Raw genomic sequence first — 56,805 nt, forward strand, 5'->3', positions numbered from 1 at the left:
AAAGGTGGATGTGACCCTCATGTGAACATAGAGTGAAAGAGAGAGGAAGTTTTAAATAAATGATAAAAGAAACAAAAAAATAAGACCATCATATGATGGTCAAGGGAAGGGGACAATTTATGTCAATTTAATTAGGGATGGAAGCTGCTTCTAGACACTGGGGAATGTCTTATAAATTAGGGAGGAACAGCTCCGATACGTATACTATAAAAGATAGATGTGACCCCCATGTGAACATAGAGTGAAAGATATGGGAATTTGAAAAATGATAGATATGAAGATATTGTTGTAAGAGTTGTAGAGTAAAGCGAGTTATAATAGAAAGTTTGCCGTTATAAGAGGAAATGAAGTCCGAATATAAATAAAAGTTGAAATCCATGAAAAAAAGGATTATGCTCAACTACGTTGGGCTCTTAAAAAGCCTTTATTTATGAGGAGAATAAGGGAGTTAGTGAATATGCAAGTAACCAAAAGACAAGGGTTATATAATCGTTTTATACGATTAAACCCGCCACAAATATTAGCATTAGGCTTTTTTTGTTTAATTGTGGTTGGAGGTTTGCTATTAAAGTTACCGTTTGCAACGAAAGTACATATTAGTTGGGTAGATGCTTTCTTTACAGCTACGTCGGCAGCGACTGTGACGGGTTTAGGTGTTGTAGATACTGCAAGTACGTTTACGATGTTTGGTGAAATTATTATTATGTTTTTAATTCAAACAGGTGGTCTCGGTCTTATGACAATTGCCATCTTAATTGTTTGGGTATTAGGTAAAAAAATTGGTTTACGTCACCGATTATTAATTGGAGAAGCTTTTAATCAAACAAATATCGGTGGTCTTGTAAAACTAGTGAAACGAGTTTTTATTTTTTCTATTTGTATTGAGCTTATTGGAGTGATCTTTTTATCCTTTCGCTTTATTCCAGAGTTCGGTTTTGGAAAAGGTTTATATTATAGTGTTTTCCATGTAATTGCATCCTATAATAATGCTGGCTTTGCTCTTTGGCCGGATAATTTAACAAGATATGTAGGAGATCCTATTATTAATATTGGAATTTGCTCTTTAATTGTAATAGGTGGACTCGGTTTTACCGTATTAATTGATATATGGTACAGTCGCAGTTTTCGAAAACTATCGCTTCATTCCAAAATTATGATTGTTGGAACGGTAGCGCTAAATGTTATAGCGATGATTGTGATTTTTGTATTGGAATATAATAATGTGAAAACGTTAGGGAATTTATCTTTAAATGAAAAATTATGGGCTTCTTTCTTCCAAGGCATTACACCACGGACAGCTGGTTTTAATACGGTTGACTATGGAGGTATGGAAGAATCAACTATATTATTTACGATGATTTTAATGTTTATTGGTGCAGGAAGTGTATCAACAGGTGGAGGGATTAAATTAACAACGTTTGTTATTTTAATTACATCTGTCCTTTCTTTCTTTAGAAAGAAAGAGGAAATTGTTTTATTTCAGCGTACAATTAAAATGTCGACAGTAACGAGAGCGTTAGCAATTGTCGTTGCCAGTCAAATACTCATTTTTACAGCGGTATTTGTATTAATGCTTACAGAAGACTTCAGTTTTATTCAGTTATTATTTGAGACAATTTCAGCGTTTGGTACAGTGGGATTAACAATGGGGATTACTGCGAAGCTATCAGCGTTCGGAAAATGTATCATTATGTTTGTTATGTTTTGTGGATTAATTGGACCATTAACATTTGTGTTTTCTTTAGCGCGCCCAGCAAAACAAAAAATTAAATATCCATCAGAAGATGTATTTACAGGATAAGGTATCCCGCATAAAGCGAGATACCTTTTTCTTTTTTTAAAAAAGGGAAAACAATAAGCCGATAAGTGCTACACGGAATAAAATCGCGACAAGTGCTGCAATACCACCGACAATCGCAGCGATACTACCAGTTACAGTAGCTCCGCGATTGTAAGCGTAAATTCCTAGTAACACAGACACAAGACCAAATAGTGTTGGGAATGTGAAGAGTGATAATATTGCTAAAGCAAGAGCAATAAATCCAGCAGTCGATCCAGCAGCAGATGATCTTACATCATTTTTATCATCGAAATCAATGTGCTGTGGTGCGACCTCAGCTGCGTATTCTTCTTTATAGTCACTATCTATTCTATCTCTTTTTTTATACTCATCAAATTTCTCAGTCAAAGTCATGACTCCTTTCATAACAAGGTTCAAGAGTAGTATGTGTTTCTTTACCGTTTTTATCCGAACTTGTATAGGGAGTAATACCCAATTAAAAAGAAAAAATTGTTTTTTCTAAATAGGAAAACTTAGTATGACTTCCTCTATTTTGGAAAGTATAAAAAGGAATAATGAAGAAAGGGTGTAGTACATAATGGAACATCCAATTGAAAATTTAATGAAAACAGCAATGACAAATTTAAAAGAGATGGTAGATGTAAATACGATTGTTGGAAGTCCAGTTTCAACAGCTGACGGAAAGGTAGTATTAACAGTATCTCAAGTGGCTTTTGGTTTTGGAGCTGGTGGAAGTGACTTTAAAGGGGATTTCACTACTGAAAAACATAATGGCGGACAAGGCCAGCATAAAGAGAACAAGCAAAGCCATCCATTTGGAGGCGGAAGTGGTGCTGGGGTTTCCATTAGTCCAGTGGCTTTTTTAGTAGTTGGTTCTAATGGTGTACAAGTCTTGCACCTTAACAGTAGTACACATTTAATTGAAAAAGCTTTAAACGCTGTACCAAGCACTGTAGATAAATTTGTGAACGGTCGCTAAAGGTGAACTTGCATTTTTTAGGAATTGTGATATATTAGAAAAAGTGCGCTTAAGGACGATTGAAATAATTGAAATGTAAATATATATGATGTGCGAAATAAGGGAGAGGAATTTATGATTAATATCAAAAATTTGGTAGTCGGCTTATTTATGCTAGTAAGCGGCTTTGTTGTATATGTAATAAAAGAAAAAGCCCCATTCTAAAACAGACAAACCGTTACTGTCTGTTTTTAATTTACAAAAAAAGTTGACAAGTTATTGTATTGGTGTTAGAATTTTAATTCGTGTCTCGGTTACAGCTAGTGTAAAGTAAATAACTCTTATGAATATAATACGAAAAGTTTGCGAAAGATCGGGTAATCTTATCAACAACTTTTGTGAACAAACCCTATAAATTGTATTTGTAAGCTTTATATGTATACTAGTGAATCAAGGAGCGGTCAGTGGAACCGTAATGATGAGAGAGAGGTAGGGCTTTCATCCAGTATATGTTACTTTCCCGTTAGGTGAATATAAAAAAGAGGACTCCTTTTCAAAAGGAGTCCTCTTTCATTTTTTAAGTACGGCTTTCAACTTGTTGACAAATTTCATCCGTTGTTAAACCATGTGCTTTAATTACAGATCCTTTTATCGATGCATCTGCAATGCCCATCATATTAGAATCTTGCCCGGTTACAACGCAACAATCGCACCCATGTGCATCATTTTCAGAGTTAAGTGAAACGACTTCATGTCCTTGTTGCTGAAGAGCTTGTTGAACATCAGTTAAAGAGTTCTCAACGCCGATTTTAGCCATAATTCTCACCTCCTGCCATCTAGTTGCTAGTATGCTCAAGTACATAGCATATATTTATGAAAAGATGGTAGGAAGAGAATATTTGTTTAGTCGTTATATACACCCGTAAGCATTTGACTAACGAATTGATCATTTAATGTATCTTGTGCTGAACTGTTATTAGATTGAATATCAATTGAAGCTGTATAGTTGTTATGTTTCCTGCTATTTGGTTCTACTTCAACGTAATTATCGAATTTACAAAATCCTTTCGTATCCATCAGATCAAATAGTTGCAGCATTTCTACTACCTCTTGTCTCGTTCCTTTAATTTGTACACACGCCATATTTATTTCCTCCTTCATTTTGACAAATTGTTTTTTAAAAATAGGATTATGATTCTGAAATGAAAAATATGAATGTTATTTTTAGACAGCGTTAATTTTTTTATTTTCCCCCTTTTTCAGCAAAAGTCGTTATATATTCCCGAATTTGTAAAATCGGACGTCCGTTTATTGAATACAATAGATTCGTATCAATTGACGAAATTCCTTCTTTTAAACAAATATTTTTTTTAGTAGAAATTGGCGAAAAAAATTTTTTGACTTTTTGTAAACGTTAACAATGTTGTTAAATCAATATAATTAAAGATGTACGTACGATTAAAAATTAAAAATTTTCTAAAAATTCACTTGATTTATTTGGAAAGGAGAGTAAACTAGGAAACAATAAAAAAATCATAGAACATAGGGGGCGCTTTCCAGTGAACGAGCAATGGATTTTCTTAAATGGAGAATTTGTTCCAAAAGACGAAGCAAAAGTTTCAGTATATGATCATGGCTATTTATATGGCGATGGTGTATTTGAAGGGATTAGGGTTTATAGCGGTAATGTTTTCCGTTTGAGGGAGCATCTTGTCCGGTTATATGAATCAGCGAAATCTATTATGTTAGAAATTCCATATTCGTTAGATGAAGTAACAAATATTGTTGTTGAGACGATTCGACAAAATAAATTATCTAATGGATATATTCGCCTTGTTGTATCAAGAGGCGCAGGGAATCTTGGCTTAGATCCTGATTCTTGTAAGAAACCGAATGTAGTAGTAATCGCAGAACAACTATCTTTATTCCCACAAGAATATTATGAAAAAGGAATTCCGATTATAACAGTCGCAACGCGTCGTAATCGTCCGGATGTTTTGTCGCCTCAAGTAAAATCTTTAAATTACTTAAATAATATTTTAGTTCGCATTGAGGCGAAATTAGCTGGCGTACAAGAAGCACTTATGTTAAATGATCAAGGATACGTAGCTGAAGGATCTGGAGATAACGTATTTATTGTAAAAGGAAATAAGTTAATTACACCGCCTAGTTCTGCTGGAGCGTTAGAAGGTATTACGCGAAACGCAATTTTAGAAATAGGTGAAAAACTTGGGTATGACGTAAGAGAAGAGTTATTTACAAGACATGATGTATATGTAGCTGATGAAGTGTTTTTAACAGGAACAGCTGCTGAAGTCATTGCTGTTACGACAGTAGATGGTAGAACGATTGGTTTAGGAAAAACAGGTCCAAATACGAATCGTCTATTAGAAGAATTCCGTAAATTAGTTGTAGAAGATGGTGAGAAAATTTACGAAGAAAATAAAGTTGGATAATAATCCTTTATGACATGATAAAGCGTTGATAGGGAGTAGTAGTTGATTGTGAAGCCTCACAGAGAGTCGGTGGTTGCTGAAAACCGATGGTTCACGTCGACGAACATCGCCCTTGAGTGCTAAGCTGAAGCGTTTGTCTAGGCTTAGACGGTAGCTCCGTTATTAGCTAGACTCATTTATGGGTCACTGAGGCAAGAGTATTCTTGCGAAGAAGGGTGGTACCGCGAAATCTTTCGTCCCTTCAGCACATAGCTGGAGTGTGGACGTAGGATTTTTTTTATTTATAAAAGTTTTTAAAAGGGGGCTTATAAGAATAATGTCTTCAAAAACGGAAGAGAAACTGGCAACTGGTGCACAGCTATTGTTAGAAGCGCTAGAAAAGGAAGGAGTAGAAGTGATTTTCGGTTATCCAGGAGGTGCGGTTTTACCTTTATATGATGCACTTTATGACTGTGAAATTCCGCATATTTTAACAAGGCATGAGCAAGGTGCGATTCACGCCGCTGAAGGGTATGCCAGAATTACTGGGAATCCAGGAGTTGTAATTGCAACAAGCGGTCCTGGTGCTACAAATGTTATTACTGGTCTAGCTGACGCGATGATCGATTCATTGCCACTTGTTGTATTTACAGGGCAAGTAGCAACAACGTTAATTGGGAGTGATGCTTTCCAAGAAGCTGATATTATGGGGCTTACGATGCCGGTGACAAAACATAATTATCAAGTGCGAAAAGCATCGGATTTCCCCCGAATTATTAAAGAAGCATTTCATATCGCTAGAACAGGAAGACCGGGTCCAGTCGTAATTGACCTTCCGAAAGATATGGTAGTAGAGCAAGGTGAGCGATGTAGTGATGTACAAATGGATTTACCAGGATACCAGCCTAATTACGAACCGAATCTACTACAAATAAACAAATTATTACAAGCGATTGCGACTTCAAAAAAGCCGTTAATTTTAGCTGGAGCGGGTGTATTGCATGCAAAAGCATCAAAAAAATTAACAAGCTTTGCTCGTAAATATGAAATTCCTGTTGTGCATACATTACTTGGCCTTGGTGGTTTTCCACCAGATGATAAATTATTTCTTGGGATGGGGGGAATGCACGGTTCTTATACAGCCAATATGGCGTTATATGAATGCGACTTACTGATTAATATAGGTGCGAGATTTGACGATCGTCTTACTGGGAATCTAGCTTATTTTGCTAAAGGGGCGACTGTCGCACATATCGATATCGATCCAGCAGAAATCGGGAAAAATGTGCCGACTGAAATTCCTATTGTTGCAAGTGCTAAGCGAGCGTTGGAAGTATTACTTCAATCAGAAGGGAAGAAAGAAAATCATCATGAATGGCTCTCTTTATTAAAGAGTAGAAAAGAAAAGTATCCATTAACTTATAAACGAAATTCTGAAAGTATTAAACCTCAATACGCGATTGATATGCTATATGAAATCACGAAAGGAGAAGCAATTGTAACAACAGACGTTGGGCAACATCAAATGTGGGCAGCACAATACTATCCGCTGAAAAATCCAGATAAATGGGTAACTTCTGGAGGATTAGGGACGATGGGGTTTGGATTTCCGGCAGCAATTGGTGCACAAATTGCAAAGCCAGATGAACTAGTCATTGCAATTGTCGGTGACGCTGGATTTCAAATGACATTGCAAGAATTAAGTGTATTAAAAGAACATTCTTTACCTGTTAAAGTATTTATTTTAAATAATGAAGCTTTAGGGATGGTAAGGCAATGGCAAGACGAATTTTATAATCAAAGATATTCACATTCTTTATTGTCGTGTCAACCAGATTTCGTCGCTCTTGCGAATGCGTATGGTATAAAAGGTGTTCGTATTGATGATCCACTTCTTGCAAAGAAGCAATTGAAGCATGCGATTGAATTACAAGAACCAGTCTTAATTGATTGCCGTGTACTTCAATCTGAGAAAGTTATGCCGATGGTTGCGCCAGGGAAAGGTGTTCACCAAATGGAGGGAGTGGAAAAAAGGTGAAGAGAATTGTTACAGCGACAGTTCGTAATCAGAGCGGTGTGTTAAATAGAATTACAGGTGTTATGACCCGAAGGCATTTTAATATTGAAAGTATTTCAGTGGGGCATACGGAATCATCGGATATTTCACGGATGACGATAGTTGTGCATGTGGAAAGTGAACAGCAAGTTGAGCAGTTAATTAAACAACTTCATAAGCAAATCGATGTTCTGAAAGTATCAGATATTACAGAAGAAGCAATGATTGCTAGAGAACTTGCTCTTATTAAAGTAGCAACTTCTGTAGCAAGGGCGGAATTATATAGTTTAATTGAACCGTTTCGAGCCGCTGTAATAGATGTTGGGAAGGATTCCATAGTTGTGCAAGTAACAGGTACGCAGGATAAAGTGGAAGCGTTAATTGAACTACTTCGACCATACGGTTTGAAAGAAATTGCGAGAACAGGTGTAACAGCATTTACACGTAGTATGAAAAAGCAAGATAAGCAAGTTATGTTAATTCAATAATCATTTAAATATAGGGGGAAAAGAAAATGGCAAAAGTTTATTATGAAAAAGACGTAACGGTAAATGTATTAAAGGAAAAGAAAGTAGCAATCATCGGATATGGCTCGCAAGGTCATGCGCATGCACAAAACTTACGTGATAACGGATTTGATGTAGTAGTAGGGTTAAGGAAAGGGAAGTCTTGGGATAAAGCGAAAGAAGATGGCTTTTCTGTATATACAGTAGCAGAAGCAGCAAAAAAAGCAGATGTAGTAATGATTCTACTACCTGATGAACTACAGCCGGAAGTATATGAAGCGGAAATTGCACCAAATTTACAGGCAGGAAATTCTCTCGTGTTCGCACATGGGTTTAATGTTCACTTTGATCAAGTAAAACCACCGGCGAATGTAGATGTATTTCTAGTAGCGCCAAAAGGCCCGGGGCATCTAGTGCGCCGTACGTTTAGTGAGGGAGGTGCTGTTCCGGCATTATTTGCAGTATATCAAGATGCAACAGGAATTGCGAACGAAAAAGCACTTTCTTATGCCGACGGAATTGGAGCGACGAGAGCTGGTGTATTAGAAACGACGTTTAAAGAAGAAACAGAAACAGATTTATTTGGAGAGCAAGCTGTACTTTGCGGCGGAGTGACTGCGCTTGTAAAAGCAGGGTTTGAAACGTTAGTTGATGCAGGATATCAACCTGAACTTGCATATTTTGAATGTTTACATGAACTAAAACTAATTGTTGACCTTATGTATGAAGGTGGACTTGAAAATATGAGATATTCAGTTTCGGATACAGCGCAGTGGGGAGACTTCGTATCAGGACCACGTGTTGTTACTGAAGATACGAAGAAAGCGATGGGTGAAGTACTAGCGGAAATTCAAGATGGTACATTTGCAAGAGGATGGATTGCGGAGCATAAAGCAGGAAGACCAAATTTCCAGGCGACAAATGAGAAAGAAAATGAACATGAAATCGAAGTAGTTGGACGTAAATTACGTGAAATGATGCCTTTCGTACAACCGCGAGTAAAGGTAGGTATTAAATAATATGAAGCAGATTTTGTTCATGGATACGACGCTTCGTGATGGCGAACAATCACCAGGAGTTAATTTAAATGAACAAGAGAAATTACAGATTGCAAGGCAACTAGAGAGACTTGGTATTAATGTAATGGAGGCGGGATTCGCAGCAGCTTCTGAAGGTGATTTTCAATCGGTAAAACGTATCGCAAATACCATTCAAAATGCTACGGTTATGAGTTTAGCTAGGGCGAAAGAAAGTGATATTCGAAGAGCCTATGAAGCTGTGAAAGGTGCTGTATCTCCTCGTCTACACGTATTTTTAGCTACGAGTGACATTCATATGAAATATAAGCTTTGTATGTCAAAAGAAGATGTGTTAGATAGTATTCATCGCTCGGTTACGCTCGGAAAATCATTATTTCCGACAGTACAATTTTCTGCAGAAGATGCGACAAGAACATCAAGAGCATTTTTAGCTGAAGCAGTAGAAGTAGCGATTCGCGCAGGAGCGAATGTAATTAATATTCCGGATACAGTTGGATATACGAACCCAGAAGAATACTATTCTCTATTTAAATACTTACAAGAATCTGTTCCTTCGTATGAAAAAGCAATTTTCTCTTGTCACTGTCACGATGATCTTGGGATGGCAGTAGCAAATTCATTAGCTGCGGTTGAAGGCGGAGCACTGCAAGTAGAAGGAACAATTAATGGAATTGGAGAAAGAGCGGGGAATGCAGCTCTAGAAGAGGTTGCAGTTGCTCTTCATATTAGGAAAGATTTCTATAAAGCGGAGTCTTCTATGACACTAAAAGAGATTAAATCGACAAGTACGTTAGTAAGTCGTTTAACAGGTATGGTTGTACCGAAAAATAAAGCAATCGTTGGAGCAAATGCTTTTGCTCATGAATCAGGTATTCATCAAGATGGTGTTTTAAAGGAAGTAACGACATATGAAATTATTGAACCGTCACTTATAGGAGAATCTCAAAACTTATTTGTACTTGGTAAACATTCTGGGCGTCATGCGTTTACGGAAAAAATGAAAGAGCTTGGTTATGAGTTTACAAAAGAAGAACGGGATGTGGTGTTTGAGGCATTTAAAAAATTGGCAGATCGTAAAAAGGAAATTACAGAAGAAGATTTACGGGCACTTATGCTTGGTGAAGCAGCATTTGCAGCGCAGCAATATAACATTACGCAATTGCAAGTACATTTCGTATCCAATAGTACACAATGCGCGACAGTCGTTCTGGAAGATGGGGAAGGAAATGTATACGAAGATGCAGCAACTGGTTCTGGAAGTATTGAGGCAATATACAATGCAATCCAAAGAATTTTAGGGTTAGAATGTGAATTGGCAGATTATCGCATACAATCTATTACACAAGGTCAAGACGCACTTGCTCACGTTCATGTTGAATTGAAAGAAGGAACTCATCAAGTATCAGGTTTTGGTGTTGCGCAAGACGTATTGGAAGCATCGGCGAGAGCTTATGTCCATGCAGCAGGGAAATTGAAATCTTTTATATCACTTGTAAAGTAAGTGTGTGATAGGTGAGGGAAACTTTCCTCACCTATCACATTAAAGTTCTGGAAATTCAGTTAAAAAGGAGTGTTTACATTGGAAAAACGTATCGTTTGTTTAGCTGGTGATGGTGTTGGCCCGGAAATTATGGAAAGTGCGAAGGCAGTATTGCATATGGTAGAGAGGCTATATGGACATCATTTTCATTTGCAAGATGAGTGCTTTGGCGGGGCTGCTATTGATTTGACCGGTCAGCCATTACCACAGCGAACGCTTGCCGCCTGTTTAGCGAGTGATGCGGTTTTACTTGGCGCAGTTGGTGGACCAAGGTGGGATCATGCAAAAGAAAGGCCAGAGAAAGGGTTATTAGCTTTAAGAAAAGGGCTTGGTGTATTTGCGAATGTTCGCCCTGTAACAGTAGAAAGCGCAACTGCGCATTTATCGCCATTAAAAAACGCTGATAAAATTGATTTCGTTGTTGTTCGTGAATTAACAGGCGGTATTTATTTTTCTTATCCGAAAGAACGAACGGACGAAGTAGCAACAGATACACTTACGTATCATCGTCATGAAATTGAACGTATCGTTTCTTATGCTTTTCAATTAGCGAGTAAGAGAGAGAAAAAAGTAACGTCTATTGATAAGGCGAATGTTTTAGAATCTGGTAAATTATGGAGAACTGTTACGGAAGAAGTAGCTCTTCGTTATCCTCATGTTGAATTAGAGCATATTTTAGTAGATGCAGCTGCTATGGAGTTAATTCGGAACCCAAGGAGATTTGACGTTATCGTAACAGAGAATTTATTTGGTGATATTTTAAGTGATGAGGCTTCTGTATTGGCTGGATCATTAGGAATGCTTCCATCAGCAAGTCACGCTGAAAATGGCCCTTCGTTATACGAGCCTATTCACGGATCAGCACCGGACATTGCTGGGAAAAATAAAGCGAATCCAATTGCGATGATGCGTTCTGTTGCAATGATGCTTGGGCAATCATTTGGATTAACGAGAGAAGGATATGCGATCGAAGAGGCAATTTCTGCAGTTCTTAAATCAGGAAAATGTACAGCAGATATCGGTGGAAATGAAACGACAACTTCATTTACGAAGGCAGTTATGCAAGAGATGGAAGAGCAAGCGCTAGTAGGGAGAGGACGATAATGGGAAAAAGATTACTAGATAAGCTTTGGGAGAGACATGTAGTTGCGACAAACGAAAATGGATTGGATTTATTATATATCGATCTTCATCTCGTTCATGAAGTAACGTCACCGCAAGCCTTTGAAGGCTTGCGGCTGGCAAATCGAACGGTCCGGAGACCTGATTTAACATTTGCAACAATGGATCATAATATTCCAACGAAAGATGTTTGGAATATTACTGATCGCATTGCAAAGCAACAATTAGATACACTTCGTGAAAACTGCAAACAATTTCAGGTGCCATTAGCAGATATTGGTGATGAAGAGCAAGGGATTGTTCATGTTATCGGGCCAGAATTAGGACTTACACAACCGGGAAAAACGATTGTCTGTGGTGATAGTCATACAGCAACGCATGGTGCTTTCGGCGCGCTAGCATTTGGTATTGGTACGAGTGAAGTGGAGCATGTATTAGCAACTCAAACATTGTGGCAACGAAAACCGAAAGCGATGGGCATTGAGTTAAAAGGAAAATTACAGAAAGGTGTTTATGCAAAAGATATTATTTTGTATCTCCTTTCAAAGTACGGTGTAGCAGTTGGAACTGGATATGTAATGGAATTTTACGGAGAGACGATTCATGCTATGGAGATGGAAGAAAGGATGACGCTTTGCAATATGGCAATTGAAGGGGGAGCAAAAGCGGGTATTATCGCACCAGATGAAAAAACATTTTCTTATGTAAAAGGGCGTAAATATGCACCGAAAGACTATGAATCTATTAAGAAAAAATGGTCGGAACTTTATACAGATTCAGATGCAGTTTATGATTTACATATTTCGATGGATGTTACGGATTTAGCACCGTACGTTACTTGGGGAACAAATCCGGGTATGGGTGTTCGTATTGATGAAAAGTTGCCAGAAAAGCATGATGCAAATGATGAAAGAGCATTTTCGTATATGGGATTAAGCCCTGGACAAAGTACGTATGAAATTCCAGTTAAGCATGTCTTTATTGGATCTTGCACAAATTCTCGATTATCCGATTTAGAAATTGCCGCATCTGTTGTGAAAGGGAGAAAGGTAAAAGACGGTGTGCGAGCACTTGTTGTGCCTGGGTCTAAAAGAGTAAGAGAAGCCGCGATGCAAAAAGGATTGCATCACATATTTGAAGAAGCTGGATTTGAATGGAGAGAGCCCGGATGTTCAATGTGTCTTGGAATGAATCCGGATCAAGTGCCTGAAGGAGAACATTGTGCATCTACTTCAAATCGAAATTTTGAAGGAAGACAAGGAAAAGGCGCACGAACGCATTTAGTTAGCCCAGCAATGGCGGCAGCGGCTGCGTTATATGGTCATTTTGTTGATATTAGAAAGGAGAGTTATGATGGAGCCATTTCGTATTCATAAAGGTACTACCGTAGTACTTATGAATGATAACATTGATACAGATCAAATTATTCCGAAGCAATACTTAAAGAGAATTGAAAGGACGGGATTTGGAAAATATTTATTTGATGAGTGGCGTTATGATAATGAGCGGCATGAAAAGCCTAATTTTCCGCTTAATGCACCAGAAAGAAAAGGTGCGAGTATATTAATTACGGGTGATAATTTTGGGTGTGGTTCTTCCAGAGAACATGCTCCGTGGGCGCTTGCTGATTACGGTTTCCGTGTTATTATCGCTGGTGGATTTGCTGATATTTTTTATATGAATTGTATGAAGAATGGCATGTTACCGATTGTAATGGATAAAGATATGCGCGAACAACTTACTAAGACGGACGCGAGAGATCAAATAGAAGTTGATTTAGAGAATGAAGTAATTACTACGAACACACACAGATTCCATTTTACGATCGAGAAAATGTGGAAAGAAAAATTAGTAAATGGTCTAGATGAAATCAGCATTACAATGCAATATGGACAAGAAATTGAAGAGTATGAAAGAAAAGTAGCTGCATATTAAGAAATAACGGAATATTGAAAATCTATTTACATTCAGAATTAACTGTTATATACTATGTGAAAATCAGAGGAGAAAGGGAGTAAGTATTATGAATACAATACAATCTATTAAAATGCTTACACAATTACATCATCATACATGAAACCCTTGAACCTAACGTGAAAACGTGTAGGCACAAGGGTTATTCCCGTTGTACCTACACTCTACTAAAGAGCCTTGTAGGTATTTTTTCTACAAGGCTCTTTTTATTTTCGGTTTAGGTGAATGAAATAGGCATACATTAGAGAGGGAAGGGTGTGTGAAGAGAAATGACAAAGTGGAAGCGTGCAAATCCGAATGGAACGAGGGATTACTTATTTGAAGAATGTACGTTAATTGAAGAAGTGGAACAAAAATTAAGACGGACTTTTTTAGATAGAGGTTATGAAGAAATAAGGACACCCACAATTGAATTTTACGATGTTTTTGCATTTCAAAACAGACCGATAGATGAAGAGAAGATATATAAATTTTTCGATGAAAAAGGGCGGATTATCGTTTTACGCCCAGATATGACAATTCCTTTAGCAAGAGTAATTGGAACGCAGAGATGGGACACTCCTCTTAAAGTGACGTATAGCGGAAATGTATTTAGGGCGAATGAGTCTCTTTCTGGAAAATATAATGAAATGGTACAAAGTGGGATTGAAATTATCGGGATTGATAATGTAAGAGCGGAAATTGAGTGTGTCATAAGTGTAATGCAAGCACTTCAAAAATTGAAGGTACAATCTTTTACAATTGAGATTGGGCAAGTACAGTTATATAAATGTATTGTAAAAAAACTCTCCATTCATGATGAAGAAGAGAGTGTGCTTAGGGCATATATTGAGAGTAAAAATTATGCCGGTCTCTCAAATTTTATCGAAGAAAAAAAGTTAGATCGAAGTGATGAAACAGTAAGATTACTTGAGAGATTGCCAAGGTTATTCGGGAGTTTAGATGTGATTGAGGAAGCAGAAAAACTCGCCTCAAGTAATGAAATGAAGATGGCTATTGCAAGAGTGAAAGAAATATATGAAACAATTGAACAGTTAGGATATGGCTCGTACATATCAATTGATTTAGGTATGGTTCAACATTTGGATTATTATACAGGAGTTATTTTCAAAGGGTATATATATGAAATTGGAGAAGAAATTATTAGTGGCGGAAGATACGATGAGTTAATTGGAAATTTTGGGGAAATGATGCCAGCGGTCGGACTCGCGGTGCAAGTAAATCAAATTGTTAAGGCACTTCAAGAGCAACAAGAACCATATAAACGAAAGAGAATAGATATTATGATTCATTATGAGTTAAATAGATTAGCAGAAGCGGAAAGATTACGAAATTTACTTCAAAAGGACGGGAAAAAAGTAGAGCTATCTTTGTTCTCTAATTTAAACGATACTTTTCAATTCGCAAAAAAGAATAAAATAATGACAGTCGTTGAGACGAAGAGTGATTCACTAGTGGAATATGTATGGAGAGAGAAATGGATCATCCAGAAAGAAGGGGAGGCTTCATGCGTAACGTTCAAATTGCGTTAACGAAAGGAAGATTAGAAAAGCATGTGATTCCACTGTTTGAGAAAATTGGAATTGATTGTTCAGAGCTTAAAGATAAAGGAAGAAAACTTGTGTTTAAAAGTAAAAACACAAATATTTCATTTATTTTAGTGAAAGCGGTAGATGTTGCTACTTATGTAGAACATGGTGTAGCTGATATTGGGGTCGTTGGAAAAGATATTTTAATGGAATGTGAGAAAGATATATATGAGATGGTGGATTTAGGAGTAGGTGTATGTAAGTTTTGTGTTGCTTCTATTCCTACGTACAATCCGAAGAGTTACCGGAAGAAACGAATTGCTACGAAATACCCGCACATCACTTCTACTTATTTTCATGATAAAGGAGAGGATGTAGAAATTATAAAAATAGAAGGATCCGTAGAGATTGCGCCACTTCTAGGATTGGCAGATGCGATTGTGGATATTGTCGAAACTGGAAAAACATTACAGGAGAATGGATTAATTGTATTTGAGGAAATGTGCTCTATATCAGCTCGAATGATTGTAAATAAAGCCGCTTTAAAAACTAAAAAAGACGAAATATTCAGTATTATAAATATGATGGAGCAAGAAATTTTGTCAGGGAAGTAGGAGGCTTAAAATGGAGATAGTTTATGAAGATTTCAAAGAGGCGTTATCCAAAATAAAACTGCTACGAGAAAGCGCTAATATAATAGAAGAAACTGTTCAAAGAAATGTTAGAGAAATTGTTCAAAATGTAAGAGAGAGTAAGGATGAGGCTTTATCTTTGTACACAAAAAAGTTTGATGGTGTGGAGATTACAAATTTTTGTGTAAGTGAGGAAGAAATAGAACAAGCAAGTATGTTTGTAGAGCCTTCTTTTTTAGAAGCGTTACAAGAGGCGAAGAAAAACATTATCTCGTATCACGAAAAGCAAAAAAGGCAATCTATGTTTGAGTGCGAGAGTGAAGGGGTAATTAGAGGACAGCTCATTCAGCCGTTAGAAAATGTAGGTGTGTATGTGCCAGGCGGGACGGCTTCTTATCCTTCATCAGTATTAATGAATGTATTGCCAGCAAAACTCGCAGGAGTGAAAAAAATTGTAATGGTAACACCGCCGAGAAAAGGAGGAATTGATCCGCATATTTTAGCTGCCGCAAACCTTGCGGGGGTAGATGAAATTTATATGGTTGGTGGTGCGCAAGCAATTGCTGCTTTAGCATATGGAACGGAAACGATTCCTAAAGTAGATAAAATAGTTGGACCTGGGAACTTGTATGTCGCTCTAGCAAAGCGAGAAGTATACGGAATAGTAAATATTGATATGATTGCTGGACCGTCAGAAATTGTAGTTATCGCAGATGAAACAGGAAATGCCAAGTATATTGCTGCTGATTTATTATCACAGGCAGAGCATGATGAAAGAGCGACTGCTATTTGTATTACAACGAATGTACAGCTTGCTAAAGAAATAGAAAGAGAAATAGAAAAACAGTTAGAGACATTACCACGCAGTGAAATCGCTCGAGAATCTATAAAAAGAAATGGGGCAATTTGTATTGTTCCTTCTTTAGAAGAGGCGTTTCAATTATCGAATGAAATCGCTCCAGAACATTTAGAGTTACACATAAAAGAGCCGATGAATGCGTTAGCTTATGTAAAGCATGCAGGTTCCATTTTTCTTGGTCCATATGCACCTGAACCGCTCGGTGATTATTTGGCAGGACCGAATCACGTATTACCGACAAGTGGAACGGCAAGATTTTTCTCTCCGTTGTCAGTCGATGATTTTGTGAAAAAATCAAGCTTCGTTTCTTATACGAAAGAAGCGTTAAAAAGTGTACAGCATCATATTGTAGAACTTGCAAATAAAGAGGGTTTACATGCGCACGCGAGAGCGATCCAAATTAGATTTGAGGAGGAAGAATAATGAGGCAGTCGAGTCAAGTACGTGAGACGACAGAAACAAAAATTAAATTAAGTTTGCATCTTGATGAGAGTACGAATGTTTCTGTTCAAACGGGAGTTGGTTTCTTTGATCATATGCTAACTTTATTTGCAAGGCATGGAAGATTTGGTTTGCAAGTTGAAGCTGAAGGGGATGTGTTTGTCGACGCTCATCATACAGTTGAAGATGTAGGAATTGTACTCGGAAATTGTTTGAAAGAAGCATTGCAAAATAAAGAGGGGATTAATAGGTACGGATCTGCATATGTACCGATGGATGAGTCCTTAGGTTTTGTCGCAATTGATATAAGTGGTCGCTCATATTGTGTGTTTCAAGGAGAATTAACAAATCCGAAGCTCGGAGATTTTGACACAGAATTAACGGAAGAGTTTTTTAGAGCAGTTGCTCATGCTGCAAATATTACGTTACATGCTCGCATTTTATACGGAAGTAATACACATCACAAAATTGAAGCTTTATTTAAAGCATTTGGTCGAGCGCTTAGAGAGGCAGTTGAAAAAAATGCCAACATTACTGGGGTAAATTCAACGAAGGGGATGTTGTAATTGATTGCCATTATAGATTATGGAATGGGAAATATTCGTAGTGTAGAACAAGCATTAAAATATGTTGGAGCAGAGTACATCGTAACAGATGATACAGAAGAAATATTAAGAAGTGATGGAGTGATTTTACCAGGAGTAGGTGCATTTCCGAAAGCGATGGACGTTCTAGAAGAAAAAGATTTAGCATGTGTGTTAAAAGAAGTTGGGGGTTCAGGGAAACCGCTTCTGGGTATTTGCTTAGGCATGCAACTTTTATTTGAAAAAAGTGAGGAATTAAAAGACTGTAACGGATTAAATTTATTGCCAGGTGTCGTTCGAAAGTTAAAAGTTCCTTATAAAATCCCGCATATGGGGTGGAATGAATTAACGAAAGAAAGAGAAATTCCGCTTTGGAATGGGATAGAAGACGGTTCCTTCGTATATTATGTTCACTCTTATTATGCAGATTGTCCGAATGAAATTTTGTGCGGGGCAAGTGATTATGGAGTGCGAGTACCTGGTTTTGTAGCAAAAGGAAATATATTCGGCGCACAGTTTCATCCAGAAAAAAGTGGCGAAATTGGCATGCGAATATTTAAAAATTTTAAAGGGGTGGTAGAAGCATGGAGATCTTCTCAGCTATCGATTTAAAAGAAGGGCGATGCGTGAGACTTTATCAGGGAGAGTTTAGTAAAGAAACGGTGATGAATGAAGATCCGGTTGCGCAAGCGATCATATTTGAAAAGCTAGGAGCGAAAATACTACACATTGTTGATTTAGACGGTGCAATTGCTGGGGAGTCATTAAATTTGCCTGTCATTGAAAACATTTGCAGGGCGGTACGTATTCCCGTGCAAGTTGGAGGGGGAGTTCGGTCACTTGCAGCAGTAGAGAAGTTATTATTAGTCGGTGTAGAAAAAGTGATTTTAGGAACAGCTGCCCTTTATGATAAGTCATTTTTAGAAGAAGCAATTCGTCTATATAAAGAGAAAATCATTGTTGGAATTGACGCGAAAAATGGTTTCGTAGCAACGAGAGGCTGGCTTGATGTGTCTGAAATTTCTTACATTCATTTAGCGAAGCAAATGGAAAGTTTAGGTGTTCAAACGATTGTATTTACAGATATCTCGAAAGACGGGACACTTACAGGGCCAAATTTTGAGCAATTAGAGTTACTACAAAAAAGTGTTGGCATTCGTGTAATTGCATCTGGAGGGGTGGCATCTATTCAAGATGTAAAAAAATTAAATGATATGAATATATATGGCGTCATAATTGGAAAGGCACTTTACGAGAAAACGATTGATTTAGAAGAAGTGTTACAGGTAACAAAGCTATGTTAGCGAAACGAATTATTCCATGTCTAGATGTAAAAGCAGGGCGGGTAGTAAAGGGTGTAAATTTTATAGGGTTACAAGACGTCGGCGATCCTGTTGAAATAGCAGCTGTATATAATGATGCGGGAGCAGATGAAATTGTATTTTTAGATATTACTGCGACGCATGAAGGACGAAAAACGATAATAGCTGTTGTAGAACAAACAGCCTCAAAAGTATTTATTCCTCTCACAGTTGGCGGGGGGATTTCAAATGTTAAAGATATGTACAATTTACTAAGAGCTGGAGCTGATAAAGTTTCAATAAACTCAGCGGCAGTGAGAAATCCGCAGTTAATCAAAGAAGGAGCGGAACACTTTGGATCGCAATGTATTGTTGTGGCAATTGATGCTAGAAAAGTAGCAGAAGATAAATGGAATGTATACGTCAACGGCGGAAGAGTTGATACGGGAATGGATGCAATTGTATGGGCGAAGCGCGTTGTTAAGCTCGGAGCAGGAGAAATTTTGTTAACGAGTATGGATGCAGATGGAACCAAAAATGGATACGATCTTCGTTTAACAGAAGCAATTTCAAAAAGCGTTTCCGTCCCAGTCATTGCATCAGGGGGATGTGGTCATGCGGATCATATTATAGAAGTATTTCAAAAGACAACAGTTGACGCAGCATTAGCAGCATCAATCTTTCACTATGGTGAAGCGACTGTACAGGATGTAAAGAGGAAATTAAGAGAAGCAAACGTTGAGGTGCGATTATGAAACCTAACTTTTCAAAAGGATTGATACCAGCTGTTGTTATCGAGGAAGATACGAAAGAAGTTTTAATGTTAGCTTATATGAATGAAGAAGCGTATGAAAAGACGCTAGAAACGAAAAAAACGTGGTTTTATTCCCGTTCGAGACAATCGTTATGGAATAAGGGAGAAACATCCGGAAACGTCCAATATGTTCAATCCTTGTATTTAGACTGTGATCAAGATTCAATCGTTGTTGTCGTAAAGCAAGTTGGGCCTGCTTGCCATACGGGAGAAAAAACGTGTTTTCACTACAAAATTATATAGGGGGATACATATGGAAAATGTTTTTAAGTTATTGTATGAAACAATTGAAGAACGAAAGGAAAATCCACTTCCTGAATCATATACAAATTATTTATTTTCAAAAGGAGAAGATAAAATTTTAAAGAAAATTGGTGAGGAGTGTACTGAAGTAATCATTGCTTCTAAAAATAACGATAAAGAAGAACTAGTAAAAGAAATGGTCGATGTGTTGTATCACTGTTTTGTTTTATTAGCTGAAAAAAATATTGCACTGGAAGATGTCATGCGAGAAGTGAAAGAAAGAAATGGAAAGCTTTCGAGAGTAGGAGATCGAAAAGAAATAGATACATTATAAGGGGGAATACATATGAAAGTGGATTATCACCTTCATTTAGAAGAAGGACCTTATTCAATAGGGTGGCTTGCTAAAATAAATGAGGCTCTGGAATGTTATGAGCCGCTTCAAGAAGAAAGGCATTCTATCGATTGGCTTATGAAAACACAAGAGCGTTTGCAAAGACGTGTGAAGGAAGGGCCGTTTACAGCAAAATGGATCGATTTATATTTAGAAGAAGCGTTGCGAAAAGGTATAAAAGAAGTTGGCATTGTTGATCATTTCTATCGTTTTCATGAGGCGAAAGGATATTATGAAAAATATGTAGATATTAGTGATTCAAAGCTTGGTCGTTTACAGAAGGAATGGTTAGACCAAGTAAGAGTAGTTTCACTATATGATTTTACAAAGGCAATTGAAGAGGCGAAAGAACGATGGAGTAAACGGGGGATAACACTAAAACTGGGAATTGAAGCGGATTATTTCATCGGTGGTGAAAATGAGTTAAAAGAATTATTAGCATTAGGAAACTTTGATTATGTAATTGGTTCTGTTCATTTTTTAAACGGTTGGGGATTTGATAATCCAGATACGAAAGAATATTTTGAGGAGCATGACTTACATGCGCTATATGATACTTTTTTCAAAACAGTTGAGAGTGCAGTTCGCTCCGAGTTATTTGATATTATAGCTCATCTTGATAACATAAAAGTATTTAATTACCGGTTGGATGAGAATGAACAGCTTTCTTATTATAAAGAAATTGCGCGTGCGTTAGTAGAAACGAATACCGCAACAGAAGTAAATGCAGGATTGTACTATCGCTATCCTGTTCGTGAAATGTGTCCAAGTCCACTATATTTACAAGTGTTAGCTAAATATGGAGTTCCAATTACGATTTCTTCGGATGCTCATTATCCGAATGATCTAGGGAAATACGTAAAAGAAAATGTGCAAACATTACGGACTCACGGTATTACTCAAATCGCAACATTTTCTAAACGAGTAAGAGTAATGAGACAACTTGAAGAAGAAGTAACAATTTCAAAATAAAACACGATTTTTTGATGAAAACCACCCTTTTTGTTCAAAATAAGAAAGAATGAAAAGGAGGGTGAAAAATGGTGAAACAACAAAATAAACAAAACGTACAAGCGACAGATCAAGCTTATACTTCTGAAACGAATCAAACAGCTAACTCAGTTATCGAGGAACAAATTAGCGATACAGTTGCAGAAGGAACAATTGATGCGAAGCTTGGAAAAGAATCGCAAGAGAAAGCGTAAGAAGAGAGGAGAGATGAATCTCCTCTTTTCTTATGTGAAAAAATGACGATTTTCAAAACTATAATCAAATTCCTTGGTTTTTATATGTGGATTTCTTACAATGAAATATAAGAGATATCTTATTTTGCATAGAAGAGGTGTTAGTAGTGGCGAAAATATTAGTTGCAGGGAAAATTCCAGAAATCGGATTAGAACTATTAAAGGATCATGATGTAGAAATGTACGATAAAGAGGAGTTAATTTCTTCAGATGAATTAACAGAGCGTGTAAAAGATAAAGATGCATTGTTAAGCTTACTTTCTACAAAGGTGCCGAAAGAAGTTATTGATGCAGCACCTCATTTAAAGATTGTTGCAAACTACGGTGCTGGTTACGATAATATTGATTTCACGTATGCAGGAGAAAAAGGAATTGCAGTATCGAATACACCGAAAGTATCAACTGAAGCGACAGCAGAATTAACATTTGCACTTCTTTTAGCAGCGGCACGTAGAATTCCTGAAGGGGATACATTATGTCGTACAACTGGATTTAACGGATGGGCACCATTATTTTTCTTGGGCCGCGAAGTGCACGGTAAGACAATTGGAATTATTGGCCTTGGAGAAATTGGGAAGGCAGTTGCAAAGCGTGCGAAAGCATTTGGAATGGATGTTTTATATACAGGACCAAATCGTAAGCCTGAAGCGGAAAGTGAACTGGGCGCAACATATGTGACATTGGAAGAATTATTACAAACAGCAGATTTTATTACAATTAACTGTGCTTATAATCCGAAATTACATCATATGATCGATGAAGAACAGTTTAAAATGATGAAGAAAACAGCATATATTGTAAATGCTTCACGTGGACCAATTATGAATGAAGCGGCACTCGCTCATGCATTAAAAACGAATGAAATTGAGGGCGCAGCTCTTGATGTGTTTGAATTTGAACCGAAAATTACAGAAGAGCTAAAGGGATTAAAGAATGTTGTGCTCGCTCCTCATGTAGGAAATGCAACATTTGAAACTCGTGATGCGATGGCTGAAATGGCTGTAAGAAATATTTTAGCTGTATTAAATGGTGAAGAACCAGTAACACCTGTAAATCAAAAAGTATTAGTTACAAAATAAAAAGAAACCTTCCAATTTCGGAAGGTTTCTTTTTATTTTTCTTTATTTTCTTTTTTAGATGGTCTTTGTCTAAGAAATTGAGATAGCATATACAAAATATATAGTGGAATGGCAATGAATAAGAAAACAGAAAAATTACCAAAACCTGTTTGGTACATTGTGATAATGCTTCCAACTAAAAATAGTGTAATAATGATGCTATATCGTGGAATCGGTACATCTTTTAAACTTGGGATACGAATGCGGCTCACCATTAAAAATGCGAACGTTACAAATACTGTAATAAGAACGATTTTTGGAATGGTATCTGAAAATAATGTTAGGAAAGCGACAAGCCCTCCTGCTGCAGTAATCGGAACTCCAGTGAAATACTTCATTGAAGTAGAAGATGGTGTTACATTAAATCGTGCTAAACGATATGCTCCGAAAAGGGGGAATAATCCCGCTATGTATAGTCCGATGATTCCGTAGTTGGAGAAAGATGTGTAATACATTAAAACAGCAGGTGCTGCGCCAAATGTTACAACATCTGCGAGTGAATCAAGCTCTTTTCCCATTTGTGAATCAACGCGTAATAAACGAGCAACACGCCCATCAAGACTATCTAACATCATCCCGATAAGTACTAAAATAGCAGCTGATTTATAATATCCTAAAGATGCATAGCCGATTGATAAAAATCCGCTATATAAATTTCCGAGCGTAAATAAGTTTGGAATAGCTGCTCTATACAAAATCTGATCCCTTGCTTTCTTTAATGAATTCTTAATTAGTGTATGAAAGTTTACTCATTTTATCATACCATAAATTTATTCCTCATACGAAAGAAATTCCCAATTTGTGAAAGATTTCATAGAGGAACAATTTGAAAGATAAGTAAAAAAAGGAAGCAACTTTTCTAAAGTTGCTTCCTACACTATTCAAATTTCGTTGTCATCGTTCCAGTTTTATATCGATTGTTAGGATCGAATCGTAATAAATCTCCATAAATTAGTTTGTCAGAGAATTTTAATTCTGTTTTTGCTTTTTCAATATATGGCTGACAAAGTGTTAAATCAGTTTCTTCGCCCGTACTTCTTTTATAGCACATATTTTTTGTATAAACATAATTTTCCGAAACAAAACTACCATCGCGCATTACCATAAGTGGATCTTTTTCTTTTATAAATAAGTCAGTTCCAAATTCAACTGATTGATTCGTTTTAATACCAAGTAAATGAAGCAGCGTTGGTTTAATATCAATTTGTCCTGATACTTTAGAGATAACTTTTCCTTCTTGACCAGGTACATGAATAATGAGAGGGACGCGTTGTAATTGCATAGCATCAAACGGTGTAATAGCGTCTTTCCCAAGGAACTGAGCCATAGCTGCGTTATGGTTTTCGGAAATGCCGTAATGATCACCATAAATGACAATAACAGAATTGTCGTACAGTCCTTCTGCCTTTAATTGATTAATAAATGATTTAAGAGCTTCATCCGTGTAACGAACTGTTGGGAAGTAGCGGTTTACAACATCACTTTCCGAATTAAACTCATCAACATATTGATCTTCTGGATTTAGAAGAAACGGAAAATGGTTTGTTAAAGTAATAAATTTTGTATAGAACGGTTGTGGTAAAGATTTTAACTTTGGAATAGATTGTTCAAAGAACTCTTTATCTTTTAATCCCCAACCGACAGACATTTGTTCTGTGCCTACGTAGTCACTTAAATTAAAGTAACGATCATATCCAAGCGCAGGATACATTACATCACGATTCCAAAACGCTTTATCGTTTGAATGGAAGATAGCAGAAGAATATCCGTATTTCTTTAATTGTTCTGGTGTGGCTGTATATTCATTTGTTGCATGAGTAAAGAACACAGAACCACGATCTAACGGATAAAGTGAGTTTTCCACGATAAATTCAGCATCAGAAGTTTTACCTTGTCCAGTTTGATGATAGAAGTTATCGAAATAAAAACTATCTTTAATAAATTCGTTTAAAAACGGAGTGATTTCTTTCCCATTTATTTTTTTATTAATAACAAAATTTTGTGTAGATTCCATTGAAATTAAAATTACATTTTTTCCTTTTGCAGCTCCAAATAAGTTTTTATCAACTTGCTTATTTTTTGCGTCAGTATAGTTTTTAATTTCAGAGAATCCGTCCCCACTTGCAAATACACGTTCAGCTGAAGATTTAGATTGAAGTGTAATATCAAATAGATGATATGTGTATAAACCTAAATTTTTCACGACAGTTTGACGATCGAAAGAACGTGAGAACATTTGTGGCTTATAAATAACTGAAACAACAATTTGTAGTGCTAATAACGCTGTTACACCACTAAAGAAGGTGCGCTTCTCAGATCGTGAAAGTGGTGTTTTGTCACAAAATGCCGGGAATTTACGTGATATAAATATTAAAATAATTGCATCCGCAAATAAAAGTAATGTTTTATACGTAAAGAGTTCTTTAATACTCGTTCCTAAATCAGCCATATTATTTGTTTGGAATAAAACGGGGAACGTAACGAAATCATCATAAAACCCGTAAAACATTGCATTTCCAAATAAAATAAATGACAGAACAAAACTAATTCCAATAATAATCCGGTTTCGGTGCTTAGATGCAAGTAAGGCTAAACCGAAAAATAAAAGTAACGAAGCTAGTGGATTAATAAAAAGCATAAATTCTTCAAAGAAGTTATCAATTCTAATATCGAATGCTAGCTTGTACACAATATATGTTTTAATCCATAATAAAACGACTGCAACGAGTGCAAATCGTAATTTTGGAAACAGATGTTGTAGCATAATATACTCCTCTCCTAAAAGCATGACAGTTCTTGTGAACCCCTTTGAATAGGTCCTCACTTTATATATACGAACAGTCCTTTATTATTATGATTATTATACTATGAGTATCATTATACGAAAATAAAAGCGGGTTGTGGGCTTTTTTTGCAACAATTGAGTAGAAAAAGCGAAGTGGGAGACAATAAAATGGAATTTCTATGTGCGATTATTATCATTCGTTAAACATAGAAAGTATCGCGTAATGGTACGGAGGTTATGATGCGAAAATTATTATATCTTATAGTATGCATTAGTTTTGTGCTTTTTGTTTCACCGAGTGTATCAGTAGCACAATATGATGCACCGCTCATGGAAGATGCTCTTTATTCTGTGTTATTTCCAAAAATAAATGAAGCGATTGAGAAACAATATGGAAAATTAAAACCGTTTGATTGTTCTAAAATTATTAGTTTAAAAAAACTTTATAGCGGTACATATTTATTTCAAGCAGTAATTGAAATAACGAAATATGAATCAGGAATAGGTGGTAAAGTACTTCCTCCGTTTGAGAAGATAAGTATGACATTTAACAATGAAGAAGGAGAATGGACTATTACAAAAATATCTGTAAAGCGCTTACCAAATGATACGAAACTAAACTGTAAAAAACCAATATAAAAAATTGTTTGACAAATAAAATGGTCCTTTGGTATTGTTAATAGCAACAATTAGATGTTTGAAAATTAAATAGACTTACCTCATCTACTCTCAAAGGTAGAGGCCGCGATAGGAAAGAGTAAACTATGGGAGATTTAGTGGAATCTGTGATCATAGGTTGAAAGGGACTATTGCCGAAATATAAGAATGACCACCTTATTCATATATTGGGACTACATTGAATAAATGTAGTACTGTCATAAGATTTATTTTATGGAGAGCTATTTGGAGATGTTGATGCGGTTTCTTATTTTGAGAAGATAACAACTCGTTTATTTTTTCAATATATATTTTTCCTAATAAGAAACGCGTGTGAACATTGTTCCGCGCGTTTTTTGTCTATCTAAAAGCGTGCTGCAATGAATAGAAGATTGGGGTTATGAGTTTTAGAGGAAATAAGGGAGGAATTCAAATGTATTTACACGGCACAAGCCGAATCAATGGGCAAGGACACTTAGAAATTGGAGGGTGCGATACGACGCAGCTAGCAAAACAATACGGAACACCACTTTATGTGTACGATGAAGAGTCTATTCGTAGGAAATGTCGTGCGTTTCATCGTGCTTTTAAAGAAAGTGGTTTCTCTTATCAAGTAGCATATGCTAGCAAGGCGTTCTTGTGCATGGAGATGTGCCGAGTAGCTCGTGAAGAAAATATGTCTTTAGATGTTGTTTCTGGAGGAGAATTATATACTGCGCTTCAAGCAGGATTTCCGGCATCGCGCATTCATTTTCACGGAAATAATAAAACAGAAGAAGAAATGATTATGGCTCTTCAGGCGAATATTGGTTGTTTTGTAGTAGATAATTTCTTAGAATTAGAAATTTTGCATGACTTAGCAGTGCAACATGGAAAATTTGTGAACATACTAATCCGTGTAACGCCAGGAGTAGAGGCACATACACACGAATATATAACAACAGGTCAAGAGGATTCGAAATTTGGATTTGGTGTTTCAAATGGTCAAGCGATGCAAGCAATTGAGCTTGCTTTGCAAAAATCAAATTATAATGTGCTAGGAATTCACTCGCACATCGGATCACAAATATTTGAAACGGCTGGATTTGTTCGAGCAATTGAAGTTCTTCGCCAATTTTTAGAAGAAGTGAGAGAGCAAACAAATTATGTAGTAAAAGTGTTGAATGTGGGCGGAGGATTCGGAATACGCTACACAGATTCGGATACGCCATTAACACTTGAGACATATGTGCGAGCTGTAACAAGTGCAGTGAGAGAACAATTTACAGTATGTAACTATCCATTGCCAGAAATATGGGTTGAACCAGGACGTAGTATTGTAGGTGATGCTGGAACGACACTTTATACAGTCGGAGCGGTGAAAGATATTCCTGGCATAAGAAAATATGTTTCAGTAGATGGTGGAATGACGGATAATTTAAGACCTGCCTTATATAACGCTCGTTATGAAGCAATGTTAGCGAATCGAGGGAATGATGCGAATGAGGAACTCGTTTCGGTTGCTGGGAAATGCTGTGAGAGTGGAGATATGCTGATTTGGGATATTCATCTACCGAAAGTCGCTTCTTCTGATTTACTAGCAATTTCTTGCACGGGGGCATATGGGTATTCAATGGCGAATAATTATAATCGTATTCGGAGACCAGCTGTCGTCTTTGCAAAAGGTGGGACATCACAAATTGTTGTAGAGCGTGAAACATATGAAAATATTATCGGGAACGATCGCATACGTATTAAAGAGCTGGTGTGAATGAGAAAGAAGGAGTTGTCTAGTAAAGGCAACTCCTTTTAAAAAAGAAAAATAATTAAATATATCGGAAAACTAGGATTGAAAAAAATCTGAATTGTGATAAAATACAAATACAAAGCTTATCAAGAGAAGCGGAGGGAACTGGCCCGACGAAGCTCGGCAACCTGCTTATAGAAAGCAAGGTGCTAAATCCAGCAAAATGGAATCCATTTTGAAAGATAAGGTAAAATATATTACCGAACAGTCTTTTCGAAATGGGAAAGATTTTTTTTATGAATAAAAGGGGGGCTGTTCGCGTGAGCGTACGGGAGCATTTTGATGAAGTGTCTGAGAAGATTCAAGCGATGCTTGCTGATATGAAATATGGTTCAATTACAATTGTTGTGCAAGATGGAAAAGTAATTCAATTAGAGAAAAGTGAAAAAGTACGTTTAAAGTAAAAAGCGCTGACTAGAAAAACTAGAGGCGGTTTTAATCTATTTTATTAGATTAAAACCGTCTTTTTGCTTTTACAGGGGGAAAAAACATGTTGACGTATGAAACGTGGGAAGAAAATAGCGTTTCATTTTCAGAAGAAGATGAAACGAAAGGCGCGTTATCAGTATTAAGTTGGGCTTATAAAGAATATAAAGGTGAAATCGTATACGCATGTAGCTTTGGAGTGGAGGGTATGGTGTTACTACATCTTATAAACCAAGTAAATCCATCTGCTAAAGTTGTATTTTTGGATACAAATGTTCATTTTCAAGAAACGTATGAATTAATTCAAAAGGTGAAGGAACGATTTCCTTCATTAAATATTATAGAAAAACAGCCAGAAATTACACTTGAAGAACAGGCGAAGCTTCATGGAGAAAAATTGTGGGAAAGTAATCCGAACCTTTGCTGTAAGATTAGAAAAATTTTACCGTTAGAAAAATCACTAGCACATGAAAAAGCTTGGATATCAGGATTAAGAAGGGAACAATCAGAAACTCGCAAACATACAAACTTTATAAATCAAGATCATCGTTTTCAATCTATTAAAATTTGTCCGCTCATTCATTGGACTTGGAAAGAAGTTTGGCGATATGTATACAAACACAGTTTGCCATATAATCCACTGCATGATGTTGGGTATCCAAGTATTGGGTGTGAGAAGTGTACGTTACCTGTAGATGGTGGCGATTCAAGAGATGGTAGATGGGCTGGCAAAGTGAAAACAGAATGTGGTCTTCATTATCAATAAGATAAATTGAAAAATAAAGCTAAGAGAGGATATAGAAAATGAGTACAAGAAACGAATTAGTAAACCGTATAGATGAGACATACGACGTATCACAAATTGAAAAAGAAATTAAATTAGACAAAATTGCGTTAAGTGATTTAGAGCTGTTAGCGACAGGTGGATATAGCCCACTTACAGGGTTTTTAGGAAAGAATGATTATGATTCGGTCGTAGAAACCCTTCGTTTAGCAAATGGGAGCATATGGAGTATACCAATTACATTGCCGATAACAGAAGATGTAGCAGAGAGGCTGGAAGTTGGAGAGGAAGTAAAGCTTGTTAACGATGGAAATATATATGGTGTCATTCAAATCGAAGATATTTTTGTACCGGATAAAGAAAAAGAAGCGTTACTCGTATACAAAACGACGGATGAGGCTCATCCAGGAGTGAAAAAATTATATGAGCGACCGAACGTTTACGTTGGAGGGGCTATTACTCTTATAAAGCGCCTTGAAAATAATCAATTTCCGTCTTATCACTTAGATCCAATTGAAACGAGGGAAGAATTTAAAAAACGTGGCTGGAAAACAGTAGTGGGATTCCAAACAAGAAACCCAGTGCATCGAGCTCATGAATACATTCAAAAGTCGGCTCTTGAAATTGTAGATGGTCTCTTTTTAAATCCGCTCGTTGGCGAAACGAAATCAGATGATATTCCAGCTGATGTAAGGATGGAAAGTTATGAAGTATTACTGCAAAATTATTATCCGGCAAATCGCGTTTTTTTAGGGGTATTTCCCGCAGCAATGCGCTATGCCGGGCCACGTGAAGCGATATTTCATGCGCTAGTAAGAAAAAATTTCGGTTGTACACATTTTATTGTAGGACGTGATCATGCTGGGGTAGGAGACTATTACGGAACGTATGAAGCACAAGACATCTTTACGAATTTTACAGTAGAAGAGTTAGGGATTACACCGCTATTCTTTGAACATAGTTTTTACTGCACGAAATGTGAAGCTATGGCTTCAACGAAAACATGTCCGCACGGAAAAGAGGATCATGTCATTTTATCGGGTACGAAAGTAAGAGAGATGTTAAGAAATGGTGAGATTCCGCCAAGTACATTTAGTCGTAAAGAAGTAGTAGATGTGTTAATTAAAGGGTTAATAAAAGAAGTAGTAACAGAATAGGGAGAGAATGAGATGGATACGAATATTACTTGGCATACAGCTTCTATTTCAAAAGATGAGAGAAGAGTGAAGAATGGGCATCATAGTTTTGTAGTTTGGTTTACTGGTTTATCGGCTTCAGGTAAATCTACCGTAGCGAATGTGGTCGCTCGGAAACTATTTGAAAAGAATATCGGAAACTATGTATTAGATGGGGATAACATTCGCCACGGTTTAAATAAAGACTTAGGTTTTTCAGAAAGTGATCGCATGGAAAATATAAGGCGTATTGGCGAAGTGTCGAAGCTATTTGTAGATCAAGGAACTGTTGTCCTTACGGCGTTCATTTCGCCATTTCGAGTAGATCGAAAACAAGTTAGAGATCTATTAGCTGCAGATGAATTTATAGAAGTGTTTGTGAAATGTCCAATTGAAGAGTGTGAAAAACGTGATCCAAAAGGGCTATACAAAAAAGCAAGGCAAGGTGATATTAAAGAATTTACTGGTGTTGATTCACCGTATGAAGAGCCGAAACAAGCAGAATTAATTGTAGAAACGCACAAGTATTCTATTGAAGAATGTGCAGAACAAATCGTGAAGTACCTACAAGAGCGTAGTTTTATATAGGGGGATTTAAAAATGAGTTATGAAAAAGTATGGGCTAACAATGAAAAATTAAATCAGACTGAGAAAAATAAATTACAAAAAGATGGATTAGAAATTTTTAATGATATTCCTTACTATGCGGAGAATGGATTTGAATCTATTCCGAAAGAGGAGTGGGATTCCTTTAAGTGGGCGGGATTGTATTTACAACGTCCGAAAGAAGCTGGATATTTTATGATGCGTGTTAATATTCCTTCTGGGATTATTACAAATGCACAGGCAGAAGTTCTTGCTTCTATCGCTGAGGACTATGGACGTGATGTAATCGATATTACGACAAGGCAGGCGATTCAGTTTCATTGGTTAGAAATTGGGCAAATTCCAGATATTTTTAAAAGATTAGCGAGGGTTGGATTATCTTCAGCAGGGGCGTGTGGTGATATTACACGTAATATTACAGGGAATCCGCTTGCTGGAATTGATGCAAATGAACTGTTTGATACAACGCATATTGTGAAAGAGGTATATGACTACTTTCAACATAATGAAGAGTTTTCTAACTTACCACGTAAATTTAAAATGTCCATTAGTTCTAACATTTACAATTCTGCAAATGCAGAGATTAACTGTGTTGCATTTACACCTGCTACGAAAGAAATAGATGGTGAGAAAAAAGTTGGTTTTCATATAAAAGTAGGCGGAGGCTTATCAGCTCGTCCGTACTTAGCGGAAGAATTAGATGTATTCGTTTTACCAGAAGAAGTGAAGGCAGTATCGATTGCAATTGCTACTATATTCCGTGATTTTGGATATCGTGAAAAACGCCACTTAGCACGTTTGAAATTTCTTGTTGCTGACTGGGGCGCTGAGAAATTTAAAGAGAAACTACTAGAGTATACAGGACCTTTACAAAGTAAAGGAGAAAGTGCACTCAAAGGATGGAATGCAGGATACTTTTATGGCGTCCAAGATCAAAAACAAGAAGGATTAAAATATGTAGGTTTTAATGTACCGGTAGGGCGTTTACATGCAGAAGAAATGTTTGAGATTGCTAGAATTGCAAAGCAATATGGAAACGGGCAAATTCGTACTTGTAACTCACAAAACTTCATTATTCCGAATGTTCCGCCAGAAAACGTAGCAGGGTTAATTAGTGAACCGTTGTTTGAAGCGATATCTGCAAGTCCGAAATCATTTATTGGTCATGCGGTTTCATGTACTGGTATTGAATATTGTAATCTTGCACTAGTAGAAACGAAAGAAAGATTACGAAAGATTGCAGAATACTTAGATACACAAATTGCACTCGATGTTCCAGTTCGAATTCATATGGTAGGGTGCCCGAATTCATGTGGTCAACGTCAAATTGCTGACATTGGATTACAAGGGGTGAAGATGAAAACGAAGGAAAAAGGAATTGTTGAGGCTTTTGAAATATATGTAGGTGGCACATTACTGGATGGAGGAGCGTACAATCAAAAGTTGAAAGGGAAAATAGATGGTGAAGATTTACCAGATGTGCTCGCATCATTTATAAACTATTTCAAAGAGAATAAGTTACCAGCTGAAACGTTTTTTGATTTTGTTGAACGTATCGGTGTAGATACACTGCAAATAGTGTTGAATAACGTGTTAGATGAAGTTATAGCGTCTTAGGAGGGATAGTATGGATTTATATCGATTTGAAGCGGCATTAGCAAATACTATTGTTCCAATTGTTGTCGTTGCTCAAAGTGAAGAACAGGCGTTTAAGCTTGCGGAGATTGAGCTCGAAAAACATTTTTTACCGTTGCCAGAAGTAAAAGAGATTTCCTTGTTTGAAAAAAAGAAGATTCGAAAAGGTGCGGCCTTTGTTATTCATGAGTAAGGAACATTGAAATATGAAGTAATGTAAACTTCCATTCATACTATAAGGATGGAAGTTTCACTTTAATAGTAGAAATGAGGCGAGATGATGGGAAAAGTATATATCGTTGGAGCGGGTCCTGGTGATCCAGAGTTAATCACTGTTAAAGGATTGAAATGTATTGAGAAAGCGGATGTTATTTTATACGACCGTCTCGTGAATAAAGAGTTGCTCTCGTACGCAAAGCCTGAAGCGGATTTAATTTATTGCGGGAAGCTCCCGAATTATCACACGATGAAGCAAGATACGATTAACACATTTCTTGTTAAATATGCGAAAAAAGGAAAAGTTGTAACAAGGCTTAAGGGCGGAGATCCATTTGTATTTGGAAGAGGTGGAGAAGAAGCTGAAGCGCTAGCAAAGCAAGGTGTACCATTTGAAATCGTCCCAGGTATTTCGGCTGGAATAGCTGCACCTGCTTATGCTGGAATTCCAGTAACGCACCGTGAGGCAAGTGCGAGTTTTGCTATTGTGACAGGGCATAGGAAAGAAGATGCTGAAGAGGAAGTGAAGTGGGAGAATTTAGCGAAAGGTGTAGAGACTTTAGCTATATATATGGGGGTTAGTAATTTACCCTACATAAGTGAACAACTTATGAAGCATGGAAAAGATAAAAGTACACCCGCTGCTATTATTGAGCGAGGAACGACGTCTATGCAACGCACAGTTGTCGGGACATTAGGGACAATTGTAGATGTTGCGAAAAGAGAACAAATTCAAAATCCGAGCATGATTGTAATTGGAGAAGTTGTCCGTTTTAGAGAAAAAATCCATTGGTTTGAGAAACAAACGGAAAATGCCTATCCAGTAAGCGGAGTGCTGTAAAATGAAGGCTGTTTTATATATATGTCACGGAAGTCGTTTGAGGGCAGCGAAAGAAGAAGCAATCCAATTTATTACGTCATGTATGAGCCGTATAGGGGCAACGATTCAAGAAATTTGTTTTTTAGAGCTAGCGAGTCCTTCTATTGAAGAAGGATTTCGTACATGTGTGAAGCGTGGTGCGACAGAGGTTATCGCTATTCCTGTTTTTTTATTAGCGGCAGGACATGTAAAGAAAGATATTCCGCTTGAATTACAAAAGTTAAATGAGCAATATCCGAATGTCAAGGTAGTGTACGGTAACCCATTTGGTGTATCAGAAGTACTTGTAAAGGCTGTATATAATGGAAGTGACATTAAAGATTATGAAGAGGATGTTACACTTTTGCTTGTTGCAAGAGGGAGTAGTGACCCGGAAACTTTACGAGACATAAAGTGGATTTCTTCTTTATTTCAAAGAGAAAAGAAAATTAAAAAAGTGGAAGTTTGTTATTTAGCGGCAGCGGAGCCGAAGTTTGAGGTAAAGTTAAAAGAAGTTGTAGAACGAAAAGAAGAGAATATAGTTGTGTTACCTTACTTATTATTTACAGGCTTACTCATGAAACATGTTGAGAAAGAAGTGCGTCAATATGAGTCGGAAGAGATAAAAATAAGTCCATATTTAGGAAAGAATGCAGCGTTTCGAGAGATGTTAATTCAGAAAACAGAGGGAATATTGAAGGGAGATCAATATGTATCCACTTACAGTGCGAGTTGATAAGAAACGTGTTGTTGTCATTGGTGGAGGAAAAGTAGCAGGGTTTAAAATTATTCTTTTACTAAAACAAGGTGCGGATATAGTTGTGGTAAGTACAGAATTAGATGCGAATTTAGTGAAACTTGTAGAAGAAAAGCAAATTCGTTGGTATCAAAGAGAGTATGAAAAAAGTGATATCAAAGATGCTTTTTTAGTAGTTGCAGCGACTAGCGATTCGGTACTAAATGAACAAATTGCTGAAGATGCCTCGGTAAATCAATTGGTAAATGTTATTACGAATCCGGAAAGTGGAAATGTTCATTTTCCGGCGGCAATTCATCGTGGACTACTTAATGTAGCTGTTTCTACTGGAGGAGCAAGTCCGAAGCTTGCGAAAAAAATTCGTGATGATATCGCAAATAAATATGACGAGACGTATGAATCGTATCTTGATTTTTTATATGAAGTAAGAATGAAAGTGAAAGAATTACAACTAGAGAAACGGCAGAAAAATATAGCATTACAAGAAGTGTTAAAATCGATATATGTTCAAGATGAACTAAAAAGAGAACTCTTTTTACAGGAATTAGAGAAAAAAGTTCATATAGGATAGTAAGTAAATTGTACTTTACAAGTATAAAAATATAATTTATAATCACAAGTAACTTCAATAGATGAAATCGATGAGCAAGAAGAGTACGTATATTTGAGGCGTTCAGAGAGCTGGGGTAAGGTGTGAGCCCGGTACGATAAAATATACAGAATGGGCTTGCGAGAGGTATGCTGAACAGAATAGTAGGCAACCCGGGTTCCGCCGTTAAAAGGATAGAGTATCGGATTTTTCCTGTACTTGAACAAGTGGGATTTATTGATCCAATTGAGGTGGTACCACGGTATTTATATTACATATATCGTCCTCTACATGCATATTTGCGTGTAGGGGACTTTTTTATTTTCTAAAGGAGGTGTGCGAGTATGAAATGAAAGTGTATAATTAGTAAAAGTTTAAATATTCAGAAAAGGAGAAATTATAATGAAAGAAACACAGCAATGGACGTCGAAAATAGGCTTTGTACTCGCAGCAGCGGGAGCCGCAGTAGGTCTTGGGGCAATATGGAAGTTTCCATATGTTGCAGGTAATGGCGGGGGAGGCGCATTCTTCCTTGTATTCTTACTATTAACTGTATTTATTGGTATGCCTCTTCTTATAGCTGAATTTGTTATCGGACGTAGTACCCAAAAAGAGGCGGTTACAGCTTATAAAGTATTAGTACCAAATAGCAAGTTATATCCTTGGATTGGTCGTATGGGGGTTGTTACTTGTTTTAGTGTACTATCTTTTTATAGTGTTGTAGGTGGATGGATTTTACTTTATTTATACTATAGTGTCACAGGTAGTTTCTGGAACGGAGTAGTCGATTATGGACAATTGTTTGCTGAAACAATTTCAAATCCAGTAAATGCGATTGGAGCGCAATTCATCTTTATGCTTTGTACCATTTTTGTTGTTAGTAAAGGTGTGGAAAAAGGAATAGAAAAAGCAAGTAAGTATATGATGCCGCTATTATTCATTTTATTTATTGCTATCATTATTCGTGCTTTAACACTTGATGGTGCTATGGCTGGGGTAGAGTTCTTCTTAAAACCAGATTTTTCAAAGCTTACAGCAGATACGATTTTATATGCGATGGGACAATCCTTCTTCTCACTAACGGTAGGTGCCTCGGTAATGGTAACGTATAGTTCGTATTTAAAGAAAGAAGAGCATTTAGCGAAATCAGCAACATCTATTGTAAGTTTAACTGTGTTTATTACAGTACTTGCAGGATTAGCGATTTTCCCAGCGATTTTCGCATTAGGAGTTAAACCGACAGAAGGACCAGGGCTACTGTTTATCATTCTTCCTGCTGTCTTTGCGAAAATTCCATTTGGACAATTTTTCTTCATTATGTTTTTAGTGTTATTTTTCTTTGCGACTTTAACATCTGCGATTTCAATGCTTGAAATTGTAGTAGCATCTGTTGCGAAAGATAATGAGAAGAAGCGTCCGTCAGCTTCGTTATTAATTGGTATTCTTATTTTTGCAGTTGGAATTCCATCAGCGTTATCGTTTGGAATTATGAGTGATGTGAAAATATTTGGTAAGACATTCTTTGATTTCGTCGATTTTTCGGTAAGTAATGTATTAATGCCGTTAGGAGTACTAGCTATTTCGCTATTTGTACCAAATAAAATGAGTAAAGAGCTATTAATGAAAGAATTAGAAGTTACGGAAACGAAAGGGAAAACATTATTTAACATTTGGTTCTTCTTACTTCGTTATGTTATTCCGATAACTGTAATTATCGTATTTTTAAATGCGATAGGCGTATTTAAAATGTTTGCATAATAAAAAGACGGAGAAATCTCCGTCTTTTTATTATGTTGTAGAAGTATTTAATAAGCGATTATATGCTTTATAAGCTGTGACAACTGCGATAAATGATCCAATTAAAAATAACGCTGAGCCACCGAATGTGAATAACCGGCCGATGTATGTTTCTCTAGCTTCTTCTATTTCTTCTTGTAATTGTGTATTCATATTTATCACCCCGCAAAATATAGGCATTTAGTTATAGTTTATGTAAAATGCCTACAAAGTGTGAAATGGCAGTAAAAAACTCGGTATGCACCGAGTTTTTTTATAATCCAATATAAGGAGATGGATCGACAGCGTTTGTCTTACCGACATTCCATTCACCAAGGTGAAGCTCGAAGTGTAAATGTTGTCCATAAGACTGACCAGTATTCCCCATAAATCCAAGTTGATCGCCTTGTTTTACAGTTTGTCCATTCGATACAGAACGGCTATTCATATGAGCATATACTGTCGTATATGTTTTTCCATTTATACGGTGTGATAAATACACAACGTTTCCGTAACTAGATGATAATTCTGAGCGAATAACAACGCCATCTGCAGCGGCGATAATGGGAACCGTTCCTGACGCAGCAATATCGATTCCTTTATGGTTATCTAAAGAACGTGTACCAAATCCTGAAGTTTTCGATCCGGCTGCTGGTTTAATAAATCCACCTATATTCGTATCGTGTGGTGTTGGAGCAGCTTGAGCAGGTGTAGCAGCTTGTTTGCGTGCTTCTTCTGCCTTACGAGCTGCTTCAGCTTTCCGAGCATCTTCTGCACGTTTTTCTTCTTCAATTGCTTTTTGAACAGCTTGACGCTGATTTTCTAAAATACCTTTTGACTCTTCTAATCCTTCAATCTCTGAATCTACTTTTGCTACTTTTGTATGTAGATCGCTAATAAAAGTTTGTTGCTGCTGTTGGTTATTTTGTAATTCTTGCTGTTTTTGTACTAATTTTTGCTCAGATTCTTTCAGTTGTTGCTCTTTTTTCTCAACAGCTTCTTTTTCTGTCGTTACAGCATCTTGATCAGTTGTTTGTTTTTTCACAATATCTGTATCGTTGTTTAATATTAAACTTACGGAGTACATATTATCAACAAGATCAGCAATGTTTGTAGAAGTTGTTAATACCTCTGTAATCATATTTGTACGAGGTTTTTCTTGCATAGATTGTAACCGTTGTTTAATAATTTCCTGACGCGTATCTATGTTTGTTTGTAATTGCTCTATATGTTTCTTTTTGTCAGCAATTACTTGTTGTGTTTTGGTAATTTCTTTTTTGGTATCATTTAATTCAGCTTCGTTTTTATTAATAGAAGTAGTTAATTCGTCGATTTTCTTTTGTAATTCTTGAATTTCTTTTTCTATTTGTTCTTTCTCAGCTGATTTATTTTGTAAGTCATTTTGTTTGCCATCTAATTCTGATTGTATATTAGATAATTTATCTTGATTTGTTTCAGCGTATACAGGTGAAAGTAATGGAGAAACAAAAATCGTTCCTGCTGCTAAAACACTAAATGCTGCAAATCTCTTTTTCATTGTTGTCTGGCTCCTTTCCCTATGAATGTTATATATCATAAGAAGAAGGGTGTCTATCGTTGTAATCATAATGTAAAGAAAATTTTATAAAATTGCTAAGTTTTGTCGGAATTTAGTATTTTTTCGTATTGTTCGTCATAAAATTAAAATGCTTGAATGTATAAAAAAGGTGTAGATTTCTATTTGTTTTTTTAGAAAAACATGGAAAATGATGGAGTTTTTGGAGGGGGAAACATCACTTTAAAAACCTATAAATCACTAGTGAGGAATCGATCTCATGTGAGGTTTTCTGACATGAGGTTTGTTTTTGTCAAGAAAATTATTTGCGTTCGGGCAAAGTTATTTTGTTGTCAGATTTTAATTTTTGATTTATGATTTTTAACAGGGACAAAATGTAGTGAATTGTCGAATAATATGTAATACTCTTAATTTCTTAGTTTTATAGATATAGATAGAATGAGAGATAGATAGAGTGACACATCGAGGGGGGTTACAACAAGTATGAAAAGAATAGGACTTGCATGGCAAATTTTAATAGGACTTGTGCTTGGTATTGCAGTTGGTGCGATTTTCTTTGACAATCCAGCAGTTGCGAAGTACTTACAACCAATTGGTGATATTTTCATCCGATTAATTAAAATGATCGTTGTACCGATTGTTGTAGCAAGTATTGTTGTTGGGGTTGCTGGTGTTGGTGATATTAAAAAGTTAGGTCGATTAGGCGGAAAAACAATTCTTTACTTCGAGATTATTACAACGATTGCGATTGTTGTTGGTCTATTGGTAGCGAATATTTTCCAGCCAGGAACCGGCGTCGATATGGATAAATTAACAAAAACGGATATTTCTAAATATGCAGAAACAACAGAGCAAGTACAAAGTCATTCGTTTGCGGATACATTTGTAAATATTGTTCCTACGAACATTATGAAATCATTAGCTGAAGGTGATATGCTTGCTATTATCTTCTTCTCTGTACTATTTGGTTTAGGTGTAGCAGCGATTGGTGAGCGTGGTAAACCAGTTCTGCAATTTTTCCAAGGTGTAGCAGACGCCATGTTTTACGTTACGAACCAAGTTATGAAATTTGCACCATTTGGTGTATTCGCATTAATTGGTGTTACAGTTTCTACATTTGGCCTTTCTTCATTAATTCCATTAGGGAAATTACTCATTGTAGTATACGGAGCAATGATCTTCTTCGTTGTGGTCGTGTTAGGACTTACAGCGAAAATATTTGGAATTAACATTTTCCAATTCTTTAAGATTTTAAAAGACGAGCTGATCTTAGCGTATTCTACAGCAAGTTCAGAAACAGTTTTACCGAAAATCATGGAGAAAATGGAAAAATTCGGTTGCCCGAAAGCAATTACATCTTTCGTTATTCCGACAGGTTATTCATTTAACTTAGATGGATCAACTTTATATCAAGCAATTGCAGCAATTTTCTTAGCGCAAATGTACGGTATTGATTTGTCCATTACGGAACAGATTACATTATTACTTGTATTAATGGTTACATCAAAAGGTATCGCGGGTGTACCGGGCGTATCATTCGTTGTACTATTAGCGACACTTGGTACAGTAGGTATCCCAGCTGAAGGTTTAGCATTCATCGCTGGTATTGACCGTATTTTAGATATGGCTCGTACAGCGGTTAACGTTGTAGGTAACTCTTTAGCAGCTGTAGTTATGTCTAAGTGGGAAGGTCAATATGACGCTGAAAAAGGACAAGCTTATTTAAAAGAGATATCTGAAAAGGGTCAAGCGGCTTAATTATAATATGAACAAGCTCTCACATAATATGTGGGGGCTTTTCTATATATAGAAGAGGAGCGGACGTAATGAAACGTAAATATGGTGACGGTTCTTCGTGGAAGCGACTAATAGAGAAGAATTATATAGTCAAGCAAGTTGAAGCAGGTATGTTAGGGGTATTGGATATAAAAAAAGTGAGAGAGCCTAGTTATAAAGAATACAATGGTAAAGAACTTTGTATTGCAGATGATGGGTATACATGGATGCAATATTTTATAACGGGGAAGAACTTTGCGATAACAGCTATGCTAGATGATAGAAAAAAATTAGTGCAATATTATATTGACGTAACGAAACAATATGAAATAGACGAACGAGGTTTACCTTATTTTGATGATTTATATTTAGATGTAGTAGTGTTACCAAACGGTGAAATATATATATTGGATGAAGATGAGTTAGAGGATGCATATAAGATGGGTGATGTTACAAAGGAAGAATATGAATTAGCTTGGCATACAACAAAATGGATAATAGCGGCAATAAAAAAGAGAGAATTTTATTGGATTTCAATTTTAGAGAAAGAAATTGAAAAGTTGAAATGATTGCTGTATTCGTGTTTTTGTATAATTACCAAAAAAATCTATACAAAAAATAATTGACTTTTTTTTTGTAAGCAAGTAAAGTTAGGGAAGAAATTATTATTAAAAAATAAATACGAAACCTTCTTATAAAGAGAGGCGGAGGGACTGGCCCTACGATGCCTCGGCAGCGGACTCGATTTCAGAGTGCTGTGCCAAATCCAGCAAGCATGTGCTTGAAAGATGAGAAGAGTGTTTCTTATAGATGTATAAGACCTCTTCTCGTTGGAAGAGGTCTTTTGTTATTCATTAGAAAAAAGGTTGAAACTAGGGAGAGATGGTACTTTGAAAGAAACGAGAGGAAATGGTTTAGCTTTATTACCGCTTGGAATATTTTTGGCACTATTTATTGGTTCTGGAATTATTACAGGTGATTTCTATAAATTGCCGATACTTGTAGCGATTTCAATTGCTGTAGGAATCGCTTTAGCGATGAATCGTAAAGAAAGCTTTAATGTGAAAGTAGAACGATTTGCTAAAGGGGCAGGAAACCCTGATATTATGATTATGGTTCTGATTTTTGTACTCGCAGGGGCGTTCTCTGAAACAGCAAAAGGGATGGGCGGAGTCGATTCAACTGTTAACTTAGCGTTATCTATTTTGCCGCAAGGATTTATCGTTGCTGGGATTTTTATTATCGGGGCGTTTATTTCATTAGCGATGGGAACTTCAATGGGAACAATTGCGGCGTTAGCACCGATTGCTGTAGGTATTAGTGGGCAAACTGATATCTCAATTGCATTAACAATGGCGACGGTTGTTGGCGGAGCGATGTTTGGTGATAATCTATCGTTTATTTCTGACACAACAATTGCAGCGGTTCGTTCACAAGGAACGGAAATGAAAGATAAATTTAAAACGAACTTTTTAATTGTATTACCAGCGGCTATTATTACAATTGTACTATTAGTAATACTTACTATAGGAAGTGACACAGAAATTAAAGCCCATACATTCGATTGGATAAAGATTTTACCGTATGCAGGAGTACTTATTACAGCACTGCTTGGTTGGAATGTACTCATTGTATTAACTGGTGGAACTGTATTATCTGGTGTAATCGGTCTTATAGATGGAAGTTATACGTTAGAGAGTTTCTTTAAAAGTGTAACGACTGGAATGGGCGGTATGATGGAGTTGGTGCTACTTGCTATTTTAATTGGTGGTATGGTTGAATTGATCCAATATAATGGCGGTATTCAATATTTAATGAATCTTTTAACGCGTAATATTCGTTCGAAAAAGGGAGCGGAGTTTGGTATTGCCGGATTAGTGAGCATGACGAATATGTGTACAGCAAACAATACAATTTCGATCATTTTTACAGGTCCACTTGCGAAAAATATTGCGGATCAATATGAAATTGATCCCCGTAAATCAGCGAGTGTATTAGATCTTTTCTCATGTTGTGTGCAAGGGTTAATCCCGTATGGTGCTCAAATGTTAACTGCGGCAGGATTTGCAGCGTTATCTCCGATTGAATTGTTGCCATATGCATTTTATCCAATTTTAGTTGGAGTATGTGGAATCATTTCTATATTAATTGGTTTCCCGAGGTTTTCTAAAGTAGGAGAAAAGAAAGAGTATCATAAAATAGCATAATTAAATTGAATTTTATTAGTAGTAACAGAAGCCAAGCCGTACAGAGAACATTCTCTGTACGGCTTTTTATGTGCGATAAAAGAGTAAATCACCTGTGTTTTTACAAAAGGCTGAATTCAACTCAGTCTTAAGTCTGAGGCGAAAACGGTTCTTAAGCTCGTTATGGAAAAATGAAAAAATAGTTAAGATAAGAGTATCAAATCGAAGGGAGGCGAGCACAAGATGAAACAATTTCTAGCGTTTATCGCGGCCGGTATTTTGGCTTTAATTGCTCTTGGTAGTCTTGCTGGTATTGTAGGATTCGCAATTGGAGCAGGAGTTGTGTACTGGAGCTATAAATCATTTGTGCGAGCTAAATCATTCTTTGGAAAGTTAGCTTGGGGTATTGTTGGTTTAATCGGTTTGTCCATTGCACTTTCTCATTCCCCAGCATTAATCGGTATCGCAGCACTAGTAGTTTTATACTACGGATACCGTGAGTGGAAAAAAGAAAAAAATGTAGTTGTTGATTCTGCTCCAGAAAGTTCTAAACCATATAGCAACTTTGAAGATGAGTGGAACAAGTTAATGAAAAACTAATATAAAATAAATCAAATTATAAAGTAGAAGAGAGGAAGATTATAATGAAACAATCTTTATTCGGACGTGTACGCGATGCAATTTTAGCTGATTTTCATAATGTGTTAGATGAGAAAGAAAGAAAAAATCCAATTGCTATGTTAAACCAATATTTACGCGATAGTGAGCGTGAAATAACAAAAATTGAGAAGTTAATTCAGCGTCATAAAACATTAAAATCTAACTTCGCTCGTGAGCTTGAGCAAGCACGTTATTTCGTTAATAAAAGATCAAAGCAAGCTATCATCGCACAAGAAGCAGGCGAACTACAATTGCATGAACGTGCATTAGAAGAAGTAGCGTATTATGAAGGGCAAGTAACTCGCTTAGAAGAAATGTATGCTGGTGTTGTAGAGCAAATTGATGAGTTAGAGCGTCGTCTTTCAGAAATGAAAAATAAATTAAAAGAAATGAACGCAAAGCGTATGGAATTAATGGCACGTGAAAATATGGCGCATGCAAACCGTCGTATGAATACTGCTATGCATAAAATGGATGAAAATAATCCGTTCTTACGATTCGAAGAAATTGAAGATCATATTCGTGATTTAGAGCTTCGTATAAATGAAGAGCATGAGCGTGATACATTTGATATGAAAATTGCAAAACTAGAGCGTGAGATGAAAGAGAAAAATGAAGTATCGTTAACGAAAGAGTTAACAAAATAATTGTAGTATATAATAAAACAGGCGTATGATATAGTGATAGAAGAAAAGGTGTTGGAAAGCAATGCCTTTTCTTCTATGTATATGTAATTAGAAGGGGGGAGCTGAAATGAAGAAGCAATTTTCAAAAACACAATTAATGGGGATGCTCCTCATCATATTTGGATTCGGTCTTTTTCTTGATATGGTACTTGGACATTTTGAACCAGGTGGTCTAATTTTTGCATTTATTATGATTATGTTTGGTAGGCATTATCGGAAGAAGAATCGTTATGTAAGGGGAAATGTATTTTTATTTGTTGGTGGTATAGTATTTTTATTCTTCTTATTTTCATCAGCAGCCTTTGTACTCGTAGTATTTGCTTGTCTAGCTTTAATTGGTTATCAACTTATTCAGCAAGGGCATCAGCAAAAAACGATGAAAGTTGAAATTAAAGAAAAAGGATATATAGATGAAGAGAAGCAAATATATCGTACAGAACCATATTTAAAAAATATGTTTGTAGGTAATGTCCGGATGATGGATCATATTTATGAACTTGAGGATATAAATGTTCAATATGGTACTTGTGATGTTGAAATTGATTTAACGAATGCGATGATTCCAGAAGGAGAAACCGTAATTGTTATCCGAGGTGTTGTTGGTAATATTCGGTTATATGTTCCGTATGATTTGGAACTGTCTTTAAATCACTCTGTTATTGTTGGGCGGGTGCTTCTGCCAGGACACGAAGAAACAGGATTTAACCGTAATGTTACGTTTAGAACAGAACAGTATAAAGAAGCTCCTCGCCGTATAAAAATTATTTCTTCGCTTGTCGTAGGCGATACGGAAGTGAGGAAAGTATAATGAAAAAACAAAAGAATATTTCCTGGATGTATATTCGTTATTCCATGTTGTCCTCTGTGAGTATCGCACTTATTTGTATAATTGTATATGTATGGAAAAGCGAGCAACAAGTTTATGATTTATTATGGAAAGAATCCATTGCTTCTGTTCCAATTGGCTTGTTTATTATGAGTACTAGTCTTCTTATCGGAGGAATTGTAGGGTATGCAATCGGTTATTATATAGAGCAGCGTATACAAGGGTTAAATACGTTTCTATTTGAAGTAGAGCGAGGAAATTTTCCAAGTGATGTTTCGTTTACTGCGGATGATGAATTTCATGAAGTGGAACGAAAAGTAATCAGCCTTGCTCGTCGATTAGAGGAGCAAGCTGGGCTATTTCAAAAAGTAACGAATGAACGAGCTCATTGGAATGAAGAGATGAGACAAGAAGCGATTTCTCAAGAAAGGCATCGATTAGCAAGGGAACTGCATGATTCAGTAAGTCAGCAGCTTTTTGCAATGTCGATGATGATGTCAGCTATTAATGAACAAGTAGCTGAAATTCCAGACACGACGAAAAAACAGTTACAGCTTGTTGAGAATATGGTTGTAAATGCACAATCAGAAATGAGAGCACTACTTCTTCATTTACGTCCTGTACAATTGGAAGGTAAAAAACTGACAGAAGGTATAGAAGAATTATTAACGGAACTATCGAGAAAACAACATATGAAAATTGAATGGCTAATTGAGCCAATTGAATTAAAAAAAGGTGTAGAAGATCATTTATTCCGTATTGTACAAGAAGCGCTATCAAATACGTTACGACATGCGAAGGCAAAGAAAACGGAAGTGCGTCTTCGTAAAATTGATCAATATGCGATTTTAAAAATTATAGATGATGGCGTTGGATTTGAAGTAGGAGTTAATAAGGCGGGTTCATATGGCTTACGATCCATGCAAGAGCGTGTTCATGAGATTGGTGGGACACTAAAAGTGCTTAGTTTTCCAAATAAAGGAACGCAAATTGAAGTGAAAGTACCGACTATGATTGAGAGAGGGGGAGAAGTATGATCAAAGTATTACTTGTTGATGATCATGAAATGGTTCGCATGGGTGTATCGGCGTATTTATCGACACAGCCAGATATTGAAGTAGTGGGAGAAGCTGAAAATGGAAGAAAAGGTTCAGAATTAGCACTGCAATTAAGACCGGATATTATTTTAATGGACCTTGTTATGGATGAAATGGATGGGGTTGAAGCAACGAGGGCTATTATTCAAGAGTGGCCAGAAGCAAAAGTTGTTGTTGTAACGAGTTTTTTAGATGATGAAACCTTGTATCCTGTTATTGAAGCTGGAGCGACAAGTTATTTATTAAAAACATCAAGAGCAAGTGATATTGCGGACGCTGTGCGAGCTACGTATGATGGCGAGACAGTATTAGAGCCTAAAGTTACTGGTAAAATGATGTCTCGTATGCGCCAAAAGAAGGAACAACCTTTGCATGAAGAGTTAACAGAAAGAGAGTATGAAATTTTGTTATTAATTGCAGAGGGGAAAAGCAATCAAGAAGTTGCAGATGAACTATTTATCGCTCTTAAAACAGTGAAAACACATGTAAGTAATATATTAAATAAGTTAAATGTGAGTGATCGAACGCAGGCAGTCATTTATGCCTTTAGACATCAATTGACGAAATGATAAAGGGCTTTGGCTATTACTATTGCCAAAGCTTTTTATTGACGATTAATAATGTAAGCGATATCACCTAGGTGTTAACAGTACATACAATATTTGGAATGGATAAATCGAAAAAATTAGGGGATTACGTGAACGCATTACAAGCGCTTTGTGAGCAATATAATGTTGAAACAGATCGAATTGCTATTGTTGAAGCGACAGAAGAATACTATTTATTTTTAGTAAAGCAAGAAGAGTGCTATGATGTCGTCAAAGTAGAAACAGTAGATACAAATATTGATTATTATACGAAAGCGTATAAAATAAGCAGTTTTAATCATAGTGCTTATCAAATGTAAAAAAACTCCCAAAAGGGAGTTTTTTATGATACTTTTTCTTCATGAGAGTCAGTTATTAGTGGGACTTTTTTTGCACCGCTTAGCTTAGCTATAGTAAAGCCGATAAGAGCTCCGGCTAATGCTGGCACTAGCCAGCCGATTCCTTCATTATACAATGGAATAAATTCAAAATAAGACGTGATGAATGAAACAGGAATGTTTCCTTGCTTTAACCCGTCAAATACGCTCACAGCTGCTGCTCCAATTAAAGCACCTACATAAACAGAGCGATATCCGCCGAAATATTTATGAAGTAGCGATAGTAGCACGAGTACAATGGCTATTGGATATACAACAAGTAAAATAGGAAGAGAGATTGCAATAAGTTTTGTTAAACCTAAGTTGGCAACTAGTAGTCCTAAAAAGCAAATGATACTTGCAAACGTTTTGTATGAAAATTTTGTCAATAATGTTGAGAAATATTGACTGCATGCAGATACAAGTCCAACGCATGTCGTTAAGCAAGCGAGTGTAACGATAAGTGATAGTAGAAGTAGACCATATGGACCGAGTAATTGCTGTACGATAACAGTAAGCAGCTGTCCACCATTTGTTGCGTATCCGAGAGAGACGCTAGTCGCACCGAGCCAGCCAAGTGCACCATATACAAGTACGAGTCCAGTAGCGGCAATTAGCCCTGCTTTTGCTGTTGCGATGGCAATGGATTTGCGATCATTCACACCTTTAGAACGAATAGCATTTACAACGATAATGCCAAATGCAAGTGCTGAAATGGTATCCATCGTTAAGTATCCTTCCATAAAACCTTTGAAGAGTGGAGAAGTTTGATACTCTTGCATTGCTGGTCCTGATTGCCCGAGTGGTGTAAATACACTTTTAACAAATAATAAGAAAATAGAGAGTAATAAAATAGGTGTTAATATATTTCCGATACGGTCGACGAGCTTAGAAGGATTTAAACTAAGCCAAAATACGATAGCAAAGAAGATGACTGTGTATAAAAATAGCGCTAGGCTGCTAGAACGAATCGTTTCAGGCAAGAAAGAACTAATTCCCATTTCATAAGCGACGTTAGCGACGCGCGGAATGCCCATAGATGGACCGATTGCAATGTATACAACTACAGTAAAGAAGATTCCGAATAATGGGTGAACATGACTTGCAAGTTGTTGCATGCCATTCCCTGATAAAGAAATAGCAATAACAGTTAATAATGGTAAGCCGACTCCTGTTAGTAAAAATCCAATCATTGCCGGCCAAAAGTTTTCACCTGCATTTTGTCCAAGCATGGGAGGGAAAATTAAATTACCTGCCCCAAAAAATAAAGAAAATAGCATAAGACCTGTGGAAAAAATATGTTTTTTTGATACAGTGTTCATTGTTTTTTCCTCCTTTTTTAAATTCATTTGTAAGAACACAAAAAACTCGCCCCTAAAGAAAGGGACGAGTTATATTTACCCGCGATACCACCCTAATTTATACATGTAGAAATAAATCTATATGTATACGGCTTTGCAACGTACAACATGATACGTGGTCCTTGTAACGGAGGCCGGCCGGTAAGAACTTACTATAACATTCGGTTCTACTTCTCGGAGATGATTTTCGGTTACGCGCTGAACGTTGGCTTTCAGTAAATCGCCAACTCTCTGGGGAACAGTTCTATAACGTACTCGTTCTCGTCAATGAATTTTATTAAAGTATTCTGACAATATTTTTGCATGATTCCTTTAGAAAGTCAATATGTTTTTTGAATAGAACGATTGAATATTGAAATATAGTCGATAATATAAACCTTTTGAGGGGAATAGATTTTTAATATTGTTTTGTGAAAATTGTGGAGAAAATTGATAATTATAGGAGTGAAGAAGGTATTGATTGAATTTATAGAGAATAATACAACAATCCACTTGCTGGAAAGAACAAACCAAAAGAGGTGACTGAAATGCTTGCGATGGGAGTATTATTTGGCATTATTGCTATAATTGGTTTTATGTGGTTATATTATTCGCGTTCGTTTAAACAAGCAGAAGTTTTACTCTTTCAAAAAGGTAGTTTGTTGACAAATCAGTCTAGATATTTAGTATGTCCGAAGTGTGGAAGTGCACAGGCCAGAAGTGGAGGATATCAAGAGTGTTGCAAAACTAGATTATGAAAGAAGGGAGCCTCACATTATTTTGTGAGGCTTCCTTCCTTACAATTTCATAGCACTCCAAATTGTCCAACGATCTCTTTCGATAATAGGAGAGGTGTTTTGTAATGCTGTTTGAATATGCTGGAGAAGTTGAGAAAGTTCATGATCTGTTAACTCGTATAGAATGGATCTTCCGGTTCGAGGAGATAAGTCTTGTAGCAAGGCTTCTACAGAATCATGTATTTTCCGTACTTCCCATTGTGTTTGAGTAGGGAACACGTGAAGGGAATGGTCTTGTAATTCTTGCTGTATAGTAGCAGTTTTTGGTCTTCTTTTTGATTCGGTTTCAATAAGTTTTGGAAATGACGAGAAAAAATATCCACGAATGTGTTCAGGACTTCCTGGAATTGTACAATCTTCAATGGTTCGATCTTGTAAAATAAGTACACCGTTTTTCTTTAATATGCGAGAAGCTTCACGTAGAAATGTAGGAATGTCTTGTAAATGATGAATAACTGCGCGCGAAATAACAAGGTCAAATGTTTCATTAGGATATGGGATATTATGCGCATCACCGTGAATGAATGAAATATTTGGAAAGCCGTTACAATTTTCTTTTGCAGCTTGTAATATTTCTTTTGAAAAATCAAGCCCAATAACACTTTTGGCACCCATAAAAGCAAGTTCTTTCGTATAAATTCCCCCGCCACAGTCTATATCAATTACTTGCTTGTTTTGTATATCTACAATGTTGTTTATCATTTTGTTCCATGAAATATGTGCATTACGAGTTGCATACGTATACTTATTATTTGCATCATGAAAATTAATAGACATTGTAAAATCCTCCCTTCAGTGAATAGTATAGCGTATTATTTATCATGCAACGTTTTTGTTTTCTGTATGAGTATTATAAGAAATTCTTATTGGAAAAGGAGAATTGAGTTGAAAGGAAAATACGTCATGTTTTTATTGGTGGTTTTACTCGCGGCGTGTGGCCAAGCTGAACCAAAGAAAGAACCCAAAAAAGAAACAAAACAAGTAGAGGAGACGGTGAATGAAGTGAAAGAAACTGTAGAGATAACCGTTATACAAAAAAAACATAAAGAGAAACAGTTAAAAGACTCAGAAGCTAAGTTAGTAATAGATATTATAAATAAAGCAGAAAAACAAGAAGTAACAGGTAGTTTTGGTGAACCGGAATATGAAATACAAATTAGTAGAGATGGGAAAAAAGAAACATATTATGCATGGTTAAGAGGGGAAGATCGACGAGGATGGGTGCAATATAAGGATGACATGTATATGCTGAATGAAAAAGATACGGAAAAACTTCTGGAGGTGTTCCCAAAAAATCCAGAACAAAAAGAAGATGAGGTGCAGGTAGGTCCTTTAACGGAAGTAACAAAAAAAGATTTGCAGATTACTGCGTTTCATATTAAAGCAGGTGATCAAAAAGTGAATTATACGGTACGTTATACGATTTCACAATCACTATACAACAAGTTAGTGAAGGAACAAGAATATTATTTGCAACTCATTTTCCCGGAAAAAGTTCAAAAAATAATTGGAGCAAAAGAGAGTGAAATCATTTCAGCTGAAAAAGTCAAGGAAGGGTATAAGCAGTACGAATTGAATGTTACTGTACCGATAAAAGATGCTTCATTGTCACAATTAAAAGCATTAGAAACATATTATGAAAATTACGATTTAAAAATATTAAATAGTAAAAAAGAAAAAATAGGTGTTTTTCAAAATGTAATTCAAATTGTTAAAGAATACGGTGAAAAAATGAATTTACAAAGATAAAGTCAAACTTTAATGAGTGGGTGTTCATCTCCCTATTGATTATTAGCCCTCACCAATTAGCAGCCGGGTAAATGTGAATCGTAATGTCTATATGGCCTTTCCTAGGAAATGATAATAGAGAGGGAAAGAATACCCTCTCTATTATTTTACTTTTGCAGATGGCTCATTCATGGATTTTCGTGTAATAAGAAATGAAATCATAAGAGCGGAAAGAATGATAAGAGCAATCAATAAGTGATTTGGCAACCAATCTAATAACAATACGTAACTAACTGTATAAAAAATAAGAGTTGAAGCTAGAAACGATAGAGCGCCTATCATAAGAGATTGTAATTTCATTTGTATATACCTCCTTTCATTTATATTTTCGGCTAAAAATGGATGATATAAACATTATTTCTAAGAAAAGAAAAAAATATGTCATAATAGGGAAAAGAGTAAGCTTTGATGAGTGAATATATCTCGTTAAAGAGAGGTAAAGGGGAGGACTATGAAAAATAATAAAAAAGGATTATGGGGAATTATTGTTACAATAGGGTTATTTTTACTGTCTAAGTTAAAGTGGGCATTTGCAATTTTTAAATTAGCAAAATTCTCAACAGTATTTAGTATGTTCTTATCGCTGGGGGCATACGCGGTTATATATGGATGGAAATTTGGGGTAGCGCTCGTTTATTTGTTGTTTGTTCATGAAATGGGTCATTTATGGGCTGCGAAAAGAAAAGGGATACCAACATCGCCAGCGATCTTTATTCCATTTATGGGAGCTCTTATTGGCATGAAAGAAATGCCGAAAAATGCAAAAGATGAAGCTTATATCGCCTTTATGGGGCCTCTTTTCGGTTTACTTTCATTTTTACCGGCTATGCCATTATATATAATAACGAAAGAGCCATTTTGGGCGCTTATTATTTTGCTTGGAAGTATGATCAATTTCTTTAACTTAATTCCAGTTTCGCCGTTAGATGGTGGCCGAATTATTTCAGTTGTAAGTACTAAAATTTGGGGAGCAGGGCTTGTTTTACTGCTCGGTTATTCCATTTACTTTAAAAGTATTTTGGGAGGATTTATTGTTATTATCGGCTGTATGGAACTATATAGAGTAATAAAGAGAGATGAGCCGATTAAGGAATTAGGATATAGAGTTGATGAAATGAAAGAATATGTTGCTAAGCTTGAAGGGGAATTAAAAGAAACTGGTGCGGTGCATCGAACTATATATATGATGCATCATGAGATGAATGTATTGAGACAAAGAGAGCGTGAGAAAGAATTAAAAACAGGAGAACTTCAAAAAATCGAAGTGTTAGAGTACCTTTTACCAAAGTTTGAACCGCTTGATTACGTCCCGTATGAAGATGAAAAAGAAACGCATACAATTCATGTACGAGAAGCGTTTGAAATGTCAGAAAGAAAATTAAATGAATGGGATACAGAAAAGAGACAACAAGAAAACTATTATAAAGTCGATACGAAAACGAAGTGGACAGTATTTGCGTGTTATATCGGATTAATGGCTATACTGGGTTATACAGCTTATGAAGGGTATATTGTTTTACAAGAACATTTACCACGGAGAAGTTTGTAGAAAAATAGTGTCGAAATGACAAGAAGGATTTAAACAGGAATTACATTTCTACGAGAGAATGTTACAAGTGTAACAGTACATTGTAATATTCATAGTAGAAAAGGAGTTCTGTATATGAAGAAATTGCTAAATGTGTTTGGTGTTATTATCGTGATGATAATTGCGAGTTATAGTCTTATGAAAATATTATTACATTATGCGAATAAGCCCGCTGGGGTAAGTACAATAGCTCAAATAGAAGATGTGCAAGAAGAGACAAAAGTGCTTGATTTTATTCGTATGACACATGAAAGTTATAATAATTTTTTAAATTATGGTAAAGCAGAGAATTATACAGACGGGGACTGGAATCAATTTAAGCAATGGTTTCAACAACAAGAATCATCTTTAAAAAATATACATACAGAAATAAAGAATGAAAAAATAAAACGTGATGTAAATAGAAGTTATGAAATTGTAAAAAAAGGTGTGGAACTTCAAAATATTGAGTATGTAGTGTATGCTCATCGTGTATATCATGACTTGGATATTATCGTAAATAAATATAGGGGCGAGACGAACATATGGGGGTATACAGAGTTTGGAGATGGGAAAGATATAAAAGTAATTGAACAAGCTATACAAGAAAAACAATAAGCTAACTAGAATTCTAGTTAGCTTATTTTCTTTTGTAAGTGCATTGTTCATATATTTTTCACAAAAACACCATGTTAATAGTGATTAAAATCACAATATGTATTATACAATTCAGTTAAACTAAAAACAGTTAAAGAAACAGAGGAGTGGGATACAATGTTAAGTGCAAAAACAATTGAAATCGTAAAGTCAACAGTACCGTTATTACAAGAAAAAGGCGTTGAAATTACAACAAGATTTTATCAAATTTTATTTTCAGAACATCCGGAGTTATTGAATATTTTCAACCATACGAATCAGAAAAAAGGAAGACAACAACAAGCGTTAGCAAATGCTGTTTATGCAGCTGCGATGTACATTGATAATTTAGAAGCTATTATTCCAGTTGTAAAACAAATCGGTCATAAGCATAGAAGTTTAGGTATTAAAGCAGAGCATTATCCAATAGTAGGTACATGCTTACTACGAGCGATTAAAGAGGTCGCAGGCGCACCAGACGAAGTTTTAAATGCATGGGGAGAAGCATATGGTGTTATCGCTGATGCATTCATTAGCATTGAAGCGGATATGTATGAAGAAGCTGCACATAAAGAAGGTGGATGGAAAGATTTCCGCAACTTTGTGATTGTTAAGAAGGTGAAGGAAAGCGACGTTATTACATCATTTTATTTAAAACCTGAAGATGGCGGGAAAGTTTCTTCATTCATCCCAGGACAATATGTAACGATTCAAATAAATATTAAAGGTGAAACATATACACATAATCGTCAATATAGCTTATCTGACGCTCCAGGAAAAGAATATTATCGTATTAGTGTAAAGAAAGAAAAAGGCGTAGATACACCAGATGGTAAAGTATCTAATTACTTACATGATCATGTAGGGGAAGGAGATGTCTTACCAGTAAGTGCACCAGCGGGAGATTTCGTATTAAATATGGATTCGACATTACCTGTTGTACTAATTAGTGGTGGAGTAGGTATTACACCGATGATGAGCATGCTAAATACGTTAATTGAACAAGACTCAAAACGTAATGTATGTTTTGTACATGCGGCGATAAATAGTAATACACATGCGATGAAAGAACACGTTAAGGCAGTAGACAATGAATACGCACAAGTAAAAGCATATACTTGCTACTCTTCACCGACTGAAAAAGATTTAGAAATGAAGAATTTTGATAAAGAAGGATTTATTGAAGGCGAATGGTTACAATCTATTATTCCGACAACTGCAGCAGAATTTTATTTCTGTGGTCCGGTGCCATTTATGAAGCATATAAATGCTGTATTAACTGATTTAGGTGTGAAACAAGAGCACATTCATTATGAATTTTTCGGTCCAGCAACAAGCTTACAATAGATTAACGTTGAACAAGCAAAAAACGAGGTATTATTTTACCTCGTTTTTTGCTTGTTCTCTTAATAAGCGATTTACTGTTTCACGGCGTACACCTATCAGTTGACCAATTTCACTTTGCGTTAATATTTCATAAATAGGGATATCACCTAAATATAAGGTGAACCACTCTTGTAAACGATGAAGTCGTTCTTTCGGAGATACGGTTGTTAATTGATCAATACGTTGTTGCATCATTCTTAATTTTGATTGCAATTGCATAGCGATGTTGGCATATGCTTCAGGATTTGCTTGAAGTTTATCGTACCATTCGCTACTCATAATAGGCTCTACTTCTGTTTTTATTAAAGCGATAGCTGTACCGTGATATTCTTTCGGTGAAATTAAAGAATGGTGAGGTATCGTTTCGCCTGGAACGATAATGTTAAATAAAAATGGTGTTCCATCTTCTTGTAGCCTCACCACTTTTAATAAACCTGTTTTAATAAAATATAAAGGACCGTCTTCACCTTGACGGAATAGTACATCTCCTTTGTGTAGAATCAATGTTAGCCCCCCATTTAAACATTTCTATTTCTACTATTGTAGCTTATATGTATAAAGACAATATGCTATTTAAATAGCAATTTCATTGACGAAATGTATGCTATTACAGTAGTATACTATTTAGTGTGTAATAGTACTAGCAATGAATACGCTGTAGGGGGTTTAGTATATTGTTAGATGCGATGAATATGACGGATATGAGAATTCCGGCGAATGCTACCGTTCATATAGAAGAGATGAAAGGTGGAGTTGTTCTATCCGTTGAAATAGACGGCCAAATTATTTATACAATGGCCTATGATGAAGAAACAGATAGTTATGCTGAATTATATGATCGAAACGATAAGAGGGCGTGCCAAGTACATGAAGACTTTATGGGATGGTCACTTCTTCACTAAAAAGATGTCAATATGACATCTTTTTTTATTGAATCGATAGATTATACAACGAAATGAAATATATGGATAAGATTTGTAATAAATGATTTTGCATTGTTAACACTTTGTAACTGCAGGTGAGCCATTTTTTCGTTATCATTAAGATAACAGTCGTAGCTATAGGAGTGGTCAACTTGAGGAACGTACATATTTCAAATTTTATGCTATTAGGTGTTTGTCTCATCTTACTTGTTCTCCTTGGAACGTTTTTATATTCATGTGTATAAGAAAAAACGCATTCTAGAAAGAACGCGTTATAAAAATGAAGTAATGATTAATCTAGTCCCAAGAATAATTAATGTGATACGTAATAAATTAATTACGGCATTACCGCTTAATTTTGTGTTAATATAAGCCCCGATCTTTCCGCCAATCCATGCACCAGGAATAAGAATTAATGCATAGGTCCAGCTAACATTTCCAAGGGAGATGTGAGTTGCAGAACTTACAATTGCTGATAAAAATACGATAAACATCGAAGTTGCTACTGCAATGTGTGCTGGGAATGCAAAAAGAAGCATCATTGCTGGAACAAGTAAGGCACCGCCACCAATTCCAAATAAACCAGATATAAATCCGACTATAAAGGCGATAAAGATAGCGAGAAGCGGTGGAAATTGATAGTTTACAGTATTTCCTTCGTTATCTGTAAAAGAACGCTTAATTACAGTCATATTTGATAAGGAAAGAGGTTTTAATTTGTCTCGTAACATAAGAAGAATGGAGACGAAAATAAGGAAAACCCCAAAATATAAAGAAAATGTATCTTGGTTTAAAAATTTGTTTGCCCATGATCCGATAATACCACCAGGGCCACTCCCGATAAATAAAATAAGTCCACTTTTGTAATCTACTCGTTTATGCTTCATGTAAGTAAGGGTGGAAGACAGTCCTGTAAAAACGACTGTTATCATAGAAGTTCCTACTGCGAGCTGTGGGGATAAACTGTGTAAGCCAATTAATAACGGAACGATAATAATTCCGCCCCCGAGTCCAACTAGGCTCCCGACTGTCCCGGCGATTAGTCCGATGAAAAGTAACATGATGTATTCCAAAATTGCCAACTCCTCTAAATAACTTATCCACCAATTATTATACACGCTTTTCAATAAGAAATAGGGCTGTTCACAAAAAAGTCGTCTTCCTAGAAAAATAAGGAAGACGACTTTTAATTAAAAGATTAAGTGTAATAAATAGTACAATAAAGCAGCTATAGAAGCTGAAATAGGAAGTGTAATTACCCATGTAATTAACATGCGTTTAGCAGTTCCCCATTTTACACCTTTTACACGGTGAGAAGCACCAACCCCTAAAATAGAAGAAGAGATAACGTGCGTTGTACTAACCGGTAAGTGAATGAATGTTGCACCGAAAATAACAAGTGATGATGATAAATCAGCAGCTACACCATTTACAGGACGAATTTTCATAATTTGTCCACCGACAGTTTTAATAATTTTCCATCCACCGACAGAAGTACCAAGACCCATTGCAGTTGCACAGGCTAATTGTACCCAGAAAGGGATCTCGTCAGAAGTATGATAGTTATTGGCCATAAGAGCCATCGTAATGATTCCCATTGCTTTTTGGGCATCATTCGTACCGTGTGTAAAGGCTTGTAATGCTGCAGTGAAAATCTGGAATATACGGAAGTTTTTATTCGTTTTCGTTAAGTTAAAGTTTTTAAAGACGACTTTAAAAATACTATATACGATATAACCAATAACAAAAGCGATAATCGGTGAAATGATTAAAGCTTCAAGAATTTTTGTGAACCCTTTAAAGTTTAATGAACCAAAACCAGCAGCAGCGATTGCTGCGCCTGCGATTGAGCCAATGATTGCATGCGAAGAACTACTTGGAATACCATAGTACCAAGTGATTAAATTCCATGCTATTGCCGCAAGCAAAGCAGCTAAAATTACAAGAGAACCATTAGGTAAAGCAAATGGGTCAAC

At 36.2% G+C, this 56,805-nt stretch carries 63 protein-coding genes, 1 pseudogene, 3 riboswitches and 3 other annotated features (1 of these 70 only partly in view); of the genes and pseudogenes, 51 read left to right on the plus strand and 13 right to left on the minus strand.

Annotation, left to right across the window (positions count from 1 at the left end; all coding sequences use genetic code 11):
- Positions 1 to 457 precede the first annotated feature (457 nt).
- Positions 458 to 1,801, plus strand: coding sequence for a TrkH family potassium uptake protein (locus MR065_RS13370; RefSeq protein WP_242213996.1), 1,344 nt, complete (start codon positions 458 to 460; stop codon positions 1,799 to 1,801).
- A gap of 36 nt (positions 1,802 to 1,837) precedes the next feature.
- On the opposite strand, the gene MR065_RS13375 is transcribed toward MR065_RS13370, so the two are convergent.
- Positions 1,838 to 2,206, minus strand: a complete 369-nt coding sequence (locus tag MR065_RS13375) for an imidazole glycerol phosphate synthase (RefSeq protein WP_242213997.1) — start codon at positions 2,204 to 2,206, stop codon at positions 1,838 to 1,840.
- 172 nt (positions 2,207 to 2,378) lie between these two features.
- Here MR065_RS13375 and ytfJ point away from each other — a divergent pair, with 172 nt between their 5' ends.
- Positions 2,379 to 2,780, plus strand: a complete 402-nt coding sequence (gene ytfJ / locus MR065_RS13380; RefSeq protein WP_097902408.1) for a GerW family sporulation protein — start codon at positions 2,379 to 2,381, stop codon at positions 2,778 to 2,780.
- Positions 2,781 to 2,894: 114 nt separating this feature from the next.
- Positions 2,895 to 2,984 (plus strand): hypothetical protein, encoded by a 90-nt coding sequence (locus tag MR065_RS13385; protein WP_000608227.1) that lies wholly within the window; start codon positions 2,895 to 2,897, stop codon positions 2,982 to 2,984.
- A 352-nt stretch (positions 2,985 to 3,336) separates the two neighbouring features.
- Here MR065_RS13385 and MR065_RS13390 read toward each other — a convergent pair whose 3' ends face one another.
- On the minus strand, positions 3,337 to 3,576 hold the full coding sequence (locus tag MR065_RS13390) for a YkuS family protein (protein WP_141436224.1): 240 nt from the start codon (positions 3,574 to 3,576) through the stop codon (positions 3,337 to 3,339).
- An 86-nt stretch (positions 3,577 to 3,662) separates the two neighbouring features.
- Positions 3,663 to 3,902, minus strand: coding sequence for a DUF3911 family protein (locus tag MR065_RS13395; RefSeq protein WP_002011724.1), 240 nt, complete (start codon positions 3,900 to 3,902; stop codon positions 3,663 to 3,665).
- Positions 3,903 to 3,961: 59 nt separating this feature from the next.
- Here MR065_RS13395 and MR065_RS27595 point away from each other — a divergent pair.
- From MR065_RS27595 to MR065_RS13495, 21 genes and pseudogenes are all read left to right on the plus strand, one after another.
- Positions 3,962 to 4,199, plus strand: a pseudogene (locus tag MR065_RS27595) (hypothetical protein).
- A gap of 119 nt (positions 4,200 to 4,318) precedes the next feature.
- Positions 4,319 to 5,215, plus strand: a complete 897-nt coding sequence (gene ilvE, locus MR065_RS13400) for a branched-chain-amino-acid transaminase (RefSeq protein WP_097902404.1) — start codon at positions 4,319 to 4,321, stop codon at positions 5,213 to 5,215.
- Positions 5,216 to 5,231: 16 nt separating this feature from the next.
- Positions 5,232 to 5,459, plus strand: a binding site (T-box leader).
- A gap of 72 nt (positions 5,460 to 5,531) precedes the next feature.
- The gene (gene ilvB / locus MR065_RS13405) at positions 5,532 to 7,232 is read left to right on the plus strand and encodes an acetolactate synthase large subunit (RefSeq protein ID WP_242213998.1); all 1,701 of its coding nucleotides are present in this window, start codon (positions 5,532 to 5,534) and stop codon (positions 7,230 to 7,232) included.
- Positions 7,229 to 7,738 carry an acetolactate synthase small subunit gene (gene ilvN / locus MR065_RS13410; protein WP_000822952.1) on the plus strand — a complete coding sequence of 170 codons (510 nt, stop codon included), beginning with the start codon at positions 7,229 to 7,231 and terminating at the stop codon, positions 7,736 to 7,738. The genes ilvB and ilvN overlap by 4 nt, the downstream gene beginning before the upstream one ends.
- A gap of 26 nt (positions 7,739 to 7,764) precedes the next feature.
- Positions 7,765 to 8,775, plus strand: a complete 1,011-nt coding sequence (ilvC, locus tag MR065_RS13415) for a ketol-acid reductoisomerase (protein ID WP_242213999.1) — start codon at positions 7,765 to 7,767, stop codon at positions 8,773 to 8,775.
- A gap of 1 nt (position 8,776) precedes the next feature.
- Positions 8,777 to 10,297 carry a 2-isopropylmalate synthase gene (gene leuA / locus MR065_RS13420; RefSeq protein ID WP_097902401.1) on the plus strand — a complete coding sequence of 507 codons (1,521 nt, stop codon included), beginning with the start codon at positions 8,777 to 8,779 and terminating at the stop codon, positions 10,295 to 10,297.
- Between the two features lie 78 nt (positions 10,298 to 10,375).
- Positions 10,376 to 11,440 (plus strand): 3-isopropylmalate dehydrogenase, encoded by a 1,065-nt coding sequence (leuB, locus tag MR065_RS13425; RefSeq protein WP_242214000.1) that lies wholly within the window; start codon positions 10,376 to 10,378, stop codon positions 11,438 to 11,440.
- Positions 11,440 to 12,834, plus strand: a complete 1,395-nt coding sequence (leuC, locus tag MR065_RS13430; protein WP_242214001.1) for a 3-isopropylmalate dehydratase large subunit — start codon at positions 11,440 to 11,442, stop codon at positions 12,832 to 12,834. The genes leuB and leuC overlap by 1 nt, the downstream gene beginning before the upstream one ends.
- The gene (gene leuD, locus MR065_RS13435; RefSeq protein ID WP_242214002.1) at positions 12,812 to 13,393 is read left to right on the plus strand and encodes a 3-isopropylmalate dehydratase small subunit; all 582 of its coding nucleotides are present in this window, start codon (positions 12,812 to 12,814) and stop codon (positions 13,391 to 13,393) included. The genes leuC and leuD overlap by 23 nt, the downstream gene beginning before the upstream one ends.
- Before the next feature lie 308 nt (positions 13,394 to 13,701).
- On the plus strand, positions 13,702 to 14,964 hold the full coding sequence (locus MR065_RS13440; protein ID WP_242214003.1) for an ATP phosphoribosyltransferase regulatory subunit: 1,263 nt from the start codon (positions 13,702 to 13,704) through the stop codon (positions 14,962 to 14,964).
- Positions 14,940 to 15,575 carry an ATP phosphoribosyltransferase gene (hisG, locus tag MR065_RS13445; protein ID WP_097902396.1) on the plus strand — a complete coding sequence of 212 codons (636 nt, stop codon included), beginning with the start codon at positions 14,940 to 14,942 and terminating at the stop codon, positions 15,573 to 15,575. Before MR065_RS13440 ends, hisG begins: the two co-directional genes overlap by 25 nt.
- A gap of 10 nt (positions 15,576 to 15,585) precedes the next feature.
- Positions 15,586 to 16,875, plus strand: coding sequence for a histidinol dehydrogenase (hisD, locus tag MR065_RS13450; RefSeq protein ID WP_242214004.1), 1,290 nt, complete (start codon positions 15,586 to 15,588; stop codon positions 16,873 to 16,875).
- Positions 16,875 to 17,459 carry an imidazoleglycerol-phosphate dehydratase HisB gene (gene hisB, locus MR065_RS13455; RefSeq protein WP_097902394.1) on the plus strand — a complete coding sequence of 195 codons (585 nt, stop codon included), beginning with the start codon at positions 16,875 to 16,877 and terminating at the stop codon, positions 17,457 to 17,459. The genes hisD and hisB overlap by 1 nt, the downstream gene beginning before the upstream one ends.
- Positions 17,460 to 18,089, plus strand: a complete 630-nt coding sequence (gene hisH, locus MR065_RS13460) for an imidazole glycerol phosphate synthase subunit HisH (RefSeq protein ID WP_242214005.1) — start codon at positions 17,460 to 17,462, stop codon at positions 18,087 to 18,089. It abuts the gene before it with no gap.
- Complete coding sequence (hisA, locus tag MR065_RS13465) at positions 18,062 to 18,781, plus strand: 1-(5-phosphoribosyl)-5-[(5-phosphoribosylamino)methylideneamino]imidazole-4-carboxamide isomerase (RefSeq protein ID WP_242214006.1); 720 nt, start codon at positions 18,062 to 18,064, stop codon at positions 18,779 to 18,781. The genes hisH and hisA overlap by 28 nt, the downstream gene beginning before the upstream one ends.
- Positions 18,775 to 19,533: an imidazole glycerol phosphate synthase subunit HisF gene (hisF, locus tag MR065_RS13470; protein WP_242214007.1), complete on the plus strand. Its 759-nt coding sequence runs from the start codon at positions 18,775 to 18,777 to the stop codon at positions 19,531 to 19,533. The genes hisA and hisF overlap by 7 nt, the downstream gene beginning before the upstream one ends.
- Positions 19,530 to 19,835 (plus strand): phosphoribosyl-AMP cyclohydrolase, encoded by a 306-nt coding sequence (gene hisI, locus MR065_RS13475; RefSeq protein ID WP_242214008.1) that lies wholly within the window; start codon positions 19,530 to 19,532, stop codon positions 19,833 to 19,835. The genes hisF and hisI overlap by 4 nt, the downstream gene beginning before the upstream one ends.
- Positions 19,836 to 19,845: 10 nt before the next feature.
- The gene (gene hisE / locus MR065_RS13480) at positions 19,846 to 20,169 is read left to right on the plus strand and encodes a phosphoribosyl-ATP diphosphatase (protein ID WP_088231660.1); all 324 of its coding nucleotides are present in this window, start codon (positions 19,846 to 19,848) and stop codon (positions 20,167 to 20,169) included.
- A 12-nt stretch (positions 20,170 to 20,181) separates the two neighbouring features.
- Complete coding sequence (locus tag MR065_RS13485) at positions 20,182 to 21,201, plus strand: histidinol phosphate phosphatase domain-containing protein (protein ID WP_242214009.1); 1,020 nt, start codon at positions 20,182 to 20,184, stop codon at positions 21,199 to 21,201.
- Between the two features lie 68 nt (positions 21,202 to 21,269).
- Positions 21,270 to 21,434: a YozQ family protein gene (locus MR065_RS13490; RefSeq protein ID WP_242214010.1), complete on the plus strand. Its 165-nt coding sequence runs from the start codon at positions 21,270 to 21,272 to the stop codon at positions 21,432 to 21,434.
- A 146-nt stretch (positions 21,435 to 21,580) separates the two neighbouring features.
- Positions 21,581 to 22,552, plus strand: coding sequence for a 2-hydroxyacid dehydrogenase family protein (locus tag MR065_RS13495; protein WP_242214011.1), 972 nt, complete (start codon positions 21,581 to 21,583; stop codon positions 22,550 to 22,552).
- A gap of 32 nt (positions 22,553 to 22,584) precedes the next feature.
- On the opposite strand, the gene pssA is transcribed toward MR065_RS13495, so the two are convergent.
- Together pssA and MR065_RS13505 are read right to left on the minus strand one after the other, a co-directional pair.
- Positions 22,585 to 23,286: a CDP-diacylglycerol--serine O-phosphatidyltransferase gene (gene pssA / locus MR065_RS13500; protein WP_098267167.1), complete on the minus strand. Its 702-nt coding sequence runs from the start codon at positions 23,284 to 23,286 to the stop codon at positions 22,585 to 22,587.
- Between the two features lie 182 nt (positions 23,287 to 23,468).
- Positions 23,469 to 25,355 (minus strand): LTA synthase family protein, encoded by a 1,887-nt coding sequence (locus MR065_RS13505; protein ID WP_242214012.1) that lies wholly within the window; start codon positions 25,353 to 25,355, stop codon positions 23,469 to 23,471.
- 261 nt (positions 25,356 to 25,616) lie between these two features.
- Here MR065_RS13505 and MR065_RS13510 point away from each other — a divergent pair, with 261 nt between their 5' ends.
- The 12 genes from MR065_RS13510 (at position 25,617) to MR065_RS13565 (ending at position 36,624) form a co-directional block, all read left to right on the plus strand.
- Positions 25,617 to 26,015 carry a DUF3888 domain-containing protein gene (locus tag MR065_RS13510; RefSeq protein WP_242214013.1) on the plus strand — a complete coding sequence of 133 codons (399 nt, stop codon included), beginning with the start codon at positions 25,617 to 25,619 and terminating at the stop codon, positions 26,013 to 26,015.
- An 89-nt stretch (positions 26,016 to 26,104) separates the two neighbouring features.
- Positions 26,105 to 26,286, plus strand: a riboswitch (Lysine riboswitch).
- Between the two features lie 180 nt (positions 26,287 to 26,466).
- Entirely contained in the window at positions 26,467 to 27,783 is a 1,317-nt protein-coding gene (lysA, locus tag MR065_RS13515) for a diaminopimelate decarboxylase (protein ID WP_242214014.1), read from the plus strand.
- 116 nt (positions 27,784 to 27,899) lie between these two features.
- Positions 27,900 to 28,008: riboswitch (SAM riboswitch) on the plus strand.
- A 71-nt stretch (positions 28,009 to 28,079) separates the two neighbouring features.
- Positions 28,080 to 28,223 carry a YezD family protein gene (locus tag MR065_RS13520; protein ID WP_000116159.1) on the plus strand — a complete coding sequence of 48 codons (144 nt, stop codon included), beginning with the start codon at positions 28,080 to 28,082 and terminating at the stop codon, positions 28,221 to 28,223.
- A gap of 86 nt (positions 28,224 to 28,309) precedes the next feature.
- Positions 28,310 to 29,011 carry a phosphoadenylyl-sulfate reductase gene (locus MR065_RS13525; RefSeq protein WP_242214015.1) on the plus strand — a complete coding sequence of 234 codons (702 nt, stop codon included), beginning with the start codon at positions 28,310 to 28,312 and terminating at the stop codon, positions 29,009 to 29,011.
- Positions 29,012 to 29,049: 38 nt separating this feature from the next.
- A complete protein-coding gene (sat, locus tag MR065_RS13530) occupies positions 29,050 to 30,186 on the plus strand; it encodes a sulfate adenylyltransferase (RefSeq protein WP_242214016.1) in 1,137 nt (378 codons plus the stop codon).
- A gap of 12 nt (positions 30,187 to 30,198) precedes the next feature.
- Positions 30,199 to 30,792, plus strand: a complete 594-nt coding sequence (cysC, locus tag MR065_RS13535) for an adenylyl-sulfate kinase (protein ID WP_242214017.1) — start codon at positions 30,199 to 30,201, stop codon at positions 30,790 to 30,792.
- Between the two features lie 12 nt (positions 30,793 to 30,804).
- Positions 30,805 to 32,427 carry a nitrite/sulfite reductase gene (locus MR065_RS13540; RefSeq protein ID WP_242214018.1) on the plus strand — a complete coding sequence of 541 codons (1,623 nt, stop codon included), beginning with the start codon at positions 30,805 to 30,807 and terminating at the stop codon, positions 32,425 to 32,427.
- 10 nt (positions 32,428 to 32,437) lie between these two features.
- Positions 32,438 to 32,638: a DUF3906 family protein gene (locus MR065_RS13545; protein ID WP_097902378.1), complete on the plus strand. Its 201-nt coding sequence runs from the start codon at positions 32,438 to 32,440 to the stop codon at positions 32,636 to 32,638.
- Between the two features lie 87 nt (positions 32,639 to 32,725).
- Positions 32,726 to 33,502: a uroporphyrinogen-III C-methyltransferase gene (gene cobA / locus MR065_RS13550; RefSeq protein WP_242214019.1), complete on the plus strand. Its 777-nt coding sequence runs from the start codon at positions 32,726 to 32,728 to the stop codon at positions 33,500 to 33,502.
- Between the two features lies 1 nt (position 33,503).
- Positions 33,504 to 34,256 (plus strand): sirohydrochlorin chelatase, encoded by a 753-nt coding sequence (locus MR065_RS13555; protein ID WP_242214020.1) that lies wholly within the window; start codon positions 33,504 to 33,506, stop codon positions 34,254 to 34,256.
- Positions 34,231 to 34,848, plus strand: coding sequence for an NAD(P)-binding protein (locus MR065_RS13560; RefSeq protein WP_242214021.1), 618 nt, complete (start codon positions 34,231 to 34,233; stop codon positions 34,846 to 34,848). The genes MR065_RS13555 and MR065_RS13560 overlap by 26 nt, the downstream gene beginning before the upstream one ends.
- Positions 34,849 to 34,909: 61 nt before the next feature.
- Positions 34,910 to 35,157, plus strand: a binding site (T-box leader).
- A gap of 111 nt (positions 35,158 to 35,268) precedes the next feature.
- Positions 35,269 to 36,624 (plus strand): sodium-dependent transporter, encoded by a 1,356-nt coding sequence (locus tag MR065_RS13565; RefSeq protein WP_242214022.1) that lies wholly within the window; start codon positions 35,269 to 35,271, stop codon positions 36,622 to 36,624.
- A gap of 30 nt (positions 36,625 to 36,654) precedes the next feature.
- Here MR065_RS13565 and MR065_RS13570 read toward each other — a convergent pair whose 3' ends face one another.
- Together MR065_RS13570 and MR065_RS13575 are read right to left on the minus strand one after the other, a co-directional pair.
- The gene (locus MR065_RS13570) at positions 36,655 to 36,816 is read right to left on the minus strand and encodes a hypothetical protein (protein ID WP_002158647.1); all 162 of its coding nucleotides are present in this window, start codon (positions 36,814 to 36,816) and stop codon (positions 36,655 to 36,657) included.
- A gap of 100 nt (positions 36,817 to 36,916) precedes the next feature.
- On the minus strand, positions 36,917 to 38,179 hold the full coding sequence (locus MR065_RS13575) for a murein hydrolase activator EnvC family protein (protein ID WP_242214023.1): 1,263 nt from the start codon (positions 38,177 to 38,179) through the stop codon (positions 36,917 to 36,919).
- A gap of 501 nt (positions 38,180 to 38,680) precedes the next feature.
- Between MR065_RS13575 and gltP the strand changes: the two genes are divergently transcribed.
- From gltP to MR065_RS13620, 9 genes are all read left to right on the plus strand, one after another.
- On the plus strand, positions 38,681 to 39,955 hold the full coding sequence (gene gltP / locus MR065_RS13580; RefSeq protein ID WP_242214024.1) for a glutamate/aspartate:proton symporter GltP: 1,275 nt from the start codon (positions 38,681 to 38,683) through the stop codon (positions 39,953 to 39,955).
- 68 nt (positions 39,956 to 40,023) lie between these two features.
- Positions 40,024 to 40,542 carry a ribonuclease FAU-1 family protein gene (locus MR065_RS13585; protein ID WP_242214025.1) on the plus strand — a complete coding sequence of 173 codons (519 nt, stop codon included), beginning with the start codon at positions 40,024 to 40,026 and terminating at the stop codon, positions 40,540 to 40,542.
- Between the two features lie 120 nt (positions 40,543 to 40,662).
- A riboswitch (SAM riboswitch) is annotated at positions 40,663 to 40,768 on the plus strand.
- A 95-nt stretch (positions 40,769 to 40,863) separates the two neighbouring features.
- On the plus strand, positions 40,864 to 42,180 hold the full coding sequence (locus MR065_RS13590) for a Na+/H+ antiporter NhaC family protein (protein ID WP_242214026.1): 1,317 nt from the start codon (positions 40,864 to 40,866) through the stop codon (positions 42,178 to 42,180).
- Positions 42,181 to 42,402: 222 nt separating this feature from the next.
- Entirely contained in the window at positions 42,403 to 42,759 is a 357-nt protein-coding gene (locus MR065_RS13595; protein WP_000808645.1) for a lmo0954 family membrane protein, read from the plus strand.
- 44 nt (positions 42,760 to 42,803) lie between these two features.
- The gene (locus MR065_RS13600) at positions 42,804 to 43,466 is read left to right on the plus strand and encodes a PspA/IM30 family protein (RefSeq protein WP_000814142.1); all 663 of its coding nucleotides are present in this window, start codon (positions 42,804 to 42,806) and stop codon (positions 43,464 to 43,466) included.
- A 106-nt stretch (positions 43,467 to 43,572) separates the two neighbouring features.
- Positions 43,573 to 44,313: a cell wall-active antibiotics response protein LiaF gene (liaF, locus tag MR065_RS13605; RefSeq protein ID WP_242214027.1), complete on the plus strand. Its 741-nt coding sequence runs from the start codon at positions 43,573 to 43,575 to the stop codon at positions 44,311 to 44,313.
- Complete coding sequence (locus MR065_RS13610; protein ID WP_242214028.1) at positions 44,313 to 45,368, plus strand: sensor histidine kinase; 1,056 nt, start codon at positions 44,313 to 44,315, stop codon at positions 45,366 to 45,368. The genes liaF and MR065_RS13610 overlap by 1 nt, the downstream gene beginning before the upstream one ends.
- Positions 45,365 to 45,997 carry a response regulator gene (locus MR065_RS13615; protein ID WP_242214029.1) on the plus strand — a complete coding sequence of 211 codons (633 nt, stop codon included), beginning with the start codon at positions 45,365 to 45,367 and terminating at the stop codon, positions 45,995 to 45,997. The genes MR065_RS13610 and MR065_RS13615 overlap by 4 nt, the downstream gene beginning before the upstream one ends.
- Positions 45,998 to 46,095: 98 nt before the next feature.
- Positions 46,096 to 46,335: a DUF3992 domain-containing protein gene (locus MR065_RS13620; protein WP_242214068.1), complete on the plus strand. Its 240-nt coding sequence runs from the start codon at positions 46,096 to 46,098 to the stop codon at positions 46,333 to 46,335.
- 23 nt (positions 46,336 to 46,358) lie between these two features.
- On the opposite strand, the gene brnQ3 is transcribed toward MR065_RS13620, so the two are convergent.
- Positions 46,359 to 47,714: a branched-chain amino acid transport system II carrier protein BrnQ3 gene (gene brnQ3 / locus MR065_RS13625; protein ID WP_396022371.1), complete on the minus strand. Its 1,356-nt coding sequence runs from the start codon at positions 47,712 to 47,714 to the stop codon at positions 46,359 to 46,361.
- Between the two features lie 57 nt (positions 47,715 to 47,771).
- Positions 47,772 to 48,030, minus strand: a binding site (T-box leader).
- 250 nt (positions 48,031 to 48,280) lie between these two features.
- Here brnQ3 and MR065_RS13630 point away from each other — a divergent pair.
- Positions 48,281 to 48,490: a hypothetical protein gene (locus MR065_RS13630; protein ID WP_000880631.1), complete on the plus strand. Its 210-nt coding sequence runs from the start codon at positions 48,281 to 48,283 to the stop codon at positions 48,488 to 48,490.
- A gap of 39 nt (positions 48,491 to 48,529) precedes the next feature.
- On the opposite strand, the gene MR065_RS13635 is transcribed toward MR065_RS13630, so the two are convergent.
- The gene (locus MR065_RS13635) at positions 48,530 to 49,306 is read right to left on the minus strand and encodes a class I SAM-dependent methyltransferase (protein ID WP_242214030.1); all 777 of its coding nucleotides are present in this window, start codon (positions 49,304 to 49,306) and stop codon (positions 48,530 to 48,532) included.
- A gap of 108 nt (positions 49,307 to 49,414) precedes the next feature.
- On the opposite strand from MR065_RS13635, the gene MR065_RS13640 reads away from it, so the two are divergent.
- The gene (locus MR065_RS13640; RefSeq protein ID WP_141436220.1) at positions 49,415 to 50,278 is read left to right on the plus strand and encodes a YhfM domain-containing protein; all 864 of its coding nucleotides are present in this window, start codon (positions 49,415 to 49,417) and stop codon (positions 50,276 to 50,278) included.
- Between the two features lie 141 nt (positions 50,279 to 50,419).
- Here MR065_RS13640 and MR065_RS13645 read toward each other — a convergent pair whose 3' ends face one another.
- A complete protein-coding gene (locus MR065_RS13645; protein ID WP_242214031.1) occupies positions 50,420 to 50,617 on the minus strand; it encodes a hypothetical protein in 198 nt (65 codons plus the stop codon).
- A 151-nt stretch (positions 50,618 to 50,768) separates the two neighbouring features.
- Between MR065_RS13645 and MR065_RS13650 the strand changes: the two genes are divergently transcribed.
- The 3 genes from MR065_RS13650 (at position 50,769) to hmpA (ending at position 53,867) form a co-directional block, all read left to right on the plus strand.
- Positions 50,769 to 51,866, plus strand: coding sequence for a site-2 protease family protein (locus MR065_RS13650; RefSeq protein ID WP_242214032.1), 1,098 nt, complete (start codon positions 50,769 to 50,771; stop codon positions 51,864 to 51,866).
- Positions 51,867 to 51,980: 114 nt separating this feature from the next.
- Positions 51,981 to 52,502, plus strand: coding sequence for a hypothetical protein (locus tag MR065_RS13655; RefSeq protein WP_242214033.1), 522 nt, complete (start codon positions 51,981 to 51,983; stop codon positions 52,500 to 52,502).
- A gap of 156 nt (positions 52,503 to 52,658) precedes the next feature.
- Positions 52,659 to 53,867 carry an NO-inducible flavohemoprotein gene (gene hmpA, locus MR065_RS13660; RefSeq protein WP_242214034.1) on the plus strand — a complete coding sequence of 403 codons (1,209 nt, stop codon included), beginning with the start codon at positions 52,659 to 52,661 and terminating at the stop codon, positions 53,865 to 53,867.
- 30 nt (positions 53,868 to 53,897) lie between these two features.
- Here the strand turns inward: hmpA and MR065_RS13665 are convergent, their stop codons facing one another.
- Positions 53,898 to 54,410 (minus strand): Crp/Fnr family transcriptional regulator, encoded by a 513-nt coding sequence (locus MR065_RS13665; RefSeq protein ID WP_242214035.1) that lies wholly within the window; start codon positions 54,408 to 54,410, stop codon positions 53,898 to 53,900.
- A 170-nt stretch (positions 54,411 to 54,580) separates the two neighbouring features.
- On the opposite strand from MR065_RS13665, the gene MR065_RS13670 reads away from it, so the two are divergent.
- A complete protein-coding gene (locus MR065_RS13670; RefSeq protein ID WP_097902360.1) occupies positions 54,581 to 54,808 on the plus strand; it encodes a hypothetical protein in 228 nt (75 codons plus the stop codon).
- 293 nt (positions 54,809 to 55,101) lie between these two features.
- Here the strand turns inward: MR065_RS13670 and MR065_RS13675 are convergent, their stop codons facing one another.
- Positions 55,102 to 55,902: a sulfite exporter TauE/SafE family protein gene (locus MR065_RS13675; RefSeq protein ID WP_242214036.1), complete on the minus strand. Its 801-nt coding sequence runs from the start codon at positions 55,900 to 55,902 to the stop codon at positions 55,102 to 55,104.
- 117 nt (positions 55,903 to 56,019) lie between these two features.
- Positions 56,020 to 56,805, minus strand: the 3' portion of a protein-coding gene (locus MR065_RS13680) for an inorganic phosphate transporter (RefSeq protein ID WP_242214037.1). Its footprint extends 213 nt past the window's final position; the window shows 786 of its 999 coding nt (coding positions 214-999); its start codon lies off the right edge, out of view; it ends in the stop codon at positions 56,020 to 56,022.

The organism is Bacillus cereus group sp. BfR-BA-01383 (assembly GCF_022663495.1).
Taxonomy (GTDB): Bacteria; Bacillota; Bacilli; order Bacillales; family Bacillaceae_G; genus Bacillus_A; species Bacillus_A cereus_AU.

Bases quoted from the DNA above. Each gene is read 5' to 3' on its own strand.
- MR065_RS13370 (WP_242213996.1), top strand. From the start codon at position 458: ATGCAAGTAACCAAAAGACAAGGGTTATATAATCGTTTTATACGATTA.
- MR065_RS13375 (WP_242213997.1), bottom strand. From the start codon at position 2,206: ATGAAAGGAGTCATGACTTTGACTGAGAAATTTGATGAGTATAAAAAA.
- ytfJ (WP_097902408.1), top strand. From the start codon at position 2,379: ATGGAACATCCAATTGAAAATTTAATGAAAACAGCAATGACAAATTTA.
- MR065_RS13385 (WP_000608227.1), top strand. From the start codon at position 2,895: ATGATTAATATCAAAAATTTGGTAGTCGGCTTATTTATGCTAGTAAGC.
- MR065_RS13390 (WP_141436224.1), bottom strand. From the start codon at position 3,576: ATGGCTAAAATCGGCGTTGAGAACTCTTTAACTGATGTTCAACAAGCT.
- MR065_RS13395 (WP_002011724.1), bottom strand. From the start codon at position 3,902: ATGGCGTGTGTACAAATTAAAGGAACGAGACAAGAGGTAGTAGAAATG.
- ilvB (WP_242213998.1), top strand. From the start codon at position 5,532: ATGTCTTCAAAAACGGAAGAGAAACTGGCAACTGGTGCACAGCTATTG.
- ilvC (WP_242213999.1), top strand. From the start codon at position 7,765: ATGGCAAAAGTTTATTATGAAAAAGACGTAACGGTAAATGTATTAAAG.
- leuA (WP_097902401.1), top strand. From the start codon at position 8,777: ATGAAGCAGATTTTGTTCATGGATACGACGCTTCGTGATGGCGAACAA.
- leuC (WP_242214001.1), top strand. From the start codon at position 11,440: ATGGGAAAAAGATTACTAGATAAGCTTTGGGAGAGACATGTAGTTGCG.
- leuD (WP_242214002.1), top strand. From the start codon at position 12,812: ATGGAGCCATTTCGTATTCATAAAGGTACTACCGTAGTACTTATGAAT.
- MR065_RS13440 (WP_242214003.1), top strand. From the start codon at position 13,702: ATGACAAAGTGGAAGCGTGCAAATCCGAATGGAACGAGGGATTACTTA.
- hisG (WP_097902396.1), top strand. From the start codon at position 14,940: ATGCGTAACGTTCAAATTGCGTTAACGAAAGGAAGATTAGAAAAGCAT.
- hisD (WP_242214004.1), top strand. From the start codon at position 15,586: ATGGAGATAGTTTATGAAGATTTCAAAGAGGCGTTATCCAAAATAAAA.
- hisB (WP_097902394.1), top strand. From the start codon at position 16,875: ATGAGGCAGTCGAGTCAAGTACGTGAGACGACAGAAACAAAAATTAAA.
- hisA (WP_242214006.1), top strand. From the start codon at position 18,062: ATGGAGATCTTCTCAGCTATCGATTTAAAAGAAGGGCGATGCGTGAGA.
- hisF (WP_242214007.1), top strand. From the start codon at position 18,775: ATGTTAGCGAAACGAATTATTCCATGTCTAGATGTAAAAGCAGGGCGG.
- hisI (WP_242214008.1), top strand. From the start codon at position 19,530: ATGAAACCTAACTTTTCAAAAGGATTGATACCAGCTGTTGTTATCGAG.
- hisE (WP_088231660.1), top strand. From the start codon at position 19,846: ATGGAAAATGTTTTTAAGTTATTGTATGAAACAATTGAAGAACGAAAG.
- MR065_RS13485 (WP_242214009.1), top strand. From the start codon at position 20,182: ATGAAAGTGGATTATCACCTTCATTTAGAAGAAGGACCTTATTCAATA.
- MR065_RS13490 (WP_242214010.1), top strand. From the start codon at position 21,270: ATGGTGAAACAACAAAATAAACAAAACGTACAAGCGACAGATCAAGCT.
- MR065_RS13505 (WP_242214012.1), bottom strand. From the start codon at position 25,355: ATGCTACAACATCTGTTTCCAAAATTACGATTTGCACTCGTTGCAGTC.
- MR065_RS13510 (WP_242214013.1), top strand. From the start codon at position 25,617: ATGCGAAAATTATTATATCTTATAGTATGCATTAGTTTTGTGCTTTTT.
- lysA (WP_242214014.1), top strand. From the start codon at position 26,467: ATGTATTTACACGGCACAAGCCGAATCAATGGGCAAGGACACTTAGAA.
- MR065_RS13525 (WP_242214015.1), top strand. From the start codon at position 28,310: ATGTTGACGTATGAAACGTGGGAAGAAAATAGCGTTTCATTTTCAGAA.
- sat (WP_242214016.1), top strand. From the start codon at position 29,050: ATGAGTACAAGAAACGAATTAGTAAACCGTATAGATGAGACATACGAC.
- cysC (WP_242214017.1), top strand. From the start codon at position 30,199: ATGGATACGAATATTACTTGGCATACAGCTTCTATTTCAAAAGATGAG.
- MR065_RS13540 (WP_242214018.1), top strand. From the start codon at position 30,805: ATGAGTTATGAAAAAGTATGGGCTAACAATGAAAAATTAAATCAGACT.
- MR065_RS13545 (WP_097902378.1), top strand. From the start codon at position 32,438: ATGGATTTATATCGATTTGAAGCGGCATTAGCAAATACTATTGTTCCA.
- cobA (WP_242214019.1), top strand. From the start codon at position 32,726: ATGGGAAAAGTATATATCGTTGGAGCGGGTCCTGGTGATCCAGAGTTA.
- MR065_RS13555 (WP_242214020.1), top strand. From the start codon at position 33,504: ATGAAGGCTGTTTTATATATATGTCACGGAAGTCGTTTGAGGGCAGCG.
- MR065_RS13560 (WP_242214021.1), top strand. From the start codon at position 34,231: ATGTATCCACTTACAGTGCGAGTTGATAAGAAACGTGTTGTTGTCATT.
- MR065_RS13565 (WP_242214022.1), top strand. From the start codon at position 35,269: ATGAAAGAAACACAGCAATGGACGTCGAAAATAGGCTTTGTACTCGCA.
- MR065_RS13570 (WP_002158647.1), bottom strand. From the start codon at position 36,816: ATGAATACACAATTACAAGAAGAAATAGAAGAAGCTAGAGAAACATAC.
- MR065_RS13575 (WP_242214023.1), bottom strand. From the start codon at position 38,179: ATGAAAAAGAGATTTGCAGCATTTAGTGTTTTAGCAGCAGGAACGATT.
- gltP (WP_242214024.1), top strand. From the start codon at position 38,681: ATGAAAAGAATAGGACTTGCATGGCAAATTTTAATAGGACTTGTGCTT.
- MR065_RS13585 (WP_242214025.1), top strand. From the start codon at position 40,024: ATGAAACGTAAATATGGTGACGGTTCTTCGTGGAAGCGACTAATAGAG.
- MR065_RS13595 (WP_000808645.1), top strand. From the start codon at position 42,403: ATGAAACAATTTCTAGCGTTTATCGCGGCCGGTATTTTGGCTTTAATT.
- MR065_RS13600 (WP_000814142.1), top strand. From the start codon at position 42,804: ATGAAACAATCTTTATTCGGACGTGTACGCGATGCAATTTTAGCTGAT.
- liaF (WP_242214027.1), top strand. From the start codon at position 43,573: ATGAAGAAGCAATTTTCAAAAACACAATTAATGGGGATGCTCCTCATC.
- MR065_RS13610 (WP_242214028.1), top strand. From the start codon at position 44,313: ATGAAAAAACAAAAGAATATTTCCTGGATGTATATTCGTTATTCCATG.
- MR065_RS13615 (WP_242214029.1), top strand. From the start codon at position 45,365: ATGATCAAAGTATTACTTGTTGATGATCATGAAATGGTTCGCATGGGT.
- MR065_RS13620 (WP_242214068.1), top strand. From the start codon at position 46,096: ATGGATAAATCGAAAAAATTAGGGGATTACGTGAACGCATTACAAGCG.
- brnQ3 (WP_396022371.1), bottom strand. From the start codon at position 47,714: ATGAACACTGTATCAAAAAAACATATTTTTTCCACAGGTCTTATGCTA.
- MR065_RS13630 (WP_000880631.1), top strand. From the start codon at position 48,281: ATGCTTGCGATGGGAGTATTATTTGGCATTATTGCTATAATTGGTTTT.
- MR065_RS13635 (WP_242214030.1), bottom strand. From the start codon at position 49,306: ATGTCTATTAATTTTCATGATGCAAATAATAAGTATACGTATGCAACT.
- MR065_RS13645 (WP_242214031.1), bottom strand. From the start codon at position 50,617: ATGAAATTACAATCTCTTATGATAGGCGCTCTATCGTTTCTAGCTTCA.
- MR065_RS13650 (WP_242214032.1), top strand. From the start codon at position 50,769: ATGAAAAATAATAAAAAAGGATTATGGGGAATTATTGTTACAATAGGG.
- MR065_RS13655 (WP_242214033.1), top strand. From the start codon at position 51,981: ATGAAGAAATTGCTAAATGTGTTTGGTGTTATTATCGTGATGATAATT.
- hmpA (WP_242214034.1), top strand. From the start codon at position 52,659: ATGTTAAGTGCAAAAACAATTGAAATCGTAAAGTCAACAGTACCGTTA.